The following is a 54,629-nucleotide window of genomic DNA, read 5'->3' on the forward strand; positions in this document are numbered from 1 at the left end:
GCATTATCACCAGCAGGAAGAGCACACCGGAGAACGCGGCGATCACGGCCGCGTCGTGGGCAGAGCGGGTCAGCCCCTCGTAGAGCAGGATTCCCGGCGCGATGAGCGTGACCAGGGCGAGCATCAGCAGCCGCCGCGCCGGCGGCAGCAGGGAGCCCTGCTGGGGCAGGGCGGCGGTCAGCTGCACCATGTCCGGGTGGAGTGCGGCCTGGCCCCAGGCGGTGTAGAAGACGATCCAGCCGGCATCCAGCCCCGTGCCCGTCTGCCAGGTGTCGTTGAGCTGCAGCATCCCGTAGGCGATGTCGAAGCCGAGCAATGTCACCGTCCCGACGACCAGGTACTGCACCGACCGGTTGTGCCGGTCGACCGGATTCGGTGCCAGCAGCCGGGCCAGCAGGGCCAGGACCAGGACGTCGCCGAGCGGGTAGGCGATGCTGATGGCCCGCTGCTGCCAGGTCAGCCCCTGCACCGTGGTGAGCGGCTGCGCCAGGTACACCCACACGGGCAGCGCCAGACCCGCGGTGATGATCAGCGCGTCGAGCAGGCTCGGCAGGTCGTGGCCCGCCCAGCGGTATCGGACCAGGCCGGACAGCCCGACGGCGAAAAGCGGATATGTGCTCAGGTAGGCGGCGTCCGAGGGGGAGGGGAACGGGTTGGAGGCGTGGAAGTACTCCTCCACGACGTTGTAGTAGGTGTCGCCCGCGATGAAGGTGAGCAGTGCGGCGGCGAGTACCCACCACGGCCAGCGGTGGGCGGGCCGGTTGACGTGGCTGCCGATGAGCACGGCGGCGGTGCCGGAGAGGCCGATGAGGGCCCACACGGGGGCGCGCGCGGCGGGCACCGACAGGTACACGGCCGTGGCGGCGGCCACTAGCGCTATATGTGCGGCCATCAGCCGCTTTGCCGGCAGCAAGGGCAAGCGCCTCCCCCGTTGGAGGGGACCGGGCCATCCACCTGTTCTGGTCGTGCTGGCTTTCTAGATCGTAGGCACTGCGGCCGGACGGCTGCATCTCGGGAGCGGAGGTCCATGCCCATGCCCGGCGCGACGGGTTGACCGGCAGGGTTCGCAACGGCGGAGCGGACACCCCGAACTTGATCGGCCACGACGCCAGTTGCTGCGGCGACGCCAAGGGACACGGTCCCGTCCTGGGTCCGCCCAGACCGACTGCGGCGCGCCCGCGATCCAGGACGTCCTGCAGATCCGCGGGCTGCTGGACCCTGGCCTGACCACGGCCATGACCCGGGCGATCCTGCCCTGCCCGGCCCGGCCCGGCCCGGCCCGGACGGGATCCTGCTGCGCGCGGAGTGCCCGACCCCCGGACCGCCGCGCTCCTGCAAGGCCTCGCGGACCGTAAAACTGTTGCCGCAGCCGCCTCCGGATGCTGGAGTGAGCACATGGATCATGCCGGGGTGCTCGCCCTCTTCGACCGTGACATGCGCGAAGGCGCCCAGCCCGACGGGCCCGATACACGCGTGGAGCGGGTCGGCAGCGTGGTCCGCCAGGTCTCCTCGGCCCGCGGCTGGAACGGCGTGGTCTGGTCCGACCTGGACGAGACGGGTGCCGACGCGGCGATCGCCGAGCAGATCGCGTACTTCTCCGGGCTGGGCCGCGAGTTCGAGTGGAAGCTGTACGGGCACGACCGGCCGGTGGATCTGGGACAGCGGCTCAGGGCGGCCGGATTCGAGCCCGAGCCCGAGGAGACGCTGATGATCGCCGAGGTGGCCGGCCTCGACCTCGACGCCGAGCCGCCCGAGGGCATCCGTCTGCTGCCGGTGACCGACGCGGCGGGCATCAACCTGGTGGCGGACGTGCACGAGAAGGCCTTCGGCACCGACGGCTCCCGCCTGCGCCACCAGTTGCTGGCCCAGCTCACCGAGGAACCGGACACAGTCCTCGCCACCGTCGCCCTCTCCGGTGACGAGCCGGTGAGTTCGGCCCGTTTGGAACTCGTGCCCGGCACCCGGTTCGCCGGCCTGTGGGGCGGCGGCACCGTCGAGGCCTGGCGTGGCCGGGGCATCTACCGCGCCCTGGTCGCCCACCGGGCCCGCGTCGCCGCGGAGCGCGGCTACCGCTACCTCCAGGTCGACGCCTCCAGCCAGAGCCGCCCCATTCTCGAACGGCTGGGCTTCGAGGCCCTGACCACGACGACGCCCTACACCTACGTGCCGTAGCAGGGGTCGCATCCACCGCGATGTCACATCCGCGGCCGCCCGATCCGTCGCACGGTCATGACGACGAACCAGAAGAAGCAGAACATCCTCCTCGCCGGAGCCAGCGGCATCCTCGGCGGTCACGTCACCCGCGCCCTGACCGAGGCCGGCCACAAGGTCACCGGCCTCGGCCGGGGGCCGGCGAACGGCGTCCGGGCCGACCTCATGGATCGCGACGCGCTGCTGCGCGCCGTGGACGGACAGCACTTCGACACCGTCATCCACGCCGCGACAGCCCTGCGCAAGGCGCCCATGCGCCACCGCGACATGCATGCCACCGACGCGCTGCGCATCGCCGGCACCGCCCACCTCGTGGAGGCGGCGCAGGCCACCGGCGCCGACCGCTTCGTGAGCGAGTCGATGGTCTTCGGCTACGGCTACGGGGACTTCGGCGAGCACGTGATCACCGAGGACGACCCGTTCGGCCCGCGTGGCACCACGGCGGAACTGGAACGGCACGTCGAGGGTATGCGCATCAAGGAGCAACTCACCTTCGAGGCAGCCGGGTTGGCGGGCATCTCGCTGCGCTTCGGCCTGTTCTACGGCCCCGGCGGCACCGACGCCATCCTGCCCATGCTGCGCAAGCGGCAGCTGCCCGCCCCCGACGACCACGGCCGGGTCCTGCCGTGGATCGAACTCACCGACGCGGCACGCGCGGTGGTCGCCGCTGTCGAACGCGGCCGAGCCGGCCAGGCGTACAACATCGCGGACCGCACCCCGCTCGGTTTCCGGGCCCATGTCCTGTGCGTGGCCGAGCAGTTCGGACTGCCCAGGCCGATGACGGTGCCGCGGTGGTTCACGAAGCCGATGTCGTACGCGCACACGATGTTCCTGACCAGCATGCGCGTGTCGTCGGCGAAGGCGGAGCAGGAACTCGGCTGGACGCCCCGCTACCCGTCCAGCCGCGAAGGACTCGCCGCGCTGGCGGCCCGCCGGTGAATTCCAACCGGGGCCGTTCGGACCCTTGTGCAGGGCCGAACGGCCCCGTCTCACGGGCCACTCCGGCTGGAAACCTCGTGAGAGGAATCAGCCGCCCCGGGGACAGCCTCCCGACGTGCCCGACTCTCCCGCTGAGGGTGCTCGGTCGAGGCGGCAGGCCCGCCGATTGCCGAGGGGAGCCGCGTCGACGGGCCTGACTCCGGGCCCTCCCGCTGCCCGACACGACGCTAATTGGCCGGGAGAGGATGCGGAACGCGCAATTCGGCTGCCTTCCGCGCGCCGCCGAGCAGCACCGACCGCAGCCGGGCCCCCTGTCGTTTGGATCAGGTCGGCTGTAGGAATCGGTGCGTTGCCGCCGCCCTGAGCGGGTCATGGGGGTCTCCCACGCCCTTAAGGCAGTGGGGGAGTGCGTGCCAGACCCCGCGACGCCGCGCTGATCCAAACGAGAGGGCCTAGGCGCGCAGCGCCCCCGCCCGGGCTCGAAACGGTCGGTGCGTCACCGTGGTTGTCGGGTCAGCGGCGTGCCCTCGACCGGTCCAGGGCGGCGACGCCGAGCGCGGCGAGGCCGATCTGGATGAGCCACTCGATCCAGTCGATGCCCTTGGTGTCGGCCACGTCGAAGGCATTGGCGATCGCCGATCCGATCAACGCGGCCACGATGCCGACGAGGATCGTCAGCACGATGCCGATGTGCTGTCGCCCCGGGACGACCAGCCGGCCGAGCACACCGATGACGATGCCGATCACGATGGCACTGATGATGCCTGAGATCTCCATCTCCACCCCTCTTTGTCAAGGCCCCCGCACTATCCGGATGCCCCCTGCCGCGAGGGACAGTCCGTTCCGCTTCAACCACGGGTCAACGCCGGGTCAATCTCCGTCCGATGGGCCCGGCGACTTCTGTTCAGCTCCACTTCTGCCATGTACGGTTCAACCGATCGGCCGCCCGCCAGTCGTGCGGCCCAATGTCTACGCGCGCAGATTCCCTGTGTCTACGCGCGTAGGTCCGGCCCCGCACCGCCCGCTCTTCCCCAACCCCACACGGAGGTACGCCGGATGCTCGGACTCACCAGATCCCGCCGAAGACTCACCACCGCGCTTGCCGCGTTCGGCCTGCTCACCGCGGCGGCCGCCGCCCAGGTCACCGTCGTGGCCACGCCCGCCCACGCGGCCACCACGCACCGCATCCTGTTCGACGACGGCCACGCCGAGGAGGCCGGCAACGCCGACTGGATCATCTCCACCAGCAAGCCCGACCCGCTGGGCGAGGACTCGTCCCCGTCCTCCGAGACCGACTGGACGGGCGCACTGTCCTCCTGGGGCGTGGCCCTGCAGAAGACCGGCAGCTACAGCCTCAAGACCGCCACCAGCGCCCTCACCTACGGTGGCTCGTCCTCCACCGACCTTTCGAACTTCGACACCCTCGTCCTGCCGGAGCCCAACACCCTCTTCACCACCGCCGAGAAGACGGCGATCATGACCTTCGTCAAGAACGGCGGCGGACTGTTCATGATCTCCGACCACACCGGAGCGGACCGCAACAACGACGGTGAGGACGCGGTCGAGATCCTCAACGACCTGATGACCAACAACAGCGTCGACTCGACCGACCCGTTCGGCTTCTCCATCGACTCGCTGAACATCAGCTCCGACCACCCGTCCGCCATCAGCGACAGCACCAACCCCGTACTGCACGGCTCGTTCGGCACCGTCACCAAGAGCCTCATCGCCAACGGCACCACCGCCACCCTCAAGCCCTCCGACAACTCCGCCGTCAAGGGCCTGCTCTACCGCACGGGTTACTCCGGCGACACCGGCGCCTTCTTCCTCACCAGCACCTTCGGCAGCGGACGGGTCGCCTTCTGGGGCGACAGCTCGCCGATCGACGACGGCACCGGCCAGTCGGGCAACACCCTCTACGACGGCTGGAACGACACCAGCGCCACCAACGCAGCCCTCGCCCTCAACGCCACCGCCTGGCTCGCCGGGGACGGCAGCAGCAGCGGGGGCGGCGGTGGCGGCTCCGGGACCTGCACCGCCGCCCAGCTCCTCGGCAACAACGGCTTCGAGTCGGGCAACACCACCTGGAGCGCCTCCAGCGGCGTCATCACCAACTCCAGCAGCGAGTCGGCCCGTACGGGCTCGTACTACGCCTGGCTGGACGGCTACGGCACCGCCACCACCGACACGCTGTCCCAGTCGGTGACCATCCCGTCCGGCTGCACCACCGCCGCGCTCAGTTTCTATCTGCACGTCGACACGGCGGAGACCAGTACCAGCACGGCGTACGACACGCTCAAGGTCCAGGTGCTCAACAGCTCGGGGACCGTGCTGGGCACTCTGGCGACGTATTCGAACCTGAACGCCGCCAGCGGCTACACCCAGCGCAGCTTCAGTCTGGCGAGCTACGCGGGCCAGACCGTCACCCTCAAGTTCACCGGCACCGAGGGCTCCACGCTGCAGACGTCCTTCGTCATCGACGACACGGCGCTCAACGTCAGCTGACGCCCGTGGGGCCCGGCTCCCGCGCCGGGCCCCGCACGGTCATGCGGCCGGGACCGTCCGCTCCGGCGTGTTCCACCCGGAGACCCGCACCCGCGGCACCGACCCGTGCAGATCCGCCGTCCGGTAGGTGGCGGTCAACGTGACCGTCTCGCCCGGCCAGAGCCCGACCTCGTTGTCCGACCACTCGACGGGCAGCACCGGTTTGCCCTGCGCGTCCACGAGATGGACGTCGGTGAACAGCGCCGGTGTCTTCCCACTGCCGGTGTTGCGCACGGTCACGGTCGTCGTCGCCGTCTCGCCCGACGCATCCGTCGACGCCGTCGCCGACACCGGCACCTGCGCCATGGCACTCAGGCCCTTGAGGTCGGCGTAGCTCGTCGTCGGCGTGTAGTACCAGTCGGTGTGGGACCAGTCGAGGGTGTCGGGCCTGGTGGACAGCCAGTACACGTTCCGGCTGACCTCCTTGCCGGAGGAGTCGCTCAGCGTCAGACGCACCAGATACGTGCTCGCCAGCCCGGTCAACGACGCCGGCAGGGTGAGTGCGGTGCTGTGCGCGCCGTCCCCGCTCACCTTCACCCCGGTGACGGTCCTGTCGTACTTCTGCGTGCCGTCGGGGTTGAACAGCGTGGCCCGGACGGTGAGCCCGGAGGCGGCCGAGTGCCGGTTGTCGACGACGACCACCGAGCGGTCGTCGTAGGAGTACTGGACGTGCAGCGGCTCGTTCGCCTTCCTGGCCCCGAAGTAGGCGCCGCCCTGGTCGAGGTAACGGTCCATCAGCTGCCAGTGCAGCGAGGTCCAGCCGCTGTTGAACATCCAGTACACGACACCGGTCGACGGCTTCGACGAGTCGGTGGCGTTGCGCTCGTACGCCTCGAACTGGGCGCGGACGTTCTCGTACTGGGCGAGCTGCGCCTTGCGAACGTAGTCGGCCAGGCTCGCCGGGGCGCCGTAGCGGCCGGTGAGGGCGTCGTCGTAGAGCTTGAGGGTGCCGAAGGTCGACGACGGGGAGCGGTGGTACTGCTTGGCGTTCGGGTTCTTCCACAGGGTGTCGAGTTCGGCCGGGCTCATCATGCGGCGCAGGGTGTCGAGCGTGGGGATGTCGGGGCCCGCGCTGGTCTCGGAGTTGAAGCCGGTGGCGCCGCCCTCACGTTTGGCGTACCAGTAGTCCGGCGGGATCCAGTCGTAGGGGCCGGTCATCTTCATGCCCGAACTGCCCAGCTGCGGTGAGGAGTTGGCGGAGGCGGCGGCGACCACCGGGACCGGCCAGTCGGCGGCCTCGAGGGCGTCGAGGTAGTTCTTCTCGATCGTGGCGTCGGGTGCGAAGTCGCTGCCGATGAGGAAGGAGATCACGCTGGGGTGGTCGCGCAGCCGGGCGGCCTCGGCGGCCATCGACGCCTTGGCGACCGGATAGTCCGCGGCGGTCCACTTGTCGCCGGACTCGCCGCCGTTGACCTGGCCCTCCCACTTGTCGCAGCACTCCCAGCCGGGCAGCGTGAGGATGCCGTAGCGGTCGGCGAGGTCGAAGAACTCGTCCGGTTCCAGGTGGCCTTCGAGGCGGATGGTGTTCAGACCGAGGTCGAGGGCGTACTTCAGCCGGTCCTCGACGTACGTCCGGTCCCAGCGCAGGAACTCGTCGGGCGACCAGCCGCCGCCCTTGACCAGCAACCTGCGGCCGTTGAAGCGGTACTGGCGGGCACCGTCGGAGTTCAGGGGTGCCTGCACGTCGCGGATGCCGAAGGTCTGCTGCGCGGTGTCCGAGACGGTGCCGGAGACGGACGCGGTGAGCTTCAGCTCGTACAGGGGTTGTCCGCCCATGCCGGCCGGCCACCACACCTTCGGCGAGGTCAGGTGGAGGCCGGGGACGTCGGACGGGGCGAAGCTGACGGTCCTCGTCTCGTGTGCGGCCAGCGTGAGGGTCTTCTCGAAGGTCGTCGTGCCGATGCTGCCGGAGACCGTGGTGGTCGCCGGCGCACCGGAGTCGTTGCGGGCCTGCGCCTTCACCGTCAGGTCGGCCGAGGCGAGCGAGGGCACGTCCAGCCTGGTGACCACGTGCGCATCGCGCAGGGCGATCGGGCCGCCGCGACGGACGAGGACGTCGCGGACGATGCCCATGTTCTCGTCGGGCGGCGGCTGGAGCCAGTCGATCCAGCCCATGGTCAGGTTCTTGTCCGGGTCGTTGGGCTGGATGCGGAAGGCGACCGTGTTCGAGCCCGCGTGGACTAGTGAGGTGACGTCCAGCTCATGGTGGGTGTACGCGCCGGTGACGTCCTTCGCCGTGGCGACCCGGTCGCCGTTGACGTAGACGTCGGCTGCCGAGATCACGCCGCTGAAGTCGAGGTAGGTGCGCTCGGAGGTGTCGGCGACCGTGAAGTCCGAGCGGTACCACCAGGGGACCTGGAAGTCGGCCTTGGGGATCTTCTGCTGGTTCGTCGAGTGGAACGGGTCCGCGTACACGCCGTTCGCAAGCAGGGCTGCCAGGACGGTGGAACGTGAACCTGTCGGGTACCAGCCGGCCGTCGGGTAGCCGGGAGAGGAGATCTCGGCCGGAGGGTCGGAGACCTTGGCCGTCGACTGGATCGTGTAGCCCGCCAACGCGGTCGAACTGCCCGGCGCGGAGGAGACGCGGGTGCCCCGGTCCGGTGGGGCGGCCCTATGGGCATGGGGCCCGGCCCAGGCGCTGGTCGTCAGGGAACCCAACAGACCCAGGACTACGGCGGCCGTGGCGAGACGGTGTCTGTTCACGGAGTCTCCAGCCCCTTCGTAAAGTTAGGAAACTTTACTAACTGCGGTCACGCTAGGGGTGCCGAGTCGGCCCTGTCAATCACCATGGCCCGTACCCGAGTTCGTCACGGCCCGGCCGACCGGCGCTCGAACACCACGTCCCGAGCGGTCCCGAGCGCCGTGGCCACCGCGCCCAGCAGCACCGCGTCCTCGCCGAGTCGGCTGGGCACGACCTTGGGCCGCAGCGGGGTGAGCGAGCGGAGGTGCTCGCGCACCGGGCGCAGCAGCAGGTCCACGCTGTGGCCCACCCCGCCGCCCAGGACCACGAGATCCGGGTCGAGCACGGCCGCAGCCGCCGCCACCGTGTGCGCGATCCGCTCGCCCTCCAGCTGAACCGCCTTGACCGCGGCGTCGTTTCCCTGCCGGGCCGCGTCGAACACGGCCTTCGCGGTGAGCTGCCCGTTCATGCCGAACCGGCGCGCCGCCTCGACCACGGCCACCCCCGACACCGCGTCCTCCAGCCGCTCCGGCTTCTGCTGTCCCGGCCAGGGCAGGAACCCGATCTCCCCGGCCAGCCCGTGCGCCCCCGTGAACAGCCGCCCCTCGCTGACCACGCCCATCCCGAGACCGGTGCCGATCAGGATGTACGCGAACAGCCGGCTGCCCGCGCCGACGCCGTAGGTGTATTCGCCCAGCGCCGCCAGATTGGCGTCGTTGTGCACCTCCAGCGGAACGCCGAGCTCCTCGCGCATCCGGTCGAAGAGCCCGGCGCGCCCCCAGCCCGGCAGGTGCATCGCATAGCGCACCCGGCGCTGCTGCTCGTCGTACACGCCCGGCGTACCCACCACCGCATGCACCACCTCCTGAGCGGCCACGCCCGAGCCGCCGACCACCTGGCGGGCCGTCGCCACCACCAGGTCCGCCATCGCGCCGGAGCTGCGGGCCCGGTTGCGGACGTCGGAGCGGGCGACGACCGTGCCGTCCAGGTCGGCGACGGCGACCCGCAGCCAGCTGCGGCCGACGTCGATGCCGAGGGCGTAACCCGCTGCCGGGTCCGGCGCGTACAGGACCGCCGTGCGGCCGCGCTCCGGCGCGAGGGTGCCGACCTCGTGGACCAGCCCGGCCGTCTCCAGTGCGGCGAGCGCGCTGGAGACGGTCGGCTTGGACAGGCCGGTCTCCCGGGCCAGTTGGGCGCGCGAGGCGGCGCCGCCGCTGCGCAGCCGGTCGAGCAGCAACCGCTCGTTGGTGCTGCGCAGCCGCCGGCGGTTCCAGGGCTGTTCCTGCTGGTCTACGGCGTCACTGGCGGGCATCGCACCATTCTCACGTATCCGCGGGGCCGTTCGATGGGCCTCTTGACGCATCAAGTAAGGCTCCTTAACTTTATCGGCCAACAGCCTCGCCGGGCGAGTCGAAGCCGGCCAAGGTCAGCCATGGACAGCCCAGCGCCCGGTGCTTCAGGAGTCCTCATGTCCGGTAGTCCGCCACCCACCGGTGGTTTCGTCCGTCGCGTCGGCCTGTTCCAGGCCACCGCCATCAACATGAGCCAGATGTGCGGCATCGGGCCGTTCGTCACGATCCCGCTCATGGTCGCCGCGTTCGGCGGCCCGCAGGCTGTGATCGGCTTCATCGCCGGGGCGCTGCTCGCGCTCGCCGACGGGCTGGTGTGGGCCGAGCTGGGCGCGGCGATGCCCGGGTCCGGCGGCAGTTACGTCTATCTGCGCCAGGCCTTCCAGTACCGCACGGGCCGGCTCATGCCGTTCCTGTTCGTCTGGACGGCGATGCTGTTCATCCCGCTGATCATGTCGACCGGCGTGGTGGGCTTCGTCCAGTACCTCGGGTATCTCGCCCCCGGCCTGGGACAGACCTCCGGCGACCTGATCGGCCTCGGCGTCATCGCCCTGGTGGTGATCCTGCTGTGGCGGGGCATCGAGCACATCGCCCGGATCACCGCCGTGATGTGGGCCGTCATGATCACCTCGGTGGTGCTGGTCATCCTGGCCGCCGCCACGGACTTCAGCACGCACCTCGCCTTCACCTACCCGGCGCACGCCTTCGACCTGGGCAGCAACCACTTCTGGCTCGGCTTCGCCGGCGGCCTGACCATCGGCATCTACGACTACCTCGGCTACAACACCACGGCCTACATGGGCGCCGAGATCAAGGATCCCGGGCGCACCCTGCCGCGCTCGATCATCTTCTCGATCCTCGGCATCATGGCGATCTACCTGCTGCTGCAGATCGGCACCCTCGGCGTGATCGACTGGCACCGCATGACCAACCCGGACGACATCGCGTCCACATCGGTGGCCTCGGCGGTGCTGGAGAAGACCTGGGGCAAGGGCGCGGCGGACACGGTCACCGTCCTCATCCTGATAACCGCCTTCGCCTCGGTCTTCACCGGCCTGCTGGGCGGCTCGCGAGTGCCGTACGACGCGGCCCGCGAACGTGTCTTCTTCCGCCCCTACGCCAAGCTCCATCCCAAGCACCGCTTCCCGATGCTGGGCCTGGCGACCATGGGCGTGATCACGGCCGTGGGCTTCCTGATCGGCCGCCATACGGACCTGGCGACACTGATCCAGCTGCTGACGACGGTGATGGTGATCGTCCAGGCGCTGGCCCAGATCGTCGCTCTGACAGTGCTGCGCAGGCGCCAGCCGGCCCTGCACCGGCCGTACCGCATGTGGCTCTACCCGGTGCCGAGCATCGTCGCGTTCGCCGGCTGGTGTGTGATCTACGGTTACGCGGACAAGAACTCGCCGGGCCGCCATCCCATCGAGTGGTCGTTGGCCTGGCTGGCTCTGGGCTGCATCGCGTACGTGCTCTGGGCGCGCTTCGAGAAGGTGTGGCCGTTCGGCCCGAAGGAGATTGCCGAGGAGTACCTGGACCCGGCAGCGGCCACGGAGCCCGCAGGAGCCTGAAAGGGCCGCCTCAACTGCCGTACTTGCGCTAGAGTTTCGGCATCCGTGAAGCCTCTCCGGCCGGACATCTGTCCGCCGGGGAGGCTTTTCTCATGCCCGGAAGCCGACCGCTCAATTGCAGAGGAGCCCCCGTGTCAGACCTGTCCGTCCGCCTCGCGACCGCCGAAGACCGCCCCGCAGTGGAGCGCCTGTGGCTGATGTTCCGTCACGATCTCTCGGGCTTCATGGGCGTATTGCCCCACCCTGACGGGACGTTCCGCAGCGAGCGCGTCGACTCGGCCTTCACGGAGGCCGGTTGGCTGCCGTATCTGTTCCTCCGCGAGGAACGGCCCGTCGGATTCGCGTTCGTCCGGGGTCTCAACGGGCCGACACGCGTGCTGAACAGCTTCTTCGTGGTGCGCGGGGCGCGCCGCGAGGGCATCGGCATCAGGGCGGTGCGCGAGGTCGTGCTCAGGCACCCCGGCGCCTGGGAGGTCGCCTTCCAGTACGACAACGAGCCCGCGGTCCGCTTCTGGCGCCGTGTCGCCGCCGAACTCGCCCCGGACGCCTGGTGTGAGGAGACCCGGCCGGTACCCGACCGGCCAGACCTCCCGCCGGACGCGTGGATCTCGTTCCGTGCCGGGCACCGGGAATCCGTTGGCACGGCGATGCCGTGAGTGATGCGTCGCGTCGGAACCAGTGAGCGGAGCCGGGAGATCACGGGGCGCGGGCTGCTCGCCGGCGCCGCGAACCGGTCATGTCCCCGTGCTGAGTTGAGCCTTCGCCCGGTGAACCCGCGCGCGGGAGAGCGGCTCGGTGGTGCTTTCCAGCACACGGTCCGCGTCAGCCGGCGTCGGCCGCGGCGCTCGGCGTGTTGGACGGGGCCGGCGTGGTGGCGTCCGGCGTGGCGGGAGTGGCCGGAGCGGTGGGGGCCGGCCGGTCCGTGTCGTCGGGCTGCGGGGCCAGGGCCCGGTCGACCCACGACGACAGCCGGCCGTCCGGACGCAGAACCACGTGCAGGCCGTTGAGCTCGCCGTAGGCCGCGAGTCCGTCGGCGACGAGGGTGTCGAACTTGGTGCCGTCCGCGTAGATGTCGGCCTCGTGGTGGCTGGCCGTCACCTTGTAGATCTTCGCCGTCGACGTGACGTCCGAGAGCGGCGCAGAGGCGATCAGGCTGCGCTTGACGATCGGCTTGGGGGCGGCTTGGCGCGCTCGACCCAGGAGGTGATCGTGCCGTCCCGGTGGAGGGCCATGTGCAGGCCGTTGTGTTCGGCGTGCGCGGTCCTGCCCTTGGCGGCCATGGTGCCGTACTTGAGGCCCTTGCCCCAGATCTCGGCCTCGTAGCGGTGCTTGCCGGTCTTGAACACCTTCGCCCGGGAGACCTTGTCGGCGAGCTCCAGCGTCCTCACATAGACCCGCTCGGTCTTGCAGCGGCCGCTCGGGTGCGTGGCCGACGCGGCGGCCTTGGCCGCGGGCGCCGAGTGGGCGAAGGCGCCGGTGGCCGAGGCGCCCAGGGCGGCCGTGGCGCCGGCGGCGACCAGGGCGGTACGCAGAGTGCGGCGGGGCGCAAGAAGTGCGGTCCCGCCGCGTCCTCCTTGACATGCAGGTAATTGCCTGCATAACGTTGAGTGTGCGATCAGAGAGTGACTCCGGGATGGACAAGGTCTTCAAGGCGCTGGCCGACGAGACCCGCAGGCGGCTGCTGGACCGGCTGCACGAGCAGAACGGTCAGACGCTGGGCGAACTGTGCGAGCGCATCGCGATGACGCGCCAGTCGGTGACCCAGCATCTGGGCGTCCTGGAGGACGCCAACCTGGTCGGCACGGTGCGGCGAGGGAGGGAAAAGCTGCACTACCTCAACCCGGTCCCGCTCCACGAGATCCAGGAGCGGTGGATCGACAAGTTCGAGCGCCCGCGCCTGAGCGTGCTGAGCGACGTGAAACGACGAGCCGAGGAAGCCACCATGACCGACAAGCCCACTTACGTCTACGTCACCTACATCCACAGCACGCCCGAGAAGGTCTGGGAGGCACTCACCGACGCGGACCTGACCGCCGCCTACTGGGGCCACCGCAACGAATCGGACTGGCGGCAGGGCTCACGCTGGGAACACGTCCGCACGGACGGCTCCGGCATCGCCGACGCCGTCGGCACCGTCGTGGAGAGCGAACCCCCCACCCGCCTGGTCACCACCTGGGTCGACCCCCAGAACGAGGGGCAGGAGGACAAGTACTCCCGGGTGACCTTCGACATCACGCCGCACGAGGACATCGTCCGCCTCACCGTCACCCACGAGGACCTCTGGGACGAAGGTGCGCTGTCCGACGTCTCCCGCGGCTGGCCGGCCGTGCTGTCGAACCTCAAGTCGCTCCTGGAGACCGGCAGTCCGCTGCCGCAGCAGCCCTGGTCGGTGCCCGGCCACTGAGCGGCCACGGGAACAGGACGGCCGGTCCGCGCAGGTCGCGGACCGGCCGCAATGCCGACCTTTCCTGGTCCGTTCCTACGGCCTGGGGGCGCTCCTCGCCGCAGTACCGGCGCACATCAGCCCCAGGATCACGGCGAGCGCGCCGATGATGATGTTGTTGAGGGCGACACCGGTGTCCGGGCTGGTGCCTACGACCCACGGCGCGATGATCATCCAGATGCCCACCGCGCAGAACGCCCAGCTGAGGCCGTACATGCGCTCGGGGGCCCTGGTGAATCCGAGGGCCAGCAGGCCGATCGCGATGCCGACGACAAGGTTGTGCGTCACCAGCGGGGGCTGGCTCGTCGTGTAGTGGAGTATCCACGGGGATACGGCGCAGTACAGACCGAGCAGGAACACCGGTCCGTCCAAGAGCGTCACATCGCGACCGCCAAGCATGCGGGCATAGCGATCCCGCATTTCGGAAACATCAGGGTGGGTGGTGATGTCCCCCCTGCTGGTGGGCGAGACGTTGGCCATGACTCGTCTCCTTTGACTCGCAGGCCTGACCGCGTCTGGTGCGGTATGCGGGTAAGCGCCGCGTAGGTCCATTCTGCGCTTATTTCATCTTTATGTGTAGTGGTCGGCGGGTTGCCTGAGGCGGGAGGGTGCCTGTGGGGCACGCTTCCGGCTCCCGCACATGTCTGCGCAGATCGCGGGCATGCGGACCGTAGAGGGGTTGTAACCGCATGTCGCAACTGGAGGTGGCTGCCGCTATGGGCGCGAAGGTGTTGGAGCGGTTTCCTGCGGGAGCTCCGCGCGGATCGTGGCCGGCGGAGGAGTACGCGGCGAGGTGCCGCGCCGAGGGGCGGCCCGCGACGGTGATCATGGATCTCAAGTCGGACGCGTTTCTCGTGGTGGTGCCGGCCGACGAGGACTGACCCGGCCCGCGGTCATGTCAGGGAGCCGCCCAACTCGCGCGCCCTGTGCACGAACACTTCGTAGAGGTCCTGGGCCGCCCGGGGCGCCGAAACGGCGCGGCGGCGCTGCAGCATCAGGAGAACCTCGGTGGAGTCGTCGGAGATCGGACGGTAGGTGATCGAGCCCCGTCGCTCCAGTGGGTCGCCGATGACACTGAAATCGGGCAGGAGGGTGGCGCCCAGTCCCTCGGCCACCATCAGCTTGCCCATTTCGGCGCCGTCGGTGGAGAAGGAGAAGTCGGGGGAGCGGCCCCGGAGCAGCCGGTGCGCGTAACGGTGCATGACATAGCCGGAGCGCATCGCGATCACCGGCTCCGGGCCATTCAGGACATCGTCGACCGTGACGGCGGACAACGCGGCGAGCGCACTGTCCGGGCGCAGACACAACACCGGGCGTCCGCGCAGCAGCTCGGTGCTCTCGAAGTCGGCGGGCAGATCGTCGCTGTCCAGGTGGTTCACCAGACCGAGGTCGAAACCGCCCTCCAGCAGAGCCCGGTGGATCTCGGACTGCTGCGCGCCCACCACCTCCACCTGCGTCATCGGATGGGCCGTGCGGAACGCCTGCACGGCCGGGATGAGCAGCGGGACCGTGGCGGCGTTCACCGTGCCCACCCTGACCATACGGCTGATCCGGTGCTGCTCTCCGGCAGCGCTGCGCAGCCGGTCCACCGCGTCCAGCACATCGATGATGTGCGGCAGCAGTTCCCGGCCCTCCGCGCTCATCGTTGCCCCGGACCGCTTGCGCTCCAGCAGGTCGACTCCCAGTTCGCGTTCCAGGTTGCGCACCGTCTCGCTCAACGCGGGCTGGGAAAGGCGCAGTTCCTCCGCGGCCCGGCGCAGTGAACCGAGCCGGGTCACGGCCGCGATGTATTCCAGTTGTTCCGTCCGCACGCCCAGCACAATGCAGCCCATTTCACGGTGCGTTCAAGGGTTTCCCTGTCACACGTTCGTGAAATTCAATGGTCCGGGATGCGAGACCGGTCGGGTTTTCCTTGACGGCCCGCGGCGCCGACTGTCACGATCTACAGCATGAAGATGCGACTGGACCTCACGCGGCGACGCCATGTCGACCTCGCGCGCGTCTCCAGCGCCTCCTGTTGCGCCGCGGCCTGATCAACCTCTCCCCGGATCCGCCGCCCCTTTTCCCTTTCTCCGCCTGAATTCGCCGTGCCCCGCACTCTTGAATTCGGCGTGCCCGGAAACATTCCGCAACAGGAGTCACGCATGCCTGCCGCGCCCGTGAAATTCGCCTACTGGGTCCCCAACGTCAGCGGGGGACTCGTCACCAGCAAGATCGAGCAGCGCACCGACTGGGGATACGAGTACAACCGCGAACTCGCCGTCCTCGCCGAGAACAACGGCTTCGACTACGCGCTCAGCCAGGTCCGCTACATGGCCAGCTACGGCGCCGAGTACCAGCACGAGTCGACCAGCTTCACCCTCGCCCTGCTCCTCGCCACCCAGCGACTGAAGGTCATCGCGGCCGTCCATCCGGGCCTGTGGCACCCCGGCGTCCTCGCCAAGCTCGGCGCCACCGCCGACCATCTCTCGAACGGCCGCTTCGCCGTCAACGTCGTATCGGGCTGGTTCAAGGGCGAGTTCACCGCCCTCGGTGAGCCGTGGCTGGAGCACGACGAGCGCTACCGCCGCTCCGAGGAGTTCATCCGCGCCCTGCGCCAGATCTGGACCGAGGACCACACCGAACTCTCCGGCGACTTCTACCGGTTGCGTGACTTCTCCCTCAAGCCCAAGCCTCTCAACACCGCCGAGCGGCCGCACCCGGAGATCTTCCAGGGCGGCAACTCCACCGCGGCCCGCGCAATGGCGGGCCGGGTCTCCGACTGGTACTTCTCCAACGGCAAGGACTTCGACGGGGTCACCGAGCAGATCCACGACGTACGGAAGTCGGCTGCCGAAGCCGGCCGCAGGGCACCGAAGTTCGGCCTCAACGGCTTCCTCATCGCCCGTGACACGGAGGCCGAGGCACGTGACACGCTGCGCGAGATCGTCGCCAAGGCGGACACCGAGGCCGTCGAGGGCTTCGGCGCCGCGGTGCAGCAGGCGGGACAGTCCACCGCCGACAAGAAGGGCATGTGGCAGGACTCCTCCTTCGAGGACCTGGTCCAGTACAACGACGGCTTCCGTACGGGGCTCATCGGCACCCCGGAGCAGATCGCGGAGCGCATCGTCGCCTACCGGAAACTCGGCGTGGACCTGCTGCTCCTCGGCTTCCTGCACTACCACGAGGAGGTCGAGTACTTCGGCAGGCGGGTGCTGCCGCTCGTGCGTGAACTGGAGGCCCAACTTCCGGACGCGGAGCCCGAGTCCGTCCCCGTTCACGTCTGAGCGCCCCACCGCGAAAGAGGTCATCAGCATGAGCACCGCCACGCCCACCGACCGGACCACCCTCCCCGCCCCGCGGACCGCCCGGGACTGGATCTCCCGCGCCGCCGAGGTCGCCGCCGTCCTCGCCACCGACACCGCAGAGCGCGACCGCGCCGGAGCCACCCCGTACGCCGAGGTCCAGCTCCTGAAGGGCGCCGGCCTCGTCACCCTGCCCGGCCCCACCGAGCGCGGCGGCGCGGGCCAGGACTGGCCCACCGCCTACCGCGCGGCGCGAGGTGGGCCGCTGGGTCCTCAAGGGTGAACTGCCCGAACCCATCTGGTACTCCTGACCGCTTCCCAGGCGGCGTCCGCCGCGCGCGGGCGCCCCGCCTCCTCGCAAGAGGACGCATCCCAGCGCATCCCAGCGCATCCTCGTGCATCCCCGAAAGAGGACCCATGGCCACCGTCCTGTCCGTCTCCGGCAGCCCCTCCGCCTCCTCCCGCACCAACCGTCTGCTGCGTCATCTGGACCAGCGGCTGATCGCACAAGGGCACGAAGTGCTCCCGCTCGACGTCCGCACCATCCCTGCCGAGGCCCTGCTCGGCGCCGACTTCAAGCACCCCGCCATCGTCGAGGCCACCGAACTGTTCGCGCAGGCCGATGGCGTCGTCGTCGGCACCCCCGTCTACAAGGCGTCGTACTCCGGCGTCCTCAAGGCGCTCCTCGACCTGCTCCCGCAGTACGCCCTGACCGGCAAGACCGTGCTGCCGCTGGCCACCGGCGGCTCCACCGCCCACGTCCTGGCCATCGACTACGCCCTGCGCCCGGTCCTGTCCTCCATGGGCGCCGGCCACATCGTGCAGGGCTGGTTCACCCTCGACAAGGACATCACCGTGCACGAGGACGGCTCGCTCACCGTCGCGCCGGCCGCCACCGAGGCCCTCTCCCAGGTCGTCGACCAGTTCTCCACGGCCCTGGGCCGCACTCGGCTCCTGGCCGCGGCGAGCTGAGCGCCGTGTCCGCCCATGTCATCGCCGACGACGCGGAGGCCCTCGACGTCGCGGCCGCCCTGGCCGAGGAGTTCCGCGTCGGCGCCTCCGCCCGGGACGCCGAACGGAGGCTCCCGCGCGAGGAGTTGGACAAGCTGTCCGCCTCCGGACTGCTCGCCGTCACCGTCCCCGCCGAGCACGGCGGCGCGGACGTCACCACGCTCACCCTCGCCGAGATCTTCCGGCTGCTCGCCTCGGCCGACGGCAGCCTCGCCCAGATCCCGCAGAGCCACTTCGCCTACGTCAATGTGATCCACCGTCAGGGCACCGAGGAGCAGCGGAAGTTCTTCTACGCCGAGCTGCTCGCAGGCCGCCGCTTCGGCAACGCCCAGTCCGAGGCGGGCACCAAGCACGTCCAGGACATACGCACCCGCCTGGCACCGCAGCCGGACGGCTCCTACGTCCTCACCGGCGTCAAGCACTACTCCACCGGGGCCCTCTTCGCCGACTGGATCCCGGTGCTGGCCCGCGCCGAGGACGACAACCTGCACGTCGCCTTTGTGCCCCGGGAGGCCCCCGGCCTGACGGTGATCGACGACTGGGACGGCATGGGGCAGCGAACGACCGCCAGTGGAACCGTGCGCCTGGAGGATGTCGAGGTGCCCGCCGACCGCGTACTCCCGCACCACCTCACCTTCCAGGGGCCGCAACTGCACGGCGCCGTGGCCCAGTTGCTGCACGCGGCCATCGACGCGGGGATCGCCGGGGGAGCCCTCGCTGAAGCCGCCGAGTTCGTGCGCAGCAAGAGCCGCCCCTGGTTCGAGAGCGGTGTCGAAACCGCCGCCGAGGACCCGCTGCTCATCCAGCGGTTCGGCGAACTCGCCCTCCAGGTACGGGCGTCCGAGGCCCTCCTCCGCGAGGCCGCCCGCGCGGTCGAAGCGGCGCGCACCGAACTCACCGACGACACTGCGGCCGAGGCATCCATCGCGGTCGCCGCGGCAAAGGTGCAGGCCGCGCAGACGGCGGTCGAGGTGGCGAGCGCCCTGTTCGAGGTGTCCGGCACCCGTGCAGCCCTCAACTCCCTGAACCTGCACCGGCATTGGCGCGACGCTCGCACCCACACCCTGCACGACCCGGCCCGCTGGAAGATCCAGCACATCGGCCGGTACGTGCTGAACGGCACCCGGCCGCCCCGCCACGGCCTCCTCTAGCGACACCACTGATCGGAGACCCCACGTGTCCCTCACCTTCCACTGGTTCCTGCCCACCAACGGCGACAGCCGGCACGTCGTGGGCGGCGGCCACGGCACCCCCGCCACCGCCTCCGGCCGGGACCGGCCGCCGACGGTGGCCTACCTGAGCCAGATCGCCCGTGCCGCCGAGGACCTGGGCTTCGTGGGCGCCCTCACCCCGACCGGCGCCTGGTGCGAGGACGCGTGGCTGACCACCGCCATGGTCAGCCAGCACACCGAACGCCTGAAGTTCCTGGTCGCCTTCCGCCCCGGCTTCGTCTCCCCGACGCTGGCCGCGCAGATGGCGTCCACCTTCCAGCGGCAGAGCGGCGGCCGGCTGCTCCTCAATGTCGTCACGGGCGGCGAGAGCCACGAGCAGCGGGCCTACGGCGACTTCCTGGACAAGGACGCCCGCTACCGCCGTACCGGCGAATTCCTGGAAATCGTACGGGGGTTGTGGGAGGGCAAGAGCGTCGACCTGCACGGCGAGCACCTCCAGGTCGCGGACGCGAAGCTCGCCCGCGTGCCCGACCCGGTTCCCGAGGTGTACTTCGGCGGGTCCTCGCCCGTCGCCGGAGAGGTCGCCGCCAAGTACGTCGACACCTACCTCACCTGGGGCGAGCCGCCCGCCCGGGTCGCCGAGAAGATCGCCTGGATCCGGGGGCTCGCCGCCAGGCAGGGCCGCACCCTGCGCTTCGGAATCCGGCTGCACGTCATCACCCGCGACACCTCCGAGCAGGCGTGGGCGGAGGCGAACCGGCTCCTCGACGGGTTCGACCCGCAGACCGTGCAGTCCGTCCAGGCGGGCCTCGCCCGCAGCGAGTCCGAGGGACAGCAGCGGATGCTGGCCCTGCACGGCGGCGGCAACCGCGACGGCCTGGAGATCCACCCCAACCTGTGGGCCGGCATCGGCCTGGTCCGAGGCGGCGCGGGCACCGCCCTGGTCGGCAGCCACGACGAGGTCGCCGAACGGATCAAGGAGTACCACGCCCTCGGCATCGACGAGTTCGTGCTCTCCGGCTACCCCCACCTGGAGGAGGCCTACTGGTTCGGCGAGGGAGTGCTGCCGCGTCTGGCTGCGCAGGGGCTGTGGCGGCATCCGTTCGCCAACGAGGCGGCGCCGTCGGCGCAGGTGCCGTTCGCGAGCTAGCCCCTGGCGCCCACGCGGCCGCCGAAGAAGACCTGCACTTCCCGGATGAGTCCGTCCCGGACGGTGATCGCCTCGACATTGCGGTGCCGGTCGCCGGTCGTGAGCTCGTACTCGTAATGGACGAGTACGAGCTCCTCGCCGGCGGGGACGACATGCGGCAGCCGATGCTCCACGAACCGGTCCGCGGTCGGGAAGCACCGCTCGAGGAAGGCCGCCTTGTCGATGTGGTCGTCCTGCGGACTGGTGAAGGAGAAGTCCTCGGCGTAGAGCGCGAGGGCCGCCTCGCGGTCCTGCGACCAGTAGTACCGGAACGCCGCTTCGACGACATCGGCCGGACTCCTCATCATGAGGCTTCCTGGATCTCCGTGAGTGCGTCGAGGTGCGCCCGCCGCACCACCGACGTCTGCCCCTGCACCAGCAGGAACATCCCCTCGCGGGCCAGCCGCTGGGCAGGATGCCGTACGTCCATGGTCCGGCCGCCCCCGGCCACGACCGCCGCGGTCGTGGCCGCACGCATGAGGTCGTAGGACTGCGTCTTGAGCGCCAGCCGTTCCGCGACGCGCTCGTGCGGGACCGGGTGATCGGCCAGTTCGTACGCCCGCTGCCGCACCTCGTCGAGGCGGCCGCGCAGCCCCTGGGCGGTCTCCGTCTCGCCGGCGTCCTCCAGCACGCGCAGCGCGGCGTACGCCACCCCGAACACGGCCGGAGACGGGTTCGTGCTCCGGGGCAGGTCGACGAGGGCGAACTTCTCCCGCGGGGTGCGCAGGACCATGCTCTCCCCGGGCAGCCACAGGCCGTCCAGCTCCAGCGAGACCGTACGGGCGGCGGTGAGCGCCGCCAGCTGCATCGGTGCCGAGGCACGCAGCCCCGGCTGCTCGCGGGCGTCGGCGAACGCGAACACGGTCTCGTCAGAATCGGTCACGCCCGCGAGCAGCATCACGTCGTTCAGGCCCCAGCCGGTGTACCAGGGGACGGTGCCGTCGAACCGCCAGCCGTCCCGCTCCGCCGCGGCCCGCACGGGGACGTGGGGGAAAGCACGGACGTGGGCGTAGGCGATCCCGGCCAGCAGCTCACCGGAGGCGAGCGGACCCAACAGCCGCTCCCGCACGGGGAGTTCGGACCTCGCCAGCAGGCGCACCGGCGTGTGGTGCTGGGTCTGCACGAACCACGTCGAGCAGCACGCCCCCGCCAGGATCTCCTGCACCTCCCGCGCCACCCGGTCGGGTGCGCCCGCCCCGCCGTACTCCCGGGGCGCGCTCACACCCAGCAGCCCCGACCGCCGTACCGCCTCGATGTGGCTCGCGGGCACCCCCTCCTGGTCGACACGCGCCGCGTTCGGGGCGAGGAGGTCATCGGCGAGGGCGCGGGCGGTGGAGACGAGGGGGTGCGGTGCGGCGGTCATGCAGAAGATTCTCCCGATGTCGTCGTGCGCGGTGTCGATCCGGGGGTGTGCCGTTCGTGTAGGAGGTGAGAGAACGACACGATGCCAAGGAGGACCTCATGCAGTACTACCTGCTCAGCGTGATCACGCCGACCGACGGAACGCCGCCCGGGCCCGAGGCCATGGCTCAGATCGTCCGCAACCTCGACACCTTCCACGCGGAACTGCGCGAGGCCGGCGCCTGGGTCTTCGCCGGCGGACTGCACGGCCCCGAGACGGCCACCGTGCTGCGGCCCCGCGACGGCGACGTCCTGATCACCGACGGGCCGTACGCCGAGGGCAAGGAGTACCTGGGAGGCATCTGCCTGATCAAGGCCCCCGACCTGGACGCGGCCCTGGAATGGGGCAGGAAGGCCACCCGGGCGACCACCCTGCCCATCGAGGTGCGCCCGTTCATGCACCAGGCCGAGGAGTGATGTCCCCTCCCGTCGACGTCGAGGCCGTCTTCCGCGCGGAGTACGGCCGCGCCGTCGCCGTCCTCGTCCGCTTCCTCGGCGACATCGACCTCGCCGAGGAAGCGGCGCAGGACGCCTTCACGACGGCCGTGCAGCGTTGGCCGGAGACCGGCGTGCCGCCGAGCCCGGCCGGCTGGATCATCACCACCGCGCGCAATCGCGCGATCGACCGGCTGCGCCGCGAGTCCTCCCGCGAGGCCCGCCACGCCGAGGCGGCCCTGTTGCACACCCCCGACGCACCGGCCGAGGAGGGCCCCGTGCGCGACGACCGACTCCGCCTGATCTTCACCTGCTGCCACCCGGCGCTCGCCCCCCAGGCGCAGGTCGCCCTGACCCTCCGCCTGCTCGGCGGACTCACCACGCCTCAGATCGCGCGCGCCTTCCTGGTGCCCGAGCCGACGATGGCCCAGCGCCTCGTCCGCGCCAAGGCGAAGATCCGCGACGCCCGCATCCCCTACCGTGTGCCCCGCGACGCGGACCTCCCGGACCGGCTGAAGGGCGTCCTGGCGGTCGTCTACCTGATCTTCAACGAGGGCTACGGCGGCAGCCCCGACCTGTGCGCGGAGGCCGTACGCCTCGGCCGCCTCCTGTCCGAGCTGATGCCGGACGAGCCCGAGGTGACCGGCCTGCTCGCGCTGATGCTCCTCGTCGACTCCCGACGGCCCGCACGACTGGACGAGCGCGGTGCGCTGGTACCGCTGCCGGAGCAGGACCGCAGCCGCTGGGACCCGGAGCTGATCGCCGAGGGGCAGTCACTGGTCCGCCGCTGCCTGCGCCGCAACCAGCCAGGCCCGTACCAGATCCAGGCCGCCATCCAGGCCGTCCACAGCGACGCACCCACCGCCGACGCCACCGACTGGGGCCAGATCCGGCAGCTGTACGACCAGCTTCTGGCCCTCGCGCCGAGCCCCGTCGTGGCCCTGAACCGGGCGGTCGCCGTGGCCGAGACCGAAGGACCCCGCCGAGCCCTGGAAGCCGTCGAAGCGCTGGACCTCGACGGCTACCACGTCTTCCATGCCGTCCGCGCCGACCTGCTACGCCGCCTGGGGCGCGACACCGAGGCGGTCCGGGCGTACGAGGCGGCCATCGCACACTCGGAGAGCGAGGCGGAACGTGCCTATCTGGAACGGCGGCGGCAGGAACTCGTCCGCACGTGACGGGCTCGTCAGCGCGTGATGGGTCCGCTGCGGAAAGTAGTCCTCCGGCGCCGGGATTTATTTTGGTGTATGAAAGGTTGCCATATACACCTGACCCTGACCGTTCCAGCAGCGAGGCATCGTGAACCACTCCACCCCCGAGCAGCCCGCCGACGTCGTGGCCCGGCTGCGCGCCACCTTCCGCACCGGCCGCACCAAGCCCGTCGAGTGGCGCACGGCCCAGCTGCGACGCCTGCGCGAACTGCTCACGGACAACGGCCCCGACCTGGCCGCCGCCCTCCATGCCGACCTGGGCAAGAGCTCCACCGAGGCCCACCGCACCGAGATCGACTTCACGATCCGCGAGATAGACCACACCCTCGACCACCTCGCCGACTGGCTGCGCCCCGAACCCGCCCCGGTCCCGGCCCACCTCGGCGCCGACGCGAGCGCCTGGACGCAGTACGACCCGCTCGGCGTCGTCCTCGTCATCGCCCCCTGGAACTACCCCGCCCAGCTCCTGCTCGCCCCGCTGGTCGGCGCACTCGCCGCGGGCAACGCCGTGGTCGCCAAGCCCAGCGAACTGGCCCCCGCCACCTCCGCCGCGATCGCCCGCCTGCTGCCCGCCTACCTCGACACCGACGCGGTCGCCGTCGTCGAGGGCGGCATCCCGGAGACGACGGCCCTGCTGGCCGAGCGCTTCGACCACATCTTCTACACCGGCAACGGAGCCGTCGGCCGCATCGTCATGCGTGCCGCCGCCGAGCACCTCACCCCGGTCACCCTCGAACTCGGCGGCAAGTCCCCGGCGTTCGTCGACCGCGACACCGACCTCGACGTCGTCGCGGACCGGCTGGCCCGCGGCAAGTTCCTCAACGCCGGGCAGACCTGCGTCGCCCCCGACTACGTCCTGACCGACCCGGCCACCGCCGCCGCCCTCGAACCCGCGCTCCAGCGGGCCGTCGAGTCCCTGTACGGCGCCGACCCGTCGGCCTCCGCCGAATACGGCCGGATCATCAACGAACGGCACTTCGACCGGCTCGCCGGCCTGCTCGACTCGGGCCGCGCCGTCGTCGGCGGCAGCAGCGACCGTACGACGAAGTTCATTGCCCCGACCGTCCTTGCCGACGTCGACCCCAAGTCGCCCGTCATGCAGGAAGAGATCTTCGGGCCGATCCTGCCGATCGTCACCGTGCCGGACCTGGACGCGGCGATCGACTTCATCAACGACCGCGACAAGCCCCTCGCCCTCTACGTCTTCTCCGAGTCCGAGGGGACCCGCGGCCGGATCGCCGCCGAGACGTCCTCCGGCGGTCTCGGCCACGGCCTGCCGCTGGCCCATCTCACCGTCTCGGACCTGCCGTTCGGCGGTGTGGGCGAGAGCGGCATGGGCAGCTACCACGGCCGCTACTCGATCGAGACGTTCAGCCACCGCAAGGCGGTGCTGCAGAAGCCGCTGCGCTGAATCCGGCGAAAACAACGCCCGGCCGTGCGACGCGGCCGGGCGTTTCGCGAGCCATAATATCGGTCACTGCTTATATAAGTGACAGCTGATATAGTTGCCGCATGCACGCCTTCGATGTGCTCGGGGATCCGGTGCGCCGACGGATCCTGGAGCTGCTGGCCGGTGGGGAGATGACCTCGGGAGCGCTCTGCGAGGTCATCGGGGAGGAGTTCGGGATCTCGCAGCCCGGAGTGTCGCAGCATCTGAAGGTGCTGCGGGAGAACGGGTTCGCGACCGTCCGCCCCGAAGGAACCCGGCGGCTGTACGCGGTCAATGCCGAGCCGCTGCAGGACATAGACGCCTGGCTCGACCGCTTCCGTCGCTTCTGGACCCCGCATCTGGACGCCCTGGCCACCGAGCTGGCGCGCGGCAAACGCGCGCGCCGGCTGCGGGATACCGACGAAACCCCGAGGAGCACCCATGACCGACGTGACCCATGACATCAGCGACGTGCGCCGGCAGGTCGGCCGGCGGACCTTCAAGGCGGGCGAGGCACGCGTGGTGACCGTGACCCGGACCTACGATGCCCCGCTCGACGACGTGTGGGACGCCTGCACGAACCCCGAGCGCATCCCCCGCTGGCTCCTGCCCGTGACGGGGGAGCTGCGGCTGGGAGGCCGCTATCAGCTCGAGGGCAATGCGGGCGGGGTGATCGAGCGCTGCGACCCGCCCAAGGGCTTCTCCGCGACGTGGGAGTACGGCGGCGAGGTCAGCTGGATCGAGCTCCGCCTGACCCCCGAGGAGGGCGGCACGCGCTTCCAGCTGGAGCACATCGCCCACGTCGACGACACGAAGTGGGCGGAGTTCGGCCCGGGCGCGGTCGGCGTGGGATGGGACCTGATGGTCCGGGGGCTCACCCTGCATCTGGGGAGCGGTGGCGTGGCCGTCGACCCGAAGGAGTTCATGGGCTGGATGAGCTCGGACGAGGGCCGCCGATTCATGACGTCGAGCAGCGAAGCCTGGTACGCGGCGAACGTCGCCGGCGGCGAGGACGAGAAAACGGCACGTGAGGCGGCGGACCGGACCACGGCGGCCTACACGGGAGCGGGGGAGGGCGGCGACCCCGGCGAAGGGGGCGCGAGCTGAGCGCTGGGAATCCGACGCCGTCCAAGGGCGCCCGGAGCGTATCGCACGCCGGGCGGAGGCATCCCGCCCAGGGCAAAGCCGCGTCGGCGCCTGCCCACGCATCACCGCCGTCCTCGGCGTCACACCCGGCAACAACCTCTACTGCTGACCTGCGCCCTCTACTTCGTACACGTATCCGCAAAGTCTCTGCGTCGGGGCGCCCAGCGTGTGCGAAACTCCGCCGATGACCTCCCACATGATCACCGCGGACGCCGCGGGCTCCTGGAAACTCGGCGCACTGACCGTCAACCGCATCGGTTTCGGTGCGATGCGGCTGACGGGCAGCGCTGCCTTCCACCTCGGAACACCGAGCGACCGCGGGCGGTCGATCGCCGTGCTGCGCAAGGCGGTTGAGCTCGGCGTGAACCACATCGACACGGCCGCGTTCTACTTCTCCCAGCTGCGGTCCGCCAACGAGATCATCAACAGCGCGCTGGCCCCGTACCCCGACGACATGGTCATAGCCGCGAAGGTCGGCCCGTACCGCGACTATCACGGCGACTGGAGCACCCCGGCCCGCCCCGAGCAGCTGCGTGGCCACGTCGAAGAGAACCTGCGGCAACTCGGCCGTGACCATCTCGACATGGTCTACCTGCGGCGCATGGAGCAGGACTCCATCGCAGAGCACTTCGGCGCGCTGGCCGAACTGCGCGAGGCGGGCCTGATCCGGCACCTCGGCGTCTCCGACGTCGAACCCCGGCACCTGGCCGAGGCGCAGGCCATCGCGCCCGTGGTCAGCGTGCAGAACCGCTACGGACTGGGACACCGCGCTCCGGTCACCGACGAACTGGTGCGGATCTGCCGCGAACAGGGCATCGCCTTCGTACCGTTCTTCGCCGTCGCCGGTTCCGGCGGGGCGAAGGGTGCGAGCACCACGTACGACGAGGAGGTGCTCGCCGTCGCCCGCGCCCACGACGCGAGCCCCAGCCAGGTCCGCATCGCCTGGACGCTGCACCAGGGCCCGCACGTCCTGGCCATCCCCGGTACCGGCAACCCCGACCACCTGGCCGAGAACGTGGCATCCGGAGCGCTCCGCCTCACCGCCGACGAGCTGGAGCGGCTCAACGCCCTGCACAGCAAGGCCGGTTGAGGTCGAGGGGCCCTTGCCGGGGCCCCTCCGTCGCCGTGCCGAGTCGTCTCAGACAGCCCACACACCGTCCCGCATCAGATGCCGCCCGGGCAGCTCGTGTACTCCTCGCCAGGCCTGCACGCCGCGCGGCCGCACCCGGAAGAAGGCGTACGACGCGCTGTCCTGGCGCGGATCCCACCCCGTCTTCGCCACGAACGCGTCGGCCGCCGCGGCCGGCACGTCCTGCCCGCCGAATGCCTCAACGTCCCCGTCGACCAGCACCACGTCCTGTGTGTCCCCGAACGCCAGCCGGGTGCGCCCGCCGTCGCGCAGATTGCGGCCCGTGGGGTTGGTGACCCGCGTGGACATCCAGACCGACTCCCCGTCCCAGGCGAACCACAGCGCCACCAGGCACGGCAGCCCGCCCTGATCGGCGGTGGCGACCCAGATGTCCAACTCCCGTGTCAGTCGGGCCAGTACGTCCTGCTTGCGCTGATCGAGGCTGCGGGGCGGCTCGGTGATCTTCATGCCCGGGACGCTACCGGCGCGTCCCGGATCGCACCTCGGGCCGCAGCCCTAAGTCCGCAGGCCTCCTTCTCTCCTGGAACCGAAGCCGCGCACCACCCGCCCCGCCGCCACCTTCTGCAGCAGGCCGTACGCCAGCACCGGGAGCAGGATGTGCGGACGGTCCGGCAGCGTCGTGGTGATGAGCACGGCACTGGCGCTGCTGTTGTTCATCCCGCAGGCCAGCGTCACGGAGGCGCCGGCTCTCGCATCCAGCCGCAGGGCATGGGCGGCGACCCGGCCCAGCGCGAAGGACAGCCCGCATACCGTCGCCGCGACGGCCAGCGCGGCAGCCAGCAGCACCGGACGCGGATGGCGCAGGAACGGCCCCAGCACGCCACTGGCGTTCACATACGTCAGCAGCAGCGAGGCCGGGAGAGCCACGGCGACTGCGGCGTCGACGAGCCCGTCCGACGCCCGCCGGGGCAGGAGCAGGCGGCACAGCAGACCCGCGCCGCAGGGCAGCACGACCGAGCTGAGCGCGAACGCGTGCCCGGCGGTCTGCGCCGCGTCGGCCAGTCGGCCCGCGTAGTCGCCGTGCAGCAGGGGGCACAGCACTGCCAGCGTCAGCGGCACCGTCAGCGGGCTGACCAGAGTGGAGGCGAGGACCAGTCCGACAGCCGTCGGCTGGTCGCCGTCCCCCTTCGCGGTCCACACCGTCGCCCCGGCCGCCACCGGCATCGCGACGATAAGGATCATCGCGGCGACCATGCCGCTGCCGCCGTCCTGGTCGGGGGAGTGCCGCAGCACGAACGCGACCCCCGGGACGATCAACAGCGGCGCCACCACGTGCAGCACGAGTCCGGCGACCAGAGCGGAGGGGCGCCGCAGCAGCAGCCTCAGCTCCCGCAGCGGCACCTGGAGGCCGGCACTGAACAGCACGAGCGCGAGGAGTAACTGAGGTGTCCTCAGGGACAGTTCAGCGAGACCGGGGATGCCGATCGGGTGTGGGCGCCGCAGCCACAGGCCGGGAGCGGGCAGCAGTGCCGCGGCGGCGTAGACCAGGGCGATCGCCGCGCCGAGACGGCGCCGGAGCAGGGCGTACGTGCGAGGTCGCCGGGGCGGTCGCGGCGGGTGGTCGGCGGTGGTCTTCGCGGGTCGGGGGCACATGGCGGCGCTCTTCCGTCGTGGGGCTGGGGCGGAGAAGGAACGCCGGTATCGCGAAGCGGCCCACCGGGGTGCTCGCATGCGTGTGTGTGCGGGGCCCTGCGGTCATGGTGGGCTGCCCCTTTCGCGTGGTGGATGCGGGCGCGACAGGATGTCGCGACCGAGTGACTACAGCCATGTAGACGGTCTACTGAACTGTAGACGACGGCAGTGACAAAGGCCGACTGGCGTAGTCCAGGTTTTACGTATAACCTCACCCGTCAACCACCCTCTCCGACCTCGCGAAAGGCCCCGATGAGACGCATCGCCCTGGTCACCCTCGTCGTCGACGACTATGACGAGGCGATCCGCTTCTACACCGAGGCCATCGGATTCCGGCTCGTCGAGGACACCCCACGCCCCGACGGTTCCCGCTGGGTCGTCGTCCAGCCCGGCACCGAGGCCTCGGGCACTGCCCTTCTGCTGGCCCGGGCCAAGGGCGAGGCGCAGCAGGTCCGGGTCGGGGACCAGACCGGTGGGCGCGTCGGCTTCTTCCTGCACACCGACGACTTCGCCCGCGACCACGCCCGCATGCTCGCCGCGGGCGTGACCTTCCTGGAGGAGCCGCGCCACGAGCCCTACGGCTCCGTCGCCGTCTTCCAGGACCTGTACGGCAACCGCTGGGACCTGCTCCAGCCCGCAGACTGAACACCCGCCTCACGCCGATCTGAACCACCGCTCAAGGAAAGACCTCGCCATGACTGCTACGCGCGTAGACGCCGAAGTGATCCGCCGCCTGCCCAAGGCCGTCCTGCACGACCACCTCGACGGCGGCCTGCGCCCGGCCACCGTGGTGGAACTCGCGGAGACGGTCGGGCACACCCTGCCCACCACCGACCCGGACGAGCTCGCCTCCTGGTACTTCGAGGCCGCCAACTCCGGTGACCTGGTGCGCTACATAGCCACCTTCGAGCACACCCTCGCCGTGCTGCAGACCCGGGAGGGCCTGCTGCGCGCCGCCGAGGAGTACGTCCTCGACCTGGCCGCGGACGGGGTCGTCTACGCCGAGGTGCGCTACGCCCCCGAGCTGAACACCACCGGTGGACTGGCCATGGCCGAGGTCGTCGAGACCGTCCAGGAGGGCCTCGCCGCCGGCATGGCCAAGGCGGCGGCTGCAGGCACCCCGGTCCGGGTCGGCACCCTGCTGTGCGGCATGCGGATGTTCGACCGTGTCCGGGAGGCCGCCGACCTGGCCGTGGCCTTCCGTGACGCGGGCGTCGTCGGCTTCGACATCGCCGGCGCCGAGGACGGCTTCCCGCCCGCCGACCACCTCGACGCCTTCGAGCACCTGCGCCGCGAGAGCGTCCCGTTCACCATCCACGCGGGCGAGGCGCACGGCCTGCCCAGCATCCACCAGGCCCTGCAGGTGTGCGGCGCCCAGCGCATCGGCCACGGCGTGCGCCTCACCGAGGACATCGTCGACGGCAAGCTCGGCCGGCTGGCGGGCTGGGTCCGTGACCGCCGTATCGCCCTGGAGATGTGCCCCACATCCAACCTCCAGACCGGGTGCGCCACGTCGATCGCCGAGCACCCGATCACCGCCCTGAAGGACCTCGGCTTCCGCGTCACCCTCAACACCGACAACCGTCTGGTGTCGGGCACCACGATGACCCGCGAGATGTCGTTGCTGGTGGAGCAGGCGGGCTGGACGGTCGAGGACCTGCGCACGGTCACGGTCAACGCCCTGAAGAGCGCGTTCATCCCGTTCGACGAGCGCAAGGCCCTCATCGAGGACGTCGTCCTGCCGGGCTACGAAGCCGCGCTCTGAAGCAGCCCCCGTACATAGGCGGCCTGTCCGACGTGCTGAAGATCGTCGGACAGGACGCTCACCAGCCGCACACCCAGGGTGACCGGCGGATCCCAGTTCTCGTCGACGATGCGCTCGAGATCCTTGGCGGCCAGTTCGCGCAGGACACCGAGCGACTGCTCGTGCACGGCGTCGTAATAGCCGGTCAGCAACTCGCCGGAGTCGACCCGCACCTTGGCGACCTTGGCGGCGCTGTGCCCGTAACCGGTGTCGCGGCGCGGCAGATCCAGCCCGAAGCGCTTCTCCCAGTCCTGTGCGAGCCACACCTGGTCGAGTCCGAAGGCGTCGGCCATGTGGTCGTCCTGGACCCGGGTGAGATGCCAGACCAGCCACGCGAGGGAGTTGGTGTCCGCGGTGGGACGGGCGTTGAGGGCGTCCGGCCCGAGGTCGGCGACTGTGGCGTGGACTTCTTCCTGGATACGGTTGAACCCGTCGATGAGGATGTCCTTGGCATGCATGCATCCACCATCGCGCATTACGGCCCCTCGTGCGTCCCCTGCTCCAGAAGCGCCATCAGCGCCCGGGCCGCGGGGCTGGTGGCCTGGAGCGGCGGCAGCAGCGCCACCGTCTCGTAGACCGCCTCGCCGGTGCCCTTCACCGGCACGGCGGTGAGCGCCTCCCGCTTGTGCCGGAAATGCCGGGGCACGACCGCGATGCCGAGGTTCTCGTCCACCAGGTCCAGCAGGCTGTGCACGTCGTTCACCTCCAGCGCCACGGTGCGCCGTACGCCCGCCGCGGCGAAGGCCGTGTCGGTGGTGCGGCGCGGCCCCCAGTCGGGGTGGAAGTCCACGAACACCTCCCCGCCGAGCTCCTCCGGCGTCACCGCCGCGCCGCCCGTCGCCAGACGGTGGGTGGGATGGCACAGCACCGTCATCGGCTCACCGGTCAGCGACACCGAGCGCAGCTGGTCGGTGTCCGCCTGCGTCCGGTAGGCGAACGCCAGGTCCAGGCGACCGGCCGCGACCTCCTCCGCGAGCACGCCCGAGCCCGCCTGCCGCAGCCGTATCTCCACATCCGGGTGACGCCGCCGGAACGCGGCGAGCAGCCCCGCCACATGCACCCCCGCGATGCACTGCTCGGTGCCCAGCGCGAGCGTGCCGCGCAGCACGCCCTGCACGGCCGCGACCGCCTCGTGCGCCGACCGCACCTGCGCCAGGATCCGCTCAGCCTCGCCCAGCAGCGCCCGACCCGCCTCCGTGAGCGTGACCCGGCGGGTCGTCCGCACGAACAGCGGGGTCTGCAACTCCCGCTCCAGCGCCCGGATCGAGGCCGACAGTCCCGACTGGGACACCATCAGCCGTTCCGCCGCCCGGGTGAAATGCTGGTCCTCGGCGACCGCGACAAAGTGCTGGAGATGGCGCAGTTCCATAATTGAGAAGCCTATCCGCTCAATCCCATCGCATTCTCCTGTTGGACCACTGCCCGCAGGTCGCGAAAGATATGGGGTGCCGGCTTCCCTCACGTTCCGGGAACCGGGAAACCGTGTGCCAACCCCTCTGGAGTCGCGTTGTACACCGCACACCCCGACCGTTACGCGGACCTGCCCTACCGGCGCACCGGACGCAGCGGCCTGAAGCTCCCCGCGATCTCGCTCGGCCTGTGGCACAACTTCGGTCCCGACCGGCCGGTCGAGACCCAGCGGGCCATCCTGCGCCGCGCCTTCGACCTCGGCGTCACCCACTTCGACCTGGCCAACAACTACGGCCCGCCGCCCGGCGCGGCCGAGTCCGCGCTCGGTGAGTTCCTGAAGGCGGACTTCGCTCCGTACCGCGACGAGCTGGTCATCTCCACCAAGGCCGGGTACCACATGTGGGCCGGCCCGTACGGTGAGTGGGGCTCCCGCAAGTACCTGCTGTCCTCGCTCGACCAGAGCCTTGGGCGGATGGGCCTGGACTACGTCGACATCTTCTACTCGCACCGCCCCGACCCGGAGACTCCCCTGGAGGAGACGATGGGCGCCCTGCACTCGGCGGTCCAGCAGGGCAAGGCGCTGTACGCCGGCATCTCCAACTACTCGCCCGAGCAGACCCGCGAGGCCGCCCGCATCCTGAGCGAGCTGGGTACGCCCCTCCTCATCCATCAGCCGCGCTACTCGATGCTGGCGCGAGGCCCGGAGGAGTCGGGGCTGCTGGACACGCTGGACGAGCTCCAGGTCGGTTCCATCGTCTTCTCCCCGCTGGAGCAGGGCGTGCTGACCGCCCGCTACCTCGACGGCATCCCGGAGGACTCGCGGGCCGCGAGCGACAGCCCGTTCCTGAACTCGGACAGGCTCACCGAGGAACTGGTCGGCCAGCTGCGCGCCCTCGACGAGATCGCCAAGGGCCGCGGCCAGACCCTCGCCCAGCTGGCCCTGGCCTGGGTGCTGCGCGGCGGCCGGGTCACCTCCGCGCTGGTCGGTGCGAGCAGCGCGCAGCAGATCGAGGACAGCGTCGCGGCCACCCGCAACCTGGACTTCGACGCCGACGAACTGGCCCGCATCGACGCGATCATCAAGCAGTAGGACGCTCGTCGACGTCCCGGAGGCGGGCCGCTACCCCTGAGGGGCGGCCCGCTGCCGTGCCAGGAGACCGTCAGGAGCTGAGCCGTTCCTCCAGGTGCACGGTCACCCTGTCGCCCTCGCCCTTCCCGATGGCCTTGCGGATGCCGGCCTTCACCGGCAGTTTGTGCGTGCCGTCGCCCAAGGCCATGAACGAGCTGCGGAACGGATGCCCGTCGATCGTTCCGCGGACCTTGACGAGCCCGCGGGTACCGAAGAACTCGACGCTCTTCGGCCAGACGAGAAAGGTCCAGCCGCCGTCACTCGGGCTCTTGCGCAGGACGGCGGTGAACTCCTCGTCCAGCTCGGTGGTCGTGGTCATGATCGTTCCTCCGCTCGCGGTGGTCATGTACTCAAGAGACCACCGCGAGCGCGGAAACTCATCGACCGGCTCACGCCCCAGCCGGCACCCGGTCCAGGAAACCGAGCACGGAGCGGATACGGCCGTCCGCGTCCAGCGTGATCACGTCGAAGCCGGCCACGGGCGCCGAGCCGTCGGCCTCGCTCACCAGCTCCCAGGAGAAACGCGCCGTGTCGTGGTGACCGTCCACGGCGCCGGTCAGCCGGAAGGCGAAACCCGGGAACTGCCCGTGCGCCGCGGTGATCAGGGCCGCGATCTCCTCGTGGCCGCCGACGGCGGCGAGCGGGTCGGTGTACGTGCCGTCCGTCGCCCAGGCGGCGGCGACCGCCTTCGCCAGCGCCTCCGGCTCGCTCGCGTTCCAGGCCTCGAAATAGCGGGCGACGGCGTTCTCGTGACGGTCGGTGTTTGCGGACATGGGAAATCAGCCTCCATCGAGGTCGTAGCTGCTGGTCAGGACCCGGATTCGCGGTTTCGGCGACCCGGTACGACAACCATGCCCGGTGCCTGAGCGAGCGTCGATTACCCCTCGGGTAATGGCGGCACTCGCAGGGTTTCGGCCAACTGCCCCTGTGAATATGCCAGGAGACTGGCCGGAAAGTCGTGGTGACAGTGATTCAGTAGTGAACATACTCAACAGTCAAGGGACTTCACGGCGAGCGAAGAAGCGATCACCCACAGCACATGAGCCGCACCGAAAGCGAGGCCGGCCGACAGGCGAGCGAGCAGCGGGGGAGCGAACGTGCACGACGAGTTCTTATGCCACGTCACGGCTTACGGGACCTGCGGAGGTGAGCGTATCGGTGTGCCCTTGGGCACCTACCGGGCTCCCACGCTCGCCCTCGCGCTGTGGTGGCTGCGCGACCGCGCGAACTGGATCGCCGACCGGCTCGATCCGCAACCGGAGGCGGAGCACTTCCCGCCGAGTTCGCTCGTCCCCGTCGCCGACACCGTGCCCGACGTACCGGCCGTACTGCGATCGTGGTGTCGCAACCCGGCCCAACAGGAGCTGGTCGCCGACGAGTTGGCGGGCGGGCGGCTGGTGCGGATCGCGACCCGCGACGAGACCACCGAGTATGAGCTGCTGGCCGAGTCCGTCGACGCCCTGCGTATGCAGCGGACCATCCCGGCGCTCGTCCTGCCCGTCGGCTGAGCGCCGGAGGCACCCGCCACGCCGGGCGCACATGAGGACGAATCGGTAGAATTCACTTCATGGCAGAGCGGCCTGCAGCGCCGACTGCGCCCGAACTCGTTCTGGAGACCGAGGCGGGCTCCACGGTGATGACCCCGGGCCGCGACTACCACGTCGGACGCGACCCCTTGAGCGACATCGTCATAGACGATGCACGGGTCTCGTGGCACCACGCGGTGCTGCGCCCCGAGGCCGGCAGCTGGACCATCGAGGACGAGAACAGCACCAACGGCACCTTCGCCGACGGCCGCCGCATCCACGAGCGGGGCGTGGGCCCCGGCAGCGTCATCCGCTTCGGCAACCCCTCCGACGGCCCGTGCGCCGTCCTCGTCAGTCCTGCGACGCCGGACCCCGAGCGCCCCTCCGCGGTGTCGATGCCCGGCCTGACCGGCACCTTCCGGCGGCCCACCACCGTACGGCCGCTGCCCACCCGCACCGTCCGCATCGGCCGCGCCGCCGACAACGACCTGGTCATCGACGACCTCGTGGTCTCCCGGCACCACGCCGAACTGCGCGCCCTGCCCGACGGCAGCTACGAGATCGCCGACCTCGGCAGCCACAACGGCACCTTCCTCAACGGCTCACCCGTGGACGCCGCCCCGATCGGCGCCGGCGACATCGTCGGCATCGGACACTCCGCGTTCTGCCTGGTCGGCGACCAACTGCAGGAGTACGTCGACACCGGCGAGGTCTCCCTCGACGTGCAGGACCTCACCGTCGCCGTCGACCACGGCCGCAAGACCCTGCTCGACGACGTGTCGTTCCCGGTGGGGGAGAAGTGCCTGCTCGCGGTCGTCGGCCCGAGCGGCGCCGGCAAGTCCACACTCCTGAACGCCCTCACCGGGCAGCGGCCCGCCGACCACGGCACCGTGCTCTACGACGGCCGCGACCTCTACCGCGACTACGCCGAGCTGCGCCAGCGCATCGGACTGGTCCCCCAGGACGACATCCTGCACGCCCAGCTCACCGTCCGCAGAGCTCTGTCCTACGCCGCCGAGCTGCGCTTCCCCGAGGACACGGTGAAGGCAGAGCGGCGCGCCCGCGTGGACGAGGTGATCCGCGAACTGGGCCTCGAGCAGCGCGCCGACCAGCCGGTGCACAGCCTGTCCGGAGGACAGCGCAAGCGGGTCAGCGTGGCCCTGGAGCTGCTGACCAAGCCGTCGCTGCTCTTCCTCGACGAACCGACCTCCGGCCTCGACCCCGGCATGGACCGCTCGGTGATGCACATGCTGCGCGGCCTCGCCGACGACGGCCGCACCGTCATCGTCGTCACCCACAGCGTGCTGAGCCTCGACGTGTGCGACCGGCTCCTCGTGCTCGCACCCGGCGGCAGGATCGCCTACTACGGCCGGCCCGACGACGCTCTTGCCTTCTTCGGTTTCGAGCAGTGGCCGGAGGCCTTCGAAGCCTTCGAACACGACGACCGCGACTGGGCCGGCGACTACCGCTTCTCGCCCTTCCACCGGCACTACATCACCGAAGCCACCGCACAGCCCCGCGTACCCCGCTCGGGCCCGGTCGTGATCACCCCGCCCGCCCGGCCCCGCAGCCGGGGCGCGCAGCTCGGCACGCTGGTGCGTCGCTACACCGCCGCGCTCGGTGCCGACCGCACCTTCCTCGCCATCATGATCGCCCTGCCGTTCGTGATGGGCGCCATGGCCCGCGCCCTGGCCGGCAGCAGGCTCACGCAGGAGACCGCGATGAACGCGCTGCTCATCCTGTGCGTCGGCGGGGTCCTCACCGGCGCGGCGAACGCCGTGCGCGAACTCGTCAAGGAACGCACCATCTACCAGCGCGAGCGGGCCGTGGGCCTGTCCAGATCGGCGTACCTGATGTCGAAGGTCGTCGTACTGGGCGCGATCACCGTGCTGCAGGCCGTGGTGCTCACCCTCGTGGCCCTCGCAGGCGTCGACCTCAACGCACCCGGCGGCGAAGGCGTGTTGATGCCGCCCCTTGTCGAAATCACCGTCGCCGTCGCCCTGCTGGCGTTCACGGCGATGACGCTCGGGCTGCTGGTGTCGGCGCTGGTGCGCAAGGAGGAGGTGACGATGCCGCTGCTGGTGCTGCTCGCCATCGTCCAGGTCGTCTTCTGCGGCGCCCTCCTGAAGCTCCACGGAGTGCCGGGTCTGGAGCAGCTGTCCTGGCTGGTGCCCTCCCGGTGGGCACTCGGCGCGATGGCCGGCACCGTCGGCCTCGCGCGGATCGTGCCCGGCGACCTGACCGGCGATCCGCTGTTCAAGCACTCGGCCGGGGTGTGGCTGCTGAACATCGCCATGCTGGTGGTGCTCTCGGCGGTCTTCTGCTTCGCCGTCTCCCGGCTGCTGCGCCGGCACGAACCCTCCGTGATGCGGAAGTCGTGATGGCGACCCCCGGCTTCCGGCCCACCCACGTCGTCCCCCAGCGCGGCATGCCCGCCTGGGAAGACCCCGACCCGGCCCGCCCCACTGTGCCGCTCGACCCGCTGCTGCCGGTCCAGCTCGTCGAGCGGCGCGGCGACTGGGGCCACGTGCTGTGCGCCAACGGCTGGTCCGCCTGGGTCGACGGCCGCTTCCTGGTCGCCGTGCCGCAGGACCCGCCCGCCACCGGCGGCCCCCAGGCCCGCACCCCCGATCCGCGCCCCCTGCTCGCCCGCACCGAACAGACCCTGGCCCGCTACCGCAGCGCGGTCGAGGAACTGGCCCGCGGCGGCCTCGACGGCGAGTCCTTCCGCGGCCGTACGCAGGGACTGCGCATCGGGGTCGTCGTGGACGGCGAGTCCGTGTGGCTGTACGACACCGAACAGGGACGCTGGGTGTACGGCGACGGGAAGCACCTGAGCACGTACGCCACCGACGACGAACCCCGCGCCGCTCCGGCCGACCCCGGCCACGCCCCCACCCAGGTCGTGACCCCCGATGGCCCGTGACACGAGCCTGTTCTCGGGCCGGCCCTCCGAACTGATCGGCCGGCAGGTCGCCGGCTACCGCATCGAGCGCGAGATCGGCCGCGGCGGCATGGCCGTCGTCTACCGCGCCCGCGACCTGCGTCTGGACCGCACGGTCGCCCTCAAGCTGCTCGCCCCCGAACTCGCCCGCAACGACACCTTCCGCCTCCGCTTCACCCACGAGTCCCGGGCCGCCGCCGCGATCGACCACCCGCACATCGTGCCGGTCTACGAGGCCGGCGAGACGGACGGCCTCCTGTACATCGCCATGCGCTACGTCGAAGGCAGCGACCTGCGTCATCTCCTCGACCGGCGGGGCCCGCTCGCGCCCGCGGCCGCGCTGCGCATCGCCGCGCAGGTCGCCTCCGCGCTGGATGCCGCCCACGAGCACGGACTGGTCCACCGGGACGTCAAACCCGGCAACATCCTGGTCGCCCGCGGCACCGACAGCGACCACCCCGAGCACGCCTACCTCACCGACTTCGGCCTGACGAAGAAGTCGCTGTCCCTGACCGGCTTCACGACCGTCGGCCAGTTCGTCGGCACCCTCGACTACGTGGCCCCGGAGCAGATCTCCGGTCGGCCCGTCGACGGGCGCTGCGACGTCTACGGGTTCGCCTGCGTCGTGTTCGAGTGCCTGGCGGGCCGCCCGCCCTTCCGGCGCGAGGACGACATGGCCCTGCTCTGGGCACACCAGTACGACCAGCCGCCACCGCTGACGGAGTCCCGCCCCGACCTCGCCCCGGCCGTCGACACCGTGTTCGCCAAGGCCCTGGCCAAGAGCCCGGACGAGCGCCACGACTCCTGCCTCGCGTTCGTCGCCGCCCTGCGCGGCGCCGTGGGCGGCGCCGCCCCGGGGATCGGCCACCCGCCGACGGAGGTGGACCTGCGGGCCGTGCACCCGGGCGGGGACCGGCCCGAGCCGCCGCCGCGCTGGGCCGAGCCGGTCTTCCGCGGCCGGAGCTGAGCGCTCTGCGAGATGTGGGGTGATGTGCCGTCTTTCCTGTGCGGCATCGTCGTGGCTGGTCGCGCCCACGCGGCGGAGCCGCATATGGATGCAGCCTCGCGCCCCTTTGGGGCGGGCGGACGTCGCCCCGTTTTGCTCAGACCTCCTGGCCGAGCCCGCCCAGCGGTACCCGGCGTGCCACGACCCTGCGGTGGCAGATGCGCCAGCCCGCGTCGACGCGCACCACGACGTCCTCGTACGTCACGGACCCGCACGAGCCGTCCGCCATGATCCCGAGCCCCTTGGAGCGGGCACGGACCCGGCCGTCGGCCGCCTCCTCGATCACCACGTTGGTCACGTGATGCGCCACCGGGTTCTTCCCGCCCAGCGCCAGCGCGGCCTCCTTGACGGCAGTGAGCCCGGTGACCTCGCCCTGCCCGAAGTCCGACAGGTCGTAGACGACGTCCGAGGTGAACACCTCGTCACAGAGGTCCAGTTCCCCGCCGTCGACCAGATGGCCGTGCAGGGCGATCAACTCGGTGACGGCCAGCCGGTCTTCGAGAGCCAACGCCATGGCGTTCCCTTCCCCTCGGCACCTCGACTGATCGGACACTGCCACGGACGGCATCATGCCTCCCACTCCTTTTCGGTCATCCCCCGCCGCCGCACCGGCCGCGCCAGCAGCGCGCCGAGGAAACCGGTCACCAGCCCCCACAGCACGGCGAAGCCCAGCGCGGTCCACACCTTCGGCTTCAGGAACAGGTCCCCGGACAGACCCCCGCCCAGGTCCCCGACGCCGAGCAACGACAGCCCGTAGTGCGCGTCGATCCGGCCCACCAGGCAGATCATGAGCACCGTCAGCGCGAGGGCGACGGCCATGTGCAGGGCATGCTGCCAGGCCCGCATCCGGGCCGGGGAACGCGCTGCCAGGACGAACGCGGCCGCCAGCAGCAGCACCGCGTCGACGACCACCAGCCACCACACCCTCCCGTCGTAGTCGGCGAGCGTGCGGAGGTTGAGCGTGGAGACCTCCTTCGTACGCAGCACCTCGTCGAGCACATGCGGCATGGGCAGCCCGAACGGCCCCTGCACCCGACCCGTCCAGGTGGCGCCGAGACCGAGCGTGAGCGCCAGCCAGACCAGGTTCGGCAGACCCAGCAGAACCACCGCCAGGGTCTGTGCGGAGTGGCCGCGGGTCACGGCGACGACCAGGGCGACGACGACACCCAGGGCGACGTACGCGAGCAGCAGCACGACCATGGCGTACGCGGCCGGCCGCACCGACTCCTGGAAGCGCAGCAGCCGCCCCGGCAGCGGCGCCCCGCGTGAGACCAGCAGCGCCAGCACCAGCACACCCGCCAGCCACAGCACACCGAACAACAGCGTCAGCGGCACGTCCGTCCTGAAGCCGACCTTCGGCGCCACGCCGAACAGGTCGCCGATGTCGCCGAGGGTGCCGTTGCCGAGGTCGACCGCGAAGGTCTGGCGGGCGCCGAGGGCCAGGCCGAGCAGCGCCAGCAGCCACACCACGGCGACCCGGGCCGCCCACCCGGCCAGCTCCGCGGCGCCGGCGACGGCCCGGTGCCGCAACGGGCGCAGGAAACCTGCCGCGAGGACGAGGGCCCCGGCCAGTGTCACCGACAGCGGGATCACGGTCATTCCGGCCGCGGACTCGGCCAGCGCGCCGGCGTTTCCCGACAGCTCGATCGTGCCGCCGACGGCCGTCACCACCGTCGCCGCGACCACCCGGGGGAACGCGCCGTCCGGGAGATCCGCCGCCCCGGCCGCCCACAACCCCAGGCCGGCCACGATGCCCATGACGATCAGTGCGGTCAGCACCCCGGCCAGGGCCTGCACCCAGCCGTGGCGGGCGACGGCCAGGTCGGAGGGGGTTCGCGGGCTCACCCTCGCCACGCTAAGCAGCGCCCGCGCGCCCCGCCCGCCGGGAGGGCCGTCCGCGTCGGCTTGCGGGCGGCACCGCACCGGAGCACACAATGGTTGCGGCAGGTAGGAAAGCGGCACAACTCGGGGCGGCCGCAGGAAACCGCATCGGGAAGAAGAGCTCGTGAGCCTCGAACCGCCGTCCTCCGGACGCCCCACAGGCCCCCCTTCCGGCCCGCTCTCGGGCCCCTCCCAGCCCCCCTCGGGCCCGCCCTCACAGCCACCGGGCAGCAGCGGCGGCACACCTCCGCCGCCGCCCCACCGCCCCTGGTGGAAGTCTGCACCCCGCGTCGCCGTGCTGACCACCGTGGTGGTCGCCGCCGTGGTCCTGGCCGTCGTCTTCAGCCGGTCCGGCGGCGGCCCGGGCAAGGGTGGAGAAGTCTTCCTGCAGGCCGCGGGCAAGACCGGCCCCGAGCCGTTCACGCAGTCGACGGCAACGCAGAGCTCCGCCCCGGCCGTCCCCGCCTCTCCGGCCACCGGATCGGCGCCGGCGAACGCGGTACGGGCCGTGGACGGCGGGGCGCCCGGACTGTACGGCGGCACCCGCAACATCTCCAGCTGCGACGTGGAGGGACAGATCAAGGCCCTCCGAGCGGCCCCGCCGAAGAACACGGCGTTCGCCTCGGTCGCCGACGTCGCCCCCTCCCGGGTCCCCGCCTACCTCCGCGCGCTCACCCCCGTACAGCTGCGCATGGACACCCGCGTCACCAACCACGGCTACCGCGACGGCGCCGCCACCAGCTACCAGGCCGTCCTGCAGGCGGGCACGGCCGTCCTCGTCGACGGCCGCGGGGTGCCGCGCGTGCGCTGCGCCTGCGGCAACCCGCTGACGCCGCCCGTCGCCCAGCAGACCACCCCGAAGCGGACCGGTGACACCTGGCCGTCCTACCGCCCCTCGAACGTCGTCGTGGTCACGCCCGCACCGCAGATCATCAACATCTTCGTCATCTACGACCCCGACCACGGCGAATGGATCTCCCGGCACCGGGGCGACACGGGCCACCACGACCACCGGACCAAGCCGCCGGTCAAGCCCTCCCCGTCGGTGAGCGTCTCCACGCCTACGGCACCCTCGTCGTCGTCCACGTGCGCCTCCGGCACGCCGGCCCCCTGCCCGCCGACGTCGACCGCCCCCTCCTCCTCGCCGAGCACCGAATCACCCTCCACCGGGACCGGGACGACCGAGCCGGAGTCACCCGGGGACACCGGCACGTACAGTGCTCCCGAGTCGAGCACCACATGACCGGCCTTCCGCGTGTTTGGGGACACATCGGCCCGGACGGGGACTGCCGGGCGCGGCTCGGGGTAGCAGCACTGATGCAGCAGCGTCCGGCCTGGCCGGCTTCCGAGAGAGACATGCATGATCGAGCACGTGGGCGGGGCAGTGATACCGACTGGTTTCGACGTGCCCGTGGAACCGCTACGACGGGCGGCGCACTACACCGGCGAACCGGGATGCATCGCCGAGGCACGGTCCTTCGCCGCGCACTTCGTGGGCCGGCTCCGCACCGAGTGGTGCGCCAAGATCGACGACCGCGCCCAGGAAGAGGTGCTGCTGGTCGTGAGCGAACTGGTCACCAACGCGGACCGGCACAGCAACGGGCCGTACATCCTGGAGCTCGAGGGCACCGACACCGCGGTCACGGTACGCGTCTACGACAGCAGCGCAGCCCTGCCGCGCCGCTTCCCGCGTGACCCCGAGCGCGTCGGCCGGCACGGCCTGGAGATAGTCCATGTGCTGGCGAGGCAGGTCACCGTGGAGCGGGTGCCGGTCGGCAAGCGGGTGTCCGCCGTGGTGGGCCTGACCAGCGCGTGACCGCCGCGGCCGACCGTGTCGGCGCGGCGGTCACGGATGCGACCGGCTGCTCCTCACGCGCAGCCGAGCTCGCCCAGCATTCCCTGGCGCAGTTGCGCGATGATCCGCTTGATCAGGCGGGACACATGCATCTGCGAGCAGCCGAGTCGTTCGCCGATCTCCGCCTGGGTGGCCTCCTCGACGAACCTCATGTGGATGATCTGGCGGTCGCGCTCACCGAGCTCCGCCATCAGCGGGGCCAGCGACTGGAAGTCCTCGACGAGCCGCAGCCCGTCCTCCTCCACGCCGATGAAGTCGGCGAGCACCGCCTCGCCGCCTTCCGGGCCCTCGCCGGTGAGCGCCGCGTCCAGGGAGGAGGAGTTGTAGCCGTTGGACGCTATCTGCGCCTCGATCACCTCGTCCTCGGAGATGTTCATCAGGGTGGCGAGCTCGGGAACCGTCGGCTCCCGGTCCAGCCGACTGGCGAGTTCCTCGCGCGCCTTGGCCAGCTCGACGCGCAGCTCCTGCAGCCTGCGCGGCACATGCACCGCCCAGGTGGTGTCACGGAAGAAACGCTTGATCTCGCCGACGATGTACGGCAGCGCGAACGACGTGAACTCGACCTCACGGGACAGCTCGAACCGGTCGATCGCCTTGATCAGGCCGATCATCCCGGTCTGGACGATGTCCTCCATGTCGTCGCCGCGTCCACGGAACCGTCCGGCTGCGAACCGCACCAGCGAGATGTTCATCTCGATGAGCGTGTTGCGGGCGTACTGGAATTCGTGCGTGCCCTCCTCGAGCTCCGAGAGGCGCTGGAAAAACTGACGGGAAAGCTCCCGTGCGTCACGCGGAGCCACGCTGCGTGGCTCCGCGATCCCCGGCAGTGGTCCATCACCCGTGCAGGTCCCGGCGGTCCTCTCGACGACCTCTGCCTCCGACCGTTCCACGGCGGTGTCCATGTCCTCTCCCACGAAGTCACGGTTCGACGTCTGTCTGCGTCGCTCTGCTGTATGCGCGTACCCGCTGTGCGCGAGGACATGCCCGCGACCGGGGACAGGACACACCGTCACCGCAGAACCCGCCTCTGTGATTCCACCCAGGGCGGAATGCCGATCCCTTCCCATCCAGGCGGGGGAATCTAGTCTGAAGCCGTGAGCAGCCAAGCGCCGAACGAAGCCGATGTCATTCCGCTGCGCCGCCCGCAGGGCGAGCGGCCCGCCGCCCCGCCTCCGCCGCCCAGGGAGCCCCTGTTGCGGGACCTCGTCGGCGACGTCCTGCGGCGCGAACGCCTCGCCCAGGAGCGCACCCTGAAGGACGTGGCCGACGCGGCCCGGATCTCCATGCCGTATCTCTCCGAGGTGGAGCGCGGTCGCAAGGAGGCCTCCTCCGAGGTCCTCGCGGCCGCCGCCCACGCCCTCGGACTCGGCCTCGGCGACCTGCTGTCGCGGGCTCAGGGTGAGCTCGTCCGGATCAGCAGCCGGCAGCCCGGCAGGAGCCGCCGGACGTCGACTTCGCCGTACGACGGACTCTGCCTGGCCGCCTGACGGACACTTGCGGGACGGCGCCTCAGACCGCGGCGAGGCGCCGGCTCAGCACCTCGTCGGCCAGCCCGTACGCCACCGCCTCCTCGGCGGTGAAGACCTTGTCGCGGTCCATGTCGGCACGCAGCGTGGCGATGTCGTGCCCGGTGTGCCGGGCCAGCACCTGCTCGACCTGGGAGCGGATCCGGACCATTTCCTGGGCCTGGAGCGCGAGGTCGGAGATCATGCCCCGGCTGCCACCGGCGGCGGGCTGACCGAGCAGCACGCGCGCGTGCTCCAGCACGAACCGCCGCCCGGGATCCCCGCCCGCCAGCAGGACGGCCGCCGTGGAGGCTGCCTGGCCGACGCAGAACGTCGAGATCGGCGCCTGCACGAACGTCATCGTGTCGTAGATCGCCATCAGTGAAGTGAACGAGCCGCCGGGGGAGTTGAGGTAGATCGCGATCTCGTTCTCCGGTGCCGACGACTCCAGATGGAGCAGTTGCGCGATGACGACGTTGGCCACGCCGTCGTCGATCTCGGTGCCGAGGAAGATGATGCGCTCGGACAGCAGCCGGCTGAACACGTCGGAGGACCGCTCGCCGTGCGCGGTGCGCTCGACGACGTACGGAATCGTGTAGTTGCCCATGTCACAGCCCCATCCGTCGCTTCGAGGCGGCCGGGCGGACATCCGCAAGGGACTCCAGGACCCGGTCCACCATGCCGTACTCCCTGGCCTCCTCGGCCGTGAACCAGCGGTCGCGGTCGCCGTCCCGCGCGATGGTCTCCGGGGACTGGCCCGTGTTCTCGGCGATGAGCCGCTCCATGGTCCGCTTGGTGTGCTCCAGGTTCTCCGCCTGGATCTCGATGTCGGCGGTGGTGCCGCCGATGCCCGCCGACCCCTGGTGCATCATGATCCGCGCGTTCGGCAGGGCGTACCGCTTGCCGGGTGTGCCGCCGCACAGCAGGAACTGGCCCATGCTGGCCGCGAATCCCATGGCGAGCGTCGAGACGTCGTTGGGGATCAGCCGCATCGTGTCGTAGATCGCGAGGCCCGCGTGCACGGAGCCGCCCGGGCTGTTGATGTACAGGCTGATGTCGGTGCGCGGATCCTCCGCGGACAGCAGGAGCAACTGCGCGCAGACCCGGTTCGCGGAGACCTCGTCGACCTGGGTGCCGAGGAACACGATGCGCTGGCCGAGGAGTTGGGCCGCGAGATGGTCGTCGAGCCGGCTGGGCGGGGTGTCGCCCTCCTCGGCGCGGGGCGCGAGCGTGGTGAGTGGAGTCATGGTCTCTGGTTTCTCCCGTCGAGCGGTGATGCCGTCGACTCCACTCTTGGCCCCGCCCCGGCCCCGCATGCGGTTTCTCTGCCCGTGGCAGATTCGCCACGGGCAGAGCCCGCTCTCAGCCCTTCTCGCGCAACTGCCGGAAGAACGCCCGCACGTCCTTGACCAGCAGATCGGGCTCCTCCATCGCGGCGAAGTGCCCGCCGCGGTCGAGCTCCGTCCAGCGCACGATGTTCTCCGTACGCTCGGCCTTGTGGCGCAGTGGGATCTGGAGCTCGGCGGGGAAGAGGGCGAGCGCGGTCGGAGCGGTCGACGGCTCGGCCGGCCGGGCGACACGGCCCGTCGCATGGGCGCGCTCGTAGTAGATACGGGCGGCGGAACCGGCGGTCCCGGTCAGCCAGTACAGCATCACGTTGGTGAGCATCCGGTCCCGGTCCACGGCCTCCTCCGGCAGCAGCGCCGAGTCCGTCCACTCCCGGAACTTCTCCACGATCCAGGCAAGTTGGCCGACGGGCGAGTCGCTGAGCGCGTACGCCAGGGTCTGCGGCCGGGTGGAGTGCAGGACGGCGTACCCTGTGCCCTCGCGCGACCATTCGCTCCACCGGCGCCAGGACAGCAGCGCCCGCTCCTGCTCCTCCGTGCCCAGCTGGTCCAACTCGGCCGGCGTCGGTTCGGTGGCCTGCTGCGCGCCCGGGAGCAGGTTGAGATGCACGCCGATCACCCGGTCCGGGTGCGCGCGCCCCAGCTCGCGGGAGATGGCGGCGCCCCAGTCGCCGCCCTGCGCGCCGAACTGCTCGTAGCCGAGCCGTCGCATCAGCTCGGCCCATGCGTCGGCGACCCGGCCCGCCTCCCAGCCCGTGTCGGCGGCAGGCCCGGACAGCCCGAACCCGGGGATGCTCGGTACGACGACGTGGAACGCGTCGGCCGGGTCACCGCCGTGCGCGCGGGGGTCGGCGAGCGGCCCGACGACGTCCAGGAACTCGACAATGGACCCCGGCCAGCCGTGCGTGATGATCAGCGGGGTGGCGTTCGGCTCGGGGGAGCGGACGTGGGCGAAGTGGACGGTCGATCCGTCGATCGTCGTGGTGAACTGGGGCCACTCGTTGAGCTGCGCCTCGGCGGCTCGCCAGTCGTAGGAGTTGCGCCAGTAGTGGTGGAGCTCGCGCAGATAGTCGTCCGGCACGCCGTAGGCCCACCCGGTGCCGGGCAGCTCGTCCGGCCAGCGGGTGCGGTCCAGGCGTTCGTGGAGGTCGTCGAGGTCGCTCTGCGGGATGTCGATGCGGAAGGGCCGGATACTGTCCGCGGTCTCTGCGGGCGAAGACGTCATGGCCGCGAGCCTAGTTCCGGGCGGGGATGCGGCCACCCGGATTAATCGGTCGCCCGACCGATGAGTTCCGCGGCGAGGATCAGTCGGTACAGGTGACCGCGTTCCACGCCCCAGGAGGTGCTCATGACCACCGACGGATTCACCACATGTCTCTGGTTCGACGGCCAGGCGGAGGAGGCCGCGCACTACTACGTGTCGATCTTCAAGAACTCCAGCATCGGCCGTGTCGGCCGCAACGTCGAGGGAGGCGCGGGTCCCGCCGGCTCGGTGCTGGCCGTGGACTTCACGGCCAACGGCCAGAAGTTCGTCGCGTTGAACGGCGGCCCGCAGTTCAAGTTCAACGAGTCGGTCTCCTTCCAGATCTTCTGCGCGGACCAGGAGGAGATCGACTACTACTGGGCCAAGCTCACCGAGGGCGGCGGCGAGCCCGGCCCCTGCGGCTGGCTCAAGGACAAGTACGGCCTGTCCTGGCAGGTCGTGCCCGACAGGCTCATCGACATGATCAGTGATGCGGACCAGGAGAAGGCGTCCCGCACGACCAAGGCGTTCATGGCGATGAGCAAGTTCGACATCGCCGCCCTGGAGAGGGCCTACGCGGGCGAGTGACGGTCGCTCCTGGGTGACGCCCGCCCGCCCTCCGCGGGGAAGGGGGCGGGCTGGCGGCAGTGCACGTCCGCTAGGCGGCGGATGCCTGGGCCAGCGCCGTCACCTCGGTGGCGCTCAGCGTCCTGCCGTACACCCGGAAGTCGTCGACCGCTCCCTTCAGATACGGATCGGCGTACTGGGACCTGCCGACGTACCCGGCGCGGATGTGGTTGCCGAAGTGGCGCGGCTCCACGGTGACGCTCGCGTTCCGGCCGGCCTCGGCGCCGTCGACGTACAGGACGGCGGTCCCGCCGCCGTACGTCACCGCCACGTGCACCCACCGGCCGGCGGGCAGCGGGTCGGCATCGATGCGCTGCTCGCCGCCCGCGCCGCCGGCGGTGATCGCATACCGCAGGGTGCCGTCGCCGCTGAGCGGGGTCAGGAACAGGTTGGCGGTGACGCCGGTGCCGACGTCGAAGATCCTGCTCCAGGCGCCCGGCTGCCCGTCCAGTCGAACCCAGGTGGCGAGGGAGTAGGCGGAGGCGCCCGCCAACAGGTCATCGGCGAGGACGACATGGCCGTCCGTGCCGTCCAGGGACACGGCGCCGCCGAGCCGGCCGGACGCCAGCCATGAGGCGCCGCCCACCAGTTGGGCCGCCTTGCCGTTGCCGGTCGCGTCGGCCGCGGTCGTGCCCGAGGCCTCGTCGAAGCGGTGCCACGCGGCGAACGCCGGGGGAGGGGGCGGGGGTGCGCCCGTGAGCCAGTACACCGAATAGTGCTGGTGGTGGACGCGGGCGATCGGCAGCAGGGTCACCGCCTCGCCGTCGGCGCGGGCGGTGAACCGCAGCGGGTTCGACGACGCCTGCTGTACGGAGCTCACGTCGAGGCGGGGCAGCGAGGAGTTCGCCCGGTCGCCGTACGCTCCCGCCAGGACCACCGGGCCGTGCAGCACCGCCTGCACATCGGGGTCGTCGGGGGTCGCCTCGACGGTCGTACGCATCGGCAGGGACACCTCGACCCGGTCGCCGGTGCGCCAGGCACGGTCCAGGGCGAGCCAGGTCCCAGGCTTCGGGCGGTCGGGCAGCGCACGGCCGTTGAGGGTGGCGCGGGAGTCGGAGGCCCAGGACGGGATACGGATCCGCAGCCGGTGCGTGGCCTGCCCGGCGGTCACCGTCAACGTGGTGGTGGAGCTGTCGGGGAAGCCGGTGGTCTGCCGCCATGTGATGCCCTGCTCGCGCCACACGACCCGCGACGGGACGAACAGGTTGACCAGCAGATCGCGGTCGTCGTGCGAGTAGATCGTGTCGGCGAACTTGGCGTGCGTCTCCATGCCCGTGCCGTGGTCGCAGGAGAAGTTGTCGTAGTCGGTGGAGTAGGCGTTCGGGTCGGTGCCCATGAAGGACGGCTGGCGCTTGAACGAACCGGGCGCGAGACCGGTGTAGTAGATGTTGAAGCCGTGTGCGGAGTCCGGGTCCTGCTCGCCCAGCATCTGGTTGAACAGGGTGCGTTCGTAGTAGTCGAGCAGGTCGGTGCGGTCCGGCGTGTGGAAGTGCAGCAGCCGGGTCAGCTTCAGCATGTTGTAGCTGTTGCAGTTCTCGCAGGTGCTGTCGGACAACTGCCCGGCGACGACGTCCGGTTCGTGGAAGGCCTCGCCGTTGCTGTTGCCGCCGATGACGTACGAGTGGTGGCCGGTGACGATCTGCCAGAAGTTCGCGGCGATGGTGCGGTACCGCTCGGGCCGGCCCTCCTCCCACAGCCGCAGCGCGCCGACCATCTTCGGGATCTGGGTGTTGGCGTGCAGACCGGCGAGCTGGTCCTCCCCCCGCGCCAGCGGGTCGAAGACCCGGGCGTGCGTGAAGCGCTCGGCGACCTCGAGCCACTTGGCGTCCCCGGTGAGGGCGTGCAGATCGGCGAGCACGTCGTTCATGCCGCCGAACTCGGTCTCCAGCACCCGCTGCATCTGCTCGTACGACAGCTTCGCCGTGCGTGCGTCGACCCACCCGGCCTGCCGGAGCACCACGTCCAGCGCCTGGTCGTTGCCGGCCAGCCGGTACTGCTCGACCAGCCCGGCCATGACCTTGTGGATCGTGTAGTACGGCGCCCATACGCCGGTCCCGCCCTCCAGCCGGTCGAAGAAGCTCTCCGGGAAGGCGGACAGATATCCTTTGCCGAACCCGGCGGCGGGCGAAGCGGCCTGGCACTTGGCGAGTTCGGCGACGAGAGTGCGGCCCTTGTCGCGCAGAGTGGTCTCACCGGTGCCTGCATGGGCGAGGGCGAGCCCGGAGAGCAGATGGCCGGTGGAGTGGCCGCGCAGCTCCACGCTGGGCCCCTCCCAGCCGCCGCAGGGCTGGGCGCTGCTGGGCAGGCCGACGTTGGTGCGGAAGGTGTGCAGCAGCCGGTCGAGGTCGACGAAGCGCAGATAGGCCGAGTTGCGGCGCTGGTTGTCCCGGAAAGGACTGTCCAGCAGGGTCACCTCGGTGAGCGGGAAGGGCCGCACGGTTGTGGCAGCGGCCCGGGCGGCTCCGGTGGCGGCGTGCGCGCTCCCCGCGCCGGTGAGGGCGAGGGCCGAGGCGGTTCCGGTGGCCGTGAGGAACTGGCGTCTGCCGAGGGGTGGGGTCATGACCAAGGTCCTCCGCATGTCGAAGAGCCGGGGCGGCGGTGTCCCTCCGTCGCCCGCTCTTGTTCGAAATGACGAATGTTGTGCGACATGCTGTGCGGAGGACACGCTATGCGGCTGCCGTGTGATGTCAACAGTGCCTGGAGAGGCGGAAGTTGCCTTTCACCGAGCGCGAGATCCTTCCCCGATCACCCGCGTGATCTCGCGGGTGATCCGCAGGATGCCGGGGGAGCGTACCGGGCACGGCTTGGGCGTCGGTGTCGTGGGCGCCAGACAGAAGTGCAGGTAGTCCTTGCCGTAGTGGAGGGCGGTGCGGTCGGAGGACGGCTGGGTGCAGTAGTCGGGGTGTGCGCGCTCGTACGCCGTGCACGGCAGGTACTGGGACCAGGTATAGCGGGCCCTGGCGGGACTCACCGTGGCGCCCGCGTCGGCGACCAGGTCGCCCGAGGCGGCGGCCTGCTTCTCGTACATCTCGTTCACGCGCCGCACCCGGTCCGGGGTGATCGGGTCGGGACCCTGCAGCACCCACACGATCCGCGGGCGCTTGGTTCCGCCCGCCGCCGCGATCTGCTCGGTGAGCCGGCGCAGGTCGGCCTTGTAGCGGGTGAAGTACTTCTGCTGCGAGGCGTTGTAGGTGATCCCGTCCATGCACCACGTGTAGCCCCACGCGTTGCCCCAGAACTGCATGACCACATAGTCCGGATGCTGCGCACGGACCAGCGCGGCCGCCTTGTCCGCGTCCGGCACCAGCGACTTCGCCCCGGTGCCCTCCAGGTAGTCGCACAGGGTGGTGCCCGAGTACGGAGCACTCGTGTACTTGGCCTTCAGGGCGCGGCGCAGCTCCTGCCCCAGGACGTTCTGGGCCTCCATCGCGAGCGAGTCCCCGAGGTACAGCACGCGCGGCGCCACGGCAGGGGCGCTCGGGGAGGCCGGGGCCTGCTGATGGGTCGTCGATGCCGACGCTCCGGGTACGGCGGGGGAGGGCGGCGCCTCCTGCGGGCCGGACGACGGGTCGCCGCACGCGCCGAGCAGCAGCACTCCGGTCAGCAGCATCCCCACGATCCACGGCTTCCGCATACGGCAACTCCAGCCCCGGCAACCGAAAACGGCTCCTAGGCAAGCACAGGCAGGCCCAAGGCGGAAGACACGGGGGTGAGTTCAGGCGTCGTCCGGCCGCTGCAGCCGCTCGAGGAGGTCCAGCAGCTCGGTCAGCGGCAGCGGTTTGGCGAGGTGGGCGTCGAACCCGGCTGCCCGCGACCGGGAACGGTCGGTGCCCCGGCTGAACCCGGACACCGCGATCAGGCGCAGCTTGTCGCCGCCGGGCCGCGCCCGTAGGGCCCGTGCGACCGCGTAGCCGTCGATGTCCGGCAGACCCAGGTCGCACAGGACGGCGTCGAAGGTGTGGGCCTCGGTGGCGGTGAGGGCGTCCTGGCCCGTGTGCACCGCCGTGACCCGGTGGCCCTGGCGTTCCAGCAGGGTGTGGTAGGTGGCGGCCAGGTCCGCGTTGTCCTCGACGATCAGGAGGGACAGCCGGCGAGGAGAGCTGTGGACGGCCGGCGGCCGGGACGGGCGCGGGCTCACGGCGTCGGTCGTCGGCAGCAGCACCGTGAAGATGGCGCCCTTGCCCGGCCCGTCGCTGTGCGCGGAGATGCGGCCGCCGTGCAGTTCCACCACCGTCCGCGCCACCGCGAGCCCGAGCCCCAGGCCCTCGGGGGTGTCAGGACCGGCGGGAGCGGCCCGCATGAACACCCCGAACAGCTCCTCGGCCTGGGCGGGGGAGAAGCCGATACCGTCGTCCCGCACGGTCAGCCGGGCCTGCCCGTCGGCGGCCGTCAGACCCACCTCGGTGCGGCCGCCCGGCCGGGTGTACTTCAGCGCGTTCGACAGCAGGTTCGTCAGCACCTGGGCCAGCCGCAGCCGGTCGCAGTCCACCATGACCGGCTCCTCGGGGAGGACGACGGCCAGCGTGCGGCCCTCGTGCCCGAACAGGCCCCGGATGTCGGCGCACGCACCGTGCACGACGGACCGCACGTCGACCGGATCGCACACCAGCTCCAGCCGCCCGGTGACCGCGCGCGTGCCGTCCAGCAGGTCGTTGCTCATCCGTGCCAGTGTGCTCAGCTGCCGTTCCAGGACGGAGAGCGCCGGATGGCCCTCCGGCATGTCGAGGGCCAGCAGCTCCGTGGCCGCGGTGGCAGCCGCGAGGGGGTTGCGCAGCTCGTGCGAGAGCGTCGCGATGAACCGGTCCTTGGCCTGCTGCTCCTCCCGCAGCCTGCGGCCCGCCGCGTCCAGTTCGTGATTGGCCCGGCTCAGCTGCTCGTTGACCTCGCGGATCTCCCGGGCCCGTACGAACAGGTCGATCTCCATGCCCTCGGCGCGCATCTCCGCCTCGGCGACGGCCCGCTGCTGCTCCCGCCCCACCCGCCGCAGCTGCACGAACTCGGTGACGTCCTCGACCCGGTGAATGATGTAGCGCACCTGCCCGTCGTCACCGAGCACCGGCGTGTTGACCGGGCTCCAGTACCGCTCGGTGAACGCGCCCTCCTTGCCCGCCGGGATGTCGTAGCGCTGCAGCGCCATCGTGTCCGTGCGGCGGCTCGACACCACCGTCTGGAGCGAACGGCGCAGATTGGCGACGCCGTCGGCCGACGGGTCGTCCGGGTTGTCGGGGAACACGTCGAAGACGGGGCGGCCGACGATGCTCCGCTCCGTGCGGGTCGCCGTGAGGTAGGCGCGGTTGACCTCGACGATCGTGAAGTCGGGGCTGAGGATGAGCAGCGGGGAGAGCGTCGCGGCGAACAGGCTCCGGAAGTCCGGCGCATCGGACATGGTCGGACCTCCGCGGCCGAAGCGGTGACTCAGGGGTCGAGGCGGTAGCCGTAGCCGCGGACGGTGGTGATCCGTGGCGCCGGTGCGGGCAGGCCGGCGAGCTTGCCGCGCAGCCGGTACACGTGCTCCACCACGGTCGCGGCCTGCTGCCAGGACGTGCCCCAGATCCGCTCCAGCAGCTGTTCCGCCGAGAACACCCGGCCCGGTGCGGCGGCCAGCATCTCCAGCAGCGCGTACTCCTTGGGGCGCAGCATCAGCTGGACACCGTCGACGGACGCCAGGCGGGCGGCGGAGTCGATGCGCAGTGCGCCGACCTGGAGCACGCTCGGCATCTCGGGCGGCTGCGAGCGGCGCAGCACGGCGTGGATACGGGCCACCAGTTCCCGCTGCGAGAACGGCTTGACCAGGTAGTCGTCCGCACCGATCTCCAGGCCCGCCACCCGGTCGGCCTCGGCGCCGCGCCCCGTCACGACGATGACCGGCAGCCGGCTGGTGGACCGCAGCGCCCGCAGCAGCTCGAGGCCGCTGCCGTCCGGCAGTCCCAGATCGAGAACGGCGAGGTCGATACCGCCCTCGTACAGGGCGGCCTTGCCGGCGCGCGCGTCCATGGCCCAGGTGACCGTGAAGCCCGCGCGCTCCAGATAGGAACGGCACATCAGTGCGAAGTCGGGGTCGTCCTCGATCAGAGCGAGGTGCGGTCGCATGCCGCATCACCCGAACTGTCTGGCGTCCGCCCGTTGTGCCGCTGGTGAGCGGGCGTTGATGCCCCGACCATGTGGTGAAGGTAGAACAGTAATTGCCCACGGTTCAAGGGGGAGCCGCTCGGGGGGGTTCCGGCACGGGCTCGTGCGATGCGGGGATGCCGCATTGATCGCACAGGCCCGTGCCGGTACGTGCGCCCCGGAGCGCGTGGGCGTCTACGGCGTGACCGCTGGGATCACACCCGGTCGGCTGCGATCAGCAGATACTGGAAACTGCCGTTCTTGTACGCGGTCAAAAACGTGTCCTCGATGCCCGTGACCAGGTGGTCTGCCTGCCGTCGCAGCTCCCAGTAGGGGATGGCGTCGGCCGTGAGGTCCTGTACGTGGACGGGGACGAGACGGTGGCGGGCCATCGCCCGGAAGTACTCCGAGCGCGGGTGGATTTCGCAGATGTAGTGGGCGTTGATCTGGGACACCTCGCGGGACGTCCGCCCGTAGGTGTCGTTGTAGCAGCCGGTGACCACCACATAGCGCCCGCCGCGGCGCAGCAGCCGGGAGTGCTCGGCGAACAGCAGCTCCAGCTCGACGTACATGGTCGACTCGTTGTTCCACGACGCCGCGTACGCGCCGGTCGCGAAGCCGGTGTCCAGCATGTTGCGGTGGTGGTAGCGCACCTGGGTGTCGATGCCCCGCTTGCGGGCCTGCTCGCCCGCGAACGCGGCCTGCTTGGCGGAGATCGTCACGCCGTCCGCATGGCAGCCGTAGCGCAGATGCGCCACCACACTGCCGCCGCCGCGCCCGCAGCCGGCGTCGAAGACGCGGTCGGTGGTGGAGAGCGGGCCGAGGTGACCGGCGAGGAGTTCCGCCTGGGCGTGTTCCAGGCGGTGCAGTTCGGTGGTGATACGTCCCCGCCGCAGGTCGGGGTCGGGCTCGTCGAGCACGGTCCAGTCGACGTCGCCGACGCCGTAGTGGTGGTGATAGAGGTCGTCGATCTTGCCGAGTTCGAGGTTGACCGGGTTCTCCTCGGCGTTCCAGTAGTCCGCGACGCGGTTCTGGTACGTGGACTGGGTCGGCACCGGTGCCGCCTTGGTGTCGGCGTGGGGGGCGATGGTCAACTAGGACTCCTCGTGATACGTCTGACGGAATGTCAGCAGTGCTGGTGCTACCAGTAGTTGGGCAGGTGGTAGCGGTGGGTGTTGGTGGCGTGCCACTCGTGGTTGCCGGCCACCCAGTCGGACAGGCCCCGGGCGTAGCGCTCCACGAGGGGTGAGGTGGCGGACAGGAGGGCGGACTCGTCCTCGAACGCGGTCATGATCTCGTTGTGGATCTCGACGGCCTTCAGATAGCCGGCTTTCAGCCCACACCGCTCGTTGGCGGCGACGACCTGCGGGAGATTGAGGTGGGTGGGGTCGCTCGCCAGCTCCTTGGTGAAGGAGTACAGGTCGTTGACGATGGTGGTGGCGTTGCCG

General features: G+C 70.7%; 57 protein-coding genes and 1 pseudogene (2 of these 58 cut by a window edge). 30 read left to right on the forward strand and 28 right to left on the reverse strand.

The window, feature by feature from the left end:
* A protein-coding gene (locus IH68_RS0101890) for an aminotransferase class I/II-fold pyridoxal phosphate-dependent enzyme (protein WP_037884435.1) crosses the window boundary here: on the reverse strand, nt 1-892 show its 5' portion. 3,404 nt of this gene lie to the left of the window's left edge; 892 of the gene's 4,296 nt are visible here — the first part of the coding sequence; it begins with the start codon at nt 890-892; its stop codon lies off the left edge, out of view.
* 503 nt (nt 893-1,395) lie between these two features.
* Between IH68_RS0101890 and IH68_RS0101895 the strand changes: the two genes are divergently transcribed.
* Nucleotides 1,396-2,172, forward strand: a complete 777-nt coding sequence (locus IH68_RS0101895) for a GNAT family N-acetyltransferase (protein WP_030927246.1) — start codon at nt 1,396-1,398, stop codon at nt 2,170-2,172.
* A 57-nt stretch (nt 2,173-2,229) separates the two neighbouring features.
* Nucleotides 2,230-3,150 (forward strand): NAD-dependent epimerase/dehydratase family protein, encoded by a 921-nt coding sequence (locus IH68_RS0101900; protein WP_030927248.1) that lies wholly within the window; start codon nt 2,230-2,232, stop codon nt 3,148-3,150.
* Nucleotides 3,151-3,663: 513 nt separating this feature from the next.
* On the opposite strand, the gene IH68_RS0101905 is transcribed toward IH68_RS0101900, so the two are convergent.
* Entirely contained in the window at nt 3,664-3,927 is a 264-nt protein-coding gene (locus IH68_RS0101905) for a GlsB/YeaQ/YmgE family stress response membrane protein (protein WP_030927250.1), read from the reverse strand.
* A 279-nt stretch (nt 3,928-4,206) separates the two neighbouring features.
* On the opposite strand from IH68_RS0101905, the gene IH68_RS0101910 reads away from it, so the two are divergent.
* A complete protein-coding gene (locus IH68_RS0101910) occupies nt 4,207-5,655 on the forward strand; it encodes a hypothetical protein (protein WP_030927252.1) in 1,449 nt (482 codons plus the stop codon).
* Between the two features lie 39 nt (nt 5,656-5,694).
* Here the strand turns inward: IH68_RS0101910 and IH68_RS0101915 are convergent, their stop codons facing one another.
* Both IH68_RS0101915 and IH68_RS0101920 read right to left on the reverse strand, forming a co-directional pair.
* A complete protein-coding gene (locus IH68_RS0101915) occupies nt 5,695-8,397 on the reverse strand; it encodes a glycoside hydrolase family 2 protein (protein WP_030927254.1) in 2,703 nt (900 codons plus the stop codon).
* 104 nt (nt 8,398-8,501) lie between these two features.
* Complete coding sequence (locus tag IH68_RS0101920) at nt 8,502-9,686, reverse strand: ROK family transcriptional regulator (RefSeq protein ID WP_030927256.1); 1,185 nt, start codon at nt 9,684-9,686, stop codon at nt 8,502-8,504.
* 156 nt (nt 9,687-9,842) lie between these two features.
* Between IH68_RS0101920 and IH68_RS0101925 the strand changes: the two genes are divergently transcribed.
* Nucleotides 9,843-11,294 carry an APC family permease gene (locus tag IH68_RS0101925; protein ID WP_030927259.1) on the forward strand — a complete coding sequence of 484 codons (1,452 nt, stop codon included), beginning with the start codon at nt 9,843-9,845 and terminating at the stop codon, nt 11,292-11,294.
* Between the two features lie 131 nt (nt 11,295-11,425).
* Nucleotides 11,426-11,950, forward strand: a complete 525-nt coding sequence (locus IH68_RS0101930; RefSeq protein ID WP_030927261.1) for a GNAT family N-acetyltransferase — start codon at nt 11,426-11,428, stop codon at nt 11,948-11,950.
* Nucleotides 11,951-12,116: 166 nt separating this feature from the next.
* Here IH68_RS0101930 and IH68_RS56220 read toward each other — a convergent pair whose 3' ends face one another.
* Nucleotides 12,117-12,392 (reverse strand): hypothetical protein, encoded by a 276-nt coding sequence (locus tag IH68_RS56220; RefSeq protein ID WP_030927263.1) that lies wholly within the window; start codon nt 12,390-12,392, stop codon nt 12,117-12,119.
* A gap of 50 nt (nt 12,393-12,442) precedes the next feature.
* Nucleotides 12,443-12,682, reverse strand: a complete 240-nt coding sequence (locus IH68_RS56225) for a hypothetical protein (RefSeq protein ID WP_030927264.1) — start codon at nt 12,680-12,682, stop codon at nt 12,443-12,445.
* 245 nt (nt 12,683-12,927) lie between these two features.
* Here IH68_RS56225 and IH68_RS0101945 point away from each other — a divergent pair, with 245 nt between their 5' ends.
* Nucleotides 12,928-13,698, forward strand: a complete 771-nt coding sequence (locus IH68_RS0101945; RefSeq protein ID WP_030927265.1) for an ArsR/SmtB family transcription factor — start codon at nt 12,928-12,930, stop codon at nt 13,696-13,698.
* A 75-nt stretch (nt 13,699-13,773) separates the two neighbouring features.
* Here IH68_RS0101945 and IH68_RS0101950 read toward each other — a convergent pair whose 3' ends face one another.
* Nucleotides 13,774-14,217: an SPW repeat protein gene (locus IH68_RS0101950; RefSeq protein ID WP_030927266.1), complete on the reverse strand. Its 444-nt coding sequence runs from the start codon at nt 14,215-14,217 to the stop codon at nt 13,774-13,776.
* A 209-nt stretch (nt 14,218-14,426) separates the two neighbouring features.
* Here IH68_RS0101950 and IH68_RS49485 point away from each other — a divergent pair, with 209 nt between their 5' ends.
* Entirely contained in the window at nt 14,427-14,618 is a 192-nt protein-coding gene (locus IH68_RS49485; RefSeq protein ID WP_037884436.1) for a hypothetical protein, read from the forward strand.
* Nucleotides 14,619-14,630: 12 nt separating this feature from the next.
* Here IH68_RS49485 and IH68_RS0101960 read toward each other — a convergent pair whose 3' ends face one another.
* Complete coding sequence (locus IH68_RS0101960; protein WP_030927267.1) at nt 14,631-15,548, reverse strand: LysR family transcriptional regulator; 918 nt, start codon at nt 15,546-15,548, stop codon at nt 14,631-14,633.
* Nucleotides 15,549-15,692: 144 nt separating this feature from the next.
* Here IH68_RS0101960 and IH68_RS59650 point away from each other — a divergent pair, with 144 nt between their 5' ends.
* The 6 genes and pseudogenes from IH68_RS59650 to IH68_RS0101985 all read left to right on the forward strand — a co-directional run bounded on the left by IH68_RS59650 (nt 15,693) and on the right by IH68_RS0101985 (nt 20,354).
* The gene (locus IH68_RS59650; protein WP_350786652.1) at nt 15,693-15,770 is read left to right on the forward strand and encodes a putative leader peptide; all 78 of its coding nucleotides are present in this window, start codon (nt 15,693-15,695) and stop codon (nt 15,768-15,770) included.
* A 111-nt stretch (nt 15,771-15,881) separates the two neighbouring features.
* On the forward strand, nt 15,882-17,003 hold the full coding sequence (gene sfnG / locus IH68_RS0101965) for a dimethylsulfone monooxygenase SfnG (RefSeq protein ID WP_030927268.1): 1,122 nt from the start codon (nt 15,882-15,884) through the stop codon (nt 17,001-17,003).
* Between the two features lie 28 nt (nt 17,004-17,031).
* Nucleotides 17,032-17,277 (forward strand): annotated as a pseudogene (locus IH68_RS0101970) (monooxygenase); the annotation flags it as partial.
* 161 nt (nt 17,278-17,438) lie between these two features.
* A complete protein-coding gene (ssuE, locus tag IH68_RS0101975) occupies nt 17,439-17,993 on the forward strand; it encodes an NADPH-dependent FMN reductase (RefSeq protein ID WP_030927270.1) in 555 nt (184 codons plus the stop codon).
* 5 nt (nt 17,994-17,998) lie between these two features.
* A complete protein-coding gene (locus IH68_RS0101980; RefSeq protein WP_030927271.1) occupies nt 17,999-19,183 on the forward strand; it encodes an SfnB family sulfur acquisition oxidoreductase in 1,185 nt (394 codons plus the stop codon).
* Between the two features lie 25 nt (nt 19,184-19,208).
* Nucleotides 19,209-20,354, forward strand: a complete 1,146-nt coding sequence (locus IH68_RS0101985) for an LLM class flavin-dependent oxidoreductase (protein WP_030927272.1) — start codon at nt 19,209-19,211, stop codon at nt 20,352-20,354.
* Here the strand turns inward: IH68_RS0101985 and IH68_RS0101990 are convergent.
* Nucleotides 20,351-20,701 carry a nuclear transport factor 2 family protein gene (locus IH68_RS0101990; protein WP_030927274.1) on the reverse strand — a complete coding sequence of 117 codons (351 nt, stop codon included), beginning with the start codon at nt 20,699-20,701 and terminating at the stop codon, nt 20,351-20,353. The two genes, IH68_RS0101985 and IH68_RS0101990, sit on opposite strands and share 4 nt — an antisense overlap.
* Nucleotides 20,698-21,756: an acyl-CoA dehydrogenase family protein gene (locus tag IH68_RS0101995; RefSeq protein WP_030927276.1), complete on the reverse strand. Its 1,059-nt coding sequence runs from the start codon at nt 21,754-21,756 to the stop codon at nt 20,698-20,700. Before IH68_RS0101995 ends, IH68_RS0101990 begins: the two co-directional genes overlap by 4 nt.
* A gap of 98 nt (nt 21,757-21,854) precedes the next feature.
* On the opposite strand from IH68_RS0101995, the gene IH68_RS0102000 reads away from it, so the two are divergent.
* The 6 genes from IH68_RS0102000 (at nt 21,855) to IH68_RS0102025 (ending at nt 27,105) form a co-directional block, all read left to right on the forward strand.
* Nucleotides 21,855-22,211 carry a YciI family protein gene (locus IH68_RS0102000; protein WP_030927279.1) on the forward strand — a complete coding sequence of 119 codons (357 nt, stop codon included), beginning with the start codon at nt 21,855-21,857 and terminating at the stop codon, nt 22,209-22,211.
* Nucleotides 22,211-23,407 carry an RNA polymerase sigma factor gene (locus IH68_RS0102005; RefSeq protein ID WP_030927281.1) on the forward strand — a complete coding sequence of 399 codons (1,197 nt, stop codon included), beginning with the start codon at nt 22,211-22,213 and terminating at the stop codon, nt 23,405-23,407. Before IH68_RS0102000 ends, IH68_RS0102005 begins: the two co-directional genes overlap by 1 nt.
* 121 nt (nt 23,408-23,528) lie before the next feature.
* Nucleotides 23,529-24,851 (forward strand): aldehyde dehydrogenase family protein, encoded by a 1,323-nt coding sequence (locus IH68_RS0102010; RefSeq protein ID WP_030927283.1) that lies wholly within the window; start codon nt 23,529-23,531, stop codon nt 24,849-24,851.
* A 101-nt stretch (nt 24,852-24,952) separates the two neighbouring features.
* Nucleotides 24,953-25,330, forward strand: a complete 378-nt coding sequence (locus IH68_RS0102015; protein WP_030927286.1) for an ArsR/SmtB family transcription factor — start codon at nt 24,953-24,955, stop codon at nt 25,328-25,330.
* A complete protein-coding gene (locus IH68_RS0102020; protein WP_030927288.1) occupies nt 25,311-25,976 on the forward strand; it encodes an SRPBCC family protein in 666 nt (221 codons plus the stop codon). Before IH68_RS0102015 ends, IH68_RS0102020 begins: the two co-directional genes overlap by 20 nt.
* Before the next feature lie 223 nt (nt 25,977-26,199).
* Entirely contained in the window at nt 26,200-27,105 is a 906-nt protein-coding gene (locus tag IH68_RS0102025; protein ID WP_030927290.1) for an aldo/keto reductase, read from the forward strand.
* Between the two features lie 48 nt (nt 27,106-27,153).
* Here IH68_RS0102025 and IH68_RS0102030 read toward each other — a convergent pair whose 3' ends face one another.
* Complete coding sequence (locus IH68_RS0102030; protein ID WP_030927292.1) at nt 27,154-27,612, reverse strand: pyridoxamine 5'-phosphate oxidase family protein; 459 nt, start codon at nt 27,610-27,612, stop codon at nt 27,154-27,156.
* A gap of 48 nt (nt 27,613-27,660) precedes the next feature.
* Nucleotides 27,661-28,758 (reverse strand): sodium-dependent transporter, encoded by a 1,098-nt coding sequence (locus IH68_RS0102035; RefSeq protein WP_030927294.1) that lies wholly within the window; start codon nt 28,756-28,758, stop codon nt 27,661-27,663.
* Between the two features lie 291 nt (nt 28,759-29,049).
* On the opposite strand from IH68_RS0102035, the gene IH68_RS0102040 reads away from it, so the two are divergent.
* Both IH68_RS0102040 and IH68_RS0102045 read left to right on the forward strand, forming a co-directional pair.
* On the forward strand, nt 29,050-29,442 hold the full coding sequence (locus IH68_RS0102040; protein ID WP_030927296.1) for a VOC family protein: 393 nt from the start codon (nt 29,050-29,052) through the stop codon (nt 29,440-29,442).
* A 49-nt stretch (nt 29,443-29,491) separates the two neighbouring features.
* A complete protein-coding gene (locus IH68_RS0102045; RefSeq protein WP_030927298.1) occupies nt 29,492-30,562 on the forward strand; it encodes an adenosine deaminase in 1,071 nt (356 codons plus the stop codon).
* On the opposite strand, the gene IH68_RS0102050 is transcribed toward IH68_RS0102045, so the two are convergent.
* Entirely contained in the window at nt 30,544-31,059 is a 516-nt protein-coding gene (locus IH68_RS0102050) for a mycothiol transferase (protein WP_030927300.1), read from the reverse strand. The two genes, IH68_RS0102045 and IH68_RS0102050, sit on opposite strands and share 19 nt — an antisense overlap.
* Before the next feature lie 17 nt (nt 31,060-31,076).
* Entirely contained in the window at nt 31,077-31,970 is an 894-nt protein-coding gene (locus tag IH68_RS0102055) for a LysR substrate-binding domain-containing protein (RefSeq protein WP_030927303.1), read from the reverse strand.
* Between the two features lie 138 nt (nt 31,971-32,108).
* Here IH68_RS0102055 and mgrA point away from each other — a divergent pair, with 138 nt between their 5' ends.
* Nucleotides 32,109-33,101 (forward strand): L-glyceraldehyde 3-phosphate reductase, encoded by a 993-nt coding sequence (gene mgrA, locus IH68_RS0102060; protein WP_030927305.1) that lies wholly within the window; start codon nt 32,109-32,111, stop codon nt 33,099-33,101.
* Between the two features lie 70 nt (nt 33,102-33,171).
* Here the strand turns inward: mgrA and IH68_RS0102065 are convergent, their stop codons facing one another.
* Entirely contained in the window at nt 33,172-33,459 is a 288-nt protein-coding gene (locus IH68_RS0102065; protein ID WP_030927307.1) for a DUF1905 domain-containing protein, read from the reverse strand.
* Nucleotides 33,460-33,529: 70 nt separating this feature from the next.
* Nucleotides 33,530-33,913 (reverse strand): nuclear transport factor 2 family protein, encoded by a 384-nt coding sequence (locus IH68_RS0102070; RefSeq protein WP_030927308.1) that lies wholly within the window; start codon nt 33,911-33,913, stop codon nt 33,530-33,532.
* A 324-nt stretch (nt 33,914-34,237) separates the two neighbouring features.
* Between IH68_RS0102070 and IH68_RS0102075 the strand changes: the two genes are divergently transcribed.
* The 4 genes from IH68_RS0102075 to IH68_RS0102090 are packed head-to-tail and all read left to right on the forward strand — an operon-like array spanning nt 34,238 to nt 38,577.
* A complete protein-coding gene (locus tag IH68_RS0102075) occupies nt 34,238-34,648 on the forward strand; it encodes a hypothetical protein (RefSeq protein ID WP_030927310.1) in 411 nt (136 codons plus the stop codon).
* 59 nt (nt 34,649-34,707) lie between these two features.
* On the forward strand, nt 34,708-37,047 hold the full coding sequence (locus tag IH68_RS0102080) for an FHA domain-containing protein (protein WP_030927312.1): 2,340 nt from the start codon (nt 34,708-34,710) through the stop codon (nt 37,045-37,047).
* Nucleotides 37,047-37,592 carry a hypothetical protein gene (locus IH68_RS0102085; protein WP_030927314.1) on the forward strand — a complete coding sequence of 182 codons (546 nt, stop codon included), beginning with the start codon at nt 37,047-37,049 and terminating at the stop codon, nt 37,590-37,592. Before IH68_RS0102080 ends, IH68_RS0102085 begins: the two co-directional genes overlap by 1 nt.
* A complete protein-coding gene (locus tag IH68_RS0102090; protein WP_030927316.1) occupies nt 37,582-38,577 on the forward strand; it encodes a serine/threonine-protein kinase in 996 nt (331 codons plus the stop codon). The genes IH68_RS0102085 and IH68_RS0102090 overlap by 11 nt, the downstream gene beginning before the upstream one ends.
* 136 nt (nt 38,578-38,713) lie before the next feature.
* Here IH68_RS0102090 and IH68_RS0102095 read toward each other — a convergent pair whose 3' ends face one another.
* Both IH68_RS0102095 and IH68_RS0102100 read right to left on the reverse strand, forming a co-directional pair.
* The gene (locus tag IH68_RS0102095; RefSeq protein WP_030927318.1) at nt 38,714-39,130 is read right to left on the reverse strand and encodes a nuclear transport factor 2 family protein; all 417 of its coding nucleotides are present in this window, start codon (nt 39,128-39,130) and stop codon (nt 38,714-38,716) included.
* Between the two features lie 53 nt (nt 39,131-39,183).
* Nucleotides 39,184-40,461, reverse strand: a complete 1,278-nt coding sequence (locus tag IH68_RS0102100; protein WP_030927320.1) for a streptophobe family protein — start codon at nt 40,459-40,461, stop codon at nt 39,184-39,186.
* Nucleotides 40,462-40,621: 160 nt separating this feature from the next.
* Between IH68_RS0102100 and IH68_RS0102105 the strand changes: the two genes are divergently transcribed.
* Both IH68_RS0102105 and IH68_RS0102110 read left to right on the forward strand, forming a co-directional pair.
* Nucleotides 40,622-41,740, forward strand: a complete 1,119-nt coding sequence (locus IH68_RS0102105; protein ID WP_030927322.1) for a DUF6777 domain-containing protein — start codon at nt 40,622-40,624, stop codon at nt 41,738-41,740.
* Nucleotides 41,741-41,857: 117 nt separating this feature from the next.
* The gene (locus IH68_RS0102110; RefSeq protein WP_030927324.1) at nt 41,858-42,313 is read left to right on the forward strand and encodes an ATP-binding protein; all 456 of its coding nucleotides are present in this window, start codon (nt 41,858-41,860) and stop codon (nt 42,311-42,313) included.
* Nucleotides 42,314-42,366: 53 nt separating this feature from the next.
* Here IH68_RS0102110 and IH68_RS0102115 read toward each other — a convergent pair whose 3' ends face one another.
* On the reverse strand, nt 42,367-43,254 hold the full coding sequence (locus IH68_RS0102115) for an RNA polymerase sigma factor SigF (protein ID WP_030927326.1): 888 nt from the start codon (nt 43,252-43,254) through the stop codon (nt 42,367-42,369).
* Between the two features lie 192 nt (nt 43,255-43,446).
* On the opposite strand from IH68_RS0102115, the gene IH68_RS0102120 reads away from it, so the two are divergent.
* Nucleotides 43,447-43,839, forward strand: coding sequence for a helix-turn-helix domain-containing protein (locus tag IH68_RS0102120; protein WP_030927328.1), 393 nt, complete (start codon nt 43,447-43,449; stop codon nt 43,837-43,839).
* Between the two features lie 22 nt (nt 43,840-43,861).
* Here IH68_RS0102120 and IH68_RS0102125 read toward each other — a convergent pair whose 3' ends face one another.
* The 3 genes from IH68_RS0102125 to IH68_RS0102135 form a co-directional block, all read right to left on the reverse strand.
* Nucleotides 43,862-44,464 carry a ClpP family protease gene (locus tag IH68_RS0102125; RefSeq protein ID WP_030927330.1) on the reverse strand — a complete coding sequence of 201 codons (603 nt, stop codon included), beginning with the start codon at nt 44,462-44,464 and terminating at the stop codon, nt 43,862-43,864.
* A 1-nt stretch (nt 44,465) separates the two neighbouring features.
* Entirely contained in the window at nt 44,466-45,104 is a 639-nt protein-coding gene (locus IH68_RS0102130; protein WP_030927332.1) for a ClpP family protease, read from the reverse strand.
* Between the two features lie 115 nt (nt 45,105-45,219).
* Nucleotides 45,220-46,428, reverse strand: a complete 1,209-nt coding sequence (locus IH68_RS0102135) for an epoxide hydrolase family protein (protein WP_030927334.1) — start codon at nt 46,426-46,428, stop codon at nt 45,220-45,222.
* A 123-nt stretch (nt 46,429-46,551) separates the two neighbouring features.
* On the opposite strand from IH68_RS0102135, the gene IH68_RS0102145 reads away from it, so the two are divergent.
* Nucleotides 46,552-47,034, forward strand: a complete 483-nt coding sequence (locus tag IH68_RS0102145; RefSeq protein ID WP_030927336.1) for a VOC family protein — start codon at nt 46,552-46,554, stop codon at nt 47,032-47,034.
* Between the two features lie 70 nt (nt 47,035-47,104).
* On the opposite strand, the gene IH68_RS0102150 is transcribed toward IH68_RS0102145, so the two are convergent.
* The 6 genes from IH68_RS0102150 to IH68_RS0102175 all read right to left on the reverse strand — a co-directional run.
* The gene (locus tag IH68_RS0102150) at nt 47,105-49,633 is read right to left on the reverse strand and encodes a beta-L-arabinofuranosidase domain-containing protein (protein ID WP_030927338.1); all 2,529 of its coding nucleotides are present in this window, start codon (nt 49,631-49,633) and stop codon (nt 47,105-47,107) included.
* A 159-nt stretch (nt 49,634-49,792) separates the two neighbouring features.
* Complete coding sequence (locus IH68_RS0102155; protein ID WP_030927340.1) at nt 49,793-50,707, reverse strand: SGNH/GDSL hydrolase family protein; 915 nt, start codon at nt 50,705-50,707, stop codon at nt 49,793-49,795.
* Nucleotides 50,708-50,788: 81 nt separating this feature from the next.
* Entirely contained in the window at nt 50,789-52,459 is a 1,671-nt protein-coding gene (locus tag IH68_RS0102160) for an ATP-binding protein (protein ID WP_030927343.1), read from the reverse strand.
* Between the two features lie 29 nt (nt 52,460-52,488).
* Entirely contained in the window at nt 52,489-53,163 is a 675-nt protein-coding gene (locus IH68_RS0102165) for a response regulator transcription factor (RefSeq protein ID WP_030927347.1), read from the reverse strand.
* 233 nt (nt 53,164-53,396) lie between these two features.
* The gene (locus IH68_RS0102170) at nt 53,397-54,275 is read right to left on the reverse strand and encodes a geranyl diphosphate 2-C-methyltransferase (RefSeq protein WP_030927348.1); all 879 of its coding nucleotides are present in this window, start codon (nt 54,273-54,275) and stop codon (nt 53,397-53,399) included.
* 47 nt (nt 54,276-54,322) lie between these two features.
* Nucleotides 54,323-54,629: the 3' portion of a family 2 encapsulin nanocompartment cargo protein terpene cyclase gene (locus IH68_RS0102175; RefSeq protein WP_030927349.1), read on the reverse strand. It continues 743 nt past the right edge of the window; only the last 307 of its 1,050 coding nucleotides appear in the window; the start codon falls outside the window, past its right edge; the stop codon is at nt 54,323-54,325.

Origin of the sequence: Streptomyces sp. NRRL S-646, assembly GCF_000720765.1 — a bacterium.
Taxonomy (GTDB): Bacteria; Actinomycetota; Actinomycetes; order Streptomycetales; family Streptomycetaceae; genus Streptomyces.

Excerpts from the sequence above, each read along its gene's own strand:
- IH68_RS0101895 (WP_030927246.1), top strand. The coding sequence starts at position 1,396 with ATGGATCATGCCGGGGTGCTCGCCCTCTTCGACCGTGACATGCGCGAA.
- IH68_RS0101900 (WP_030927248.1), top strand. The coding sequence starts at position 2,230 with ATGACGACGAACCAGAAGAAGCAGAACATCCTCCTCGCCGGAGCCAGC.
- IH68_RS0101905 (WP_030927250.1), bottom strand. The coding sequence starts at position 3,927 with ATGGAGATCTCAGGCATCATCAGTGCCATCGTGATCGGCATCGTCATC.
- IH68_RS0101910 (WP_030927252.1), top strand. The coding sequence starts at position 4,207 with ATGCTCGGACTCACCAGATCCCGCCGAAGACTCACCACCGCGCTTGCC.
- IH68_RS0101920 (WP_030927256.1), bottom strand. The coding sequence starts at position 9,686 with ATGCCCGCCAGTGACGCCGTAGACCAGCAGGAACAGCCCTGGAACCGC.
- IH68_RS0101925 (WP_030927259.1), top strand. The coding sequence starts at position 9,843 with ATGTCCGGTAGTCCGCCACCCACCGGTGGTTTCGTCCGTCGCGTCGGC.
- IH68_RS0101945 (WP_030927265.1), top strand. The coding sequence starts at position 12,928 with ATGGACAAGGTCTTCAAGGCGCTGGCCGACGAGACCCGCAGGCGGCTG.
- IH68_RS0101950 (WP_030927266.1), bottom strand. The coding sequence starts at position 14,217 with ATGGCCAACGTCTCGCCCACCAGCAGGGGGGACATCACCACCCACCCT.
- IH68_RS49485 (WP_037884436.1), top strand. The coding sequence starts at position 14,427 with ATGTCGCAACTGGAGGTGGCTGCCGCTATGGGCGCGAAGGTGTTGGAG.
- IH68_RS59650 (WP_350786652.1), top strand. The coding sequence starts at position 15,693 with ATGCGACTGGACCTCACGCGGCGACGCCATGTCGACCTCGCGCGCGTC.
- sfnG (WP_030927268.1), top strand. The coding sequence starts at position 15,882 with ATGCCTGCCGCGCCCGTGAAATTCGCCTACTGGGTCCCCAACGTCAGC.
- ssuE (WP_030927270.1), top strand. The coding sequence starts at position 17,439 with ATGGCCACCGTCCTGTCCGTCTCCGGCAGCCCCTCCGCCTCCTCCCGC.
- IH68_RS0101990 (WP_030927274.1), bottom strand. The coding sequence starts at position 20,701 with ATGATGAGGAGTCCGGCCGATGTCGTCGAAGCGGCGTTCCGGTACTAC.
- IH68_RS0101995 (WP_030927276.1), bottom strand. The coding sequence starts at position 21,756 with ATGACCGCCGCACCGCACCCCCTCGTCTCCACCGCCCGCGCCCTCGCC.
- IH68_RS0102000 (WP_030927279.1), top strand. The coding sequence starts at position 21,855 with ATGCAGTACTACCTGCTCAGCGTGATCACGCCGACCGACGGAACGCCG.
- IH68_RS0102005 (WP_030927281.1), top strand. The coding sequence starts at position 22,211 with ATGTCCCCTCCCGTCGACGTCGAGGCCGTCTTCCGCGCGGAGTACGGC.
- IH68_RS0102015 (WP_030927286.1), top strand. The coding sequence starts at position 24,953 with ATGCACGCCTTCGATGTGCTCGGGGATCCGGTGCGCCGACGGATCCTG.
- IH68_RS0102020 (WP_030927288.1), top strand. The coding sequence starts at position 25,311 with ATGACCGACGTGACCCATGACATCAGCGACGTGCGCCGGCAGGTCGGC.
- IH68_RS0102025 (WP_030927290.1), top strand. The coding sequence starts at position 26,200 with ATGACCTCCCACATGATCACCGCGGACGCCGCGGGCTCCTGGAAACTC.
- IH68_RS0102030 (WP_030927292.1), bottom strand. The coding sequence starts at position 27,612 with ATGAAGATCACCGAGCCGCCCCGCAGCCTCGATCAGCGCAAGCAGGAC.
- IH68_RS0102035 (WP_030927294.1), bottom strand. The coding sequence starts at position 28,758 with ATGTGCCCCCGACCCGCGAAGACCACCGCCGACCACCCGCCGCGACCG.
- IH68_RS0102040 (WP_030927296.1), top strand. The coding sequence starts at position 29,050 with ATGAGACGCATCGCCCTGGTCACCCTCGTCGTCGACGACTATGACGAG.
- IH68_RS0102045 (WP_030927298.1), top strand. The coding sequence starts at position 29,492 with ATGACTGCTACGCGCGTAGACGCCGAAGTGATCCGCCGCCTGCCCAAG.
- IH68_RS0102050 (WP_030927300.1), bottom strand. The coding sequence starts at position 31,059 with ATGCATGCCAAGGACATCCTCATCGACGGGTTCAACCGTATCCAGGAA.
- IH68_RS0102055 (WP_030927303.1), bottom strand. The coding sequence starts at position 31,970 with ATGGAACTGCGCCATCTCCAGCACTTTGTCGCGGTCGCCGAGGACCAG.
- IH68_RS0102065 (WP_030927307.1), bottom strand. The coding sequence starts at position 33,459 with ATGACCACGACCACCGAGCTGGACGAGGAGTTCACCGCCGTCCTGCGC.
- IH68_RS0102070 (WP_030927308.1), bottom strand. The coding sequence starts at position 33,913 with ATGTCCGCAAACACCGACCGTCACGAGAACGCCGTCGCCCGCTATTTC.
- IH68_RS0102080 (WP_030927312.1), top strand. The coding sequence starts at position 34,708 with ATGGCAGAGCGGCCTGCAGCGCCGACTGCGCCCGAACTCGTTCTGGAG.
- IH68_RS0102085 (WP_030927314.1), top strand. The coding sequence starts at position 37,047 with ATGGCGACCCCCGGCTTCCGGCCCACCCACGTCGTCCCCCAGCGCGGC.
- IH68_RS0102090 (WP_030927316.1), top strand. The coding sequence starts at position 37,582 with ATGGCCCGTGACACGAGCCTGTTCTCGGGCCGGCCCTCCGAACTGATC.
- IH68_RS0102095 (WP_030927318.1), bottom strand. The coding sequence starts at position 39,130 with ATGGCGTTGGCTCTCGAAGACCGGCTGGCCGTCACCGAGTTGATCGCC.
- IH68_RS0102110 (WP_030927324.1), top strand. The coding sequence starts at position 41,858 with ATGATCGAGCACGTGGGCGGGGCAGTGATACCGACTGGTTTCGACGTG.
- IH68_RS0102115 (WP_030927326.1), bottom strand. The coding sequence starts at position 43,254 with ATGGACACCGCCGTGGAACGGTCGGAGGCAGAGGTCGTCGAGAGGACC.
- IH68_RS0102125 (WP_030927330.1), bottom strand. The coding sequence starts at position 44,464 with ATGGGCAACTACACGATTCCGTACGTCGTCGAGCGCACCGCGCACGGC.
- IH68_RS0102130 (WP_030927332.1), bottom strand. The coding sequence starts at position 45,104 with ATGACTCCACTCACCACGCTCGCGCCCCGCGCCGAGGAGGGCGACACC.
- IH68_RS0102135 (WP_030927334.1), bottom strand. The coding sequence starts at position 46,428 with ATGACGTCTTCGCCCGCAGAGACCGCGGACAGTATCCGGCCCTTCCGC.
- IH68_RS0102145 (WP_030927336.1), top strand. The coding sequence starts at position 46,552 with ATGACCACCGACGGATTCACCACATGTCTCTGGTTCGACGGCCAGGCG.
- IH68_RS0102150 (WP_030927338.1), bottom strand. The coding sequence starts at position 49,633 with ATGACCCCACCCCTCGGCAGACGCCAGTTCCTCACGGCCACCGGAACC.
- IH68_RS0102155 (WP_030927340.1), bottom strand. The coding sequence starts at position 50,707 with ATGCGGAAGCCGTGGATCGTGGGGATGCTGCTGACCGGAGTGCTGCTG.
- IH68_RS0102160 (WP_030927343.1), bottom strand. The coding sequence starts at position 52,459 with ATGTCCGATGCGCCGGACTTCCGGAGCCTGTTCGCCGCGACGCTCTCC.
- IH68_RS0102165 (WP_030927347.1), bottom strand. The coding sequence starts at position 53,163 with ATGCGACCGCACCTCGCTCTGATCGAGGACGACCCCGACTTCGCACTG.